The organism is Candidatus Saccharimonadales bacterium (genome assembly GCA_035758565.1).
In the GTDB taxonomy this organism is placed as follows: Bacteria; Patescibacteriota; Saccharimonadia; order Saccharimonadales; family UBA10212; genus DASTXL01.
This window is the reverse complement of sequence record DASTXL010000001.1, coordinates 55,591-111,626: the sequence shown is the minus strand read 5'-3', so window position 1 is coordinate 111,626 and position 56,036 is coordinate 55,591. Positions and strand designations below refer to the sequence as shown.

The following is a 56,036-nucleotide window of genomic DNA, read 5'->3' as shown; positions in this document are numbered from 1 at the left end:
CAAAGAATCGGCTTTGATAAGCGGCTTAATTTTAACGTTGATTCTATCACCGGCGACCACCGGCAGCGACTATGCAATTTTGGCGATCGCCGCGGCGGTGGCTATGGCCTCCAAATACGTTTTGGTATTCCGCAGAGCCCATATTTTTAATCCGGCTGCCTTTGGCGCCTTTGTTGCCGGCACGATCTTTAGCGACTACGCCTCGTGGTGGGTCGGGTCTAAATTCACTCTGCCGATAGTCGCCATTGGCGGTATTCTGATTTTGCGCAAAATCAAACGCTTTAGTCTGGCTTTAGTATTCTCGGCCGTCTACGTGTTGATTTTGATTTTACAAGTGCCAACCGGCAGCAGTACCGACACGGTACAGCACTTAGTATGGCTAGGAATTATCTATACGCCTTTGCTTTTCTTTGCCACCATTATGCTAACGGAGCCGCTCACTTCGCCCGCCACACTCAACCCAACTTTGATTTACGCCGTAGCGGTCGGTGTAGTTTACTCGCTTAATAGGCTGCATATCAGCCCGGAAGAGTCATTGCTGATTGGCAATGCGCTCACCTTTTTGATCGCGCCCAACCGCCGCTTTCAATTCAGCTTTATTCACAAGGTCAAAGATGCCGAAGGAATTTATAGCTACGTATTTTCGGCACCTAAAAACTTTAATTTTAAGGCCGGTCAGTACATGGAGTGGACATTAAAACAAGCAAAGAGCGACTCACGCGGTAACCGCCGCTACCTGACAATCTCGTCTTCACCCACGGAAAAGCAAGTAATGTTTACTGTCAAATTACCTTCTAAGCCGAGCGCCTTCAAGCAGCAGCTAGAACAGCTAAAACCCGGCGACCCCATTCTAGCTTCTTATCTAACCGGCAGTTTTACTTTGCCCGAAGACACGACTAGAAAGCTGGCTTTCATAGCCGGCGGCGTTGGTATTACGCCGTTTCGCAGCATGAGCAAATATTTGGTTGATCAAAACCAAAAACGCGACGTTGGCCTGATTTACGCGGTTAGCAAGAAAGAAGAGATAGCTTTTCGCAAGGTTTTCACCGATCTTGAGCCGCTTGGCTTGAAGGCCCTTTGCACCACCTCGGCCATCACCAAGCAAACTATTGCCCGGAGCTTGCCCGATTACCACGAGCGCACTTTTTATATTTCTGGATCACAGGCTTTTACCGAGTTTATCCGCCTGCACTTAACCGAGCTCGGCATATCACAAAGTCGGATAAAAACCGACTTCTTCCCGGGCTACGGCAACTAAACCGGTCTGAAAATTTTCTTCATCCCGCCGGTGGCCGAAACTCGGCCGTCTAAATTTATAGCCAGAGCTTCATAGCCGTGCTGGTTGCCCACAAAATTAATACCGAAATCACCGGCCACGAATCCGGCCGTTGCCAACACGTCGGCTTCGATAATATTCTTGCCTGTCACGGTAAAGCTAGCCAATTCCAGCGCCGGCTTTTTGGTTTTGAGATTAATAATATGCTCGCCGCGTTCATAATTACCACTGGTAGCCACGGCAAAATTTTTTCCTTTGATGCTGCCAATAATCTTGGATTTATCGAACGGATTTTGAATACCGATTACCCAGTCCTTATTGGTTTGCGACCGAGCAAGAATGTCGCCGCCGGCAGCTACGCAAAAAGTTTGGTAGCCGGCTTTTTTGATGAGCTTGCCGGCTTGGTCAATTGCCCAGCCTTTTACGTATCCACTTGGATCAAAAACACCGCTGGCCCAAGCCGAAAAAAATCCGTCAGTTAGCTCTTCGGCCTCTTTGCAAGCTTTAATAATGCTCTTGAGTTCCTTATCTGGCTTGAGTCGACCTTTATTATGGAGATTCAATTGACTATCGGGTCTATATGGGCTGAACTTTCGGTCTATTTCTTTTAACCTGTCAAATACTTCCTCAAAAACAACCTCGTTCTGGCACTGGGGAATATCAATGCTTATTGGCATGCCCATAATCTGCTCTACCCGTCGCATAAATTTATTTTACCTTTCTTGTCTCAGATTTATTAGATTGGCGTAGCTGCCGGCTATGCAAGGCTTTGTCGAGAAACAGACCGAACCGTATTGAAATACGGTGAGGGAGTATCGGAGACAATAACGTAGCAGAGTCGGCAGAAGCATGAGCGGTGCAGCCGGCTCCGCCGGCTGGCAGGTGCAGGCGCTACGTCGATCTAGCGGCTTGATCGAGAGCCGACTGGAGGGATTGCTGGTAACCTTCGCTAGTACTTGTAGCACCGCTTACAAAATCAATGTTGGCACTCTGTTTATCAATAGCTGTTTGTTTAAGTAGCGGTTCACTATAGATAGTTCGTTGCTCAGATTCGCGTTGATCGTTGGGCATTTGCAAAAAATTAACGTTGGTTATTTTGCCACCGTTAATCACCACGGCAATTTGTACCTGGCCGTAAGGAGTAGATTCGCTATCGCCAGTATATGTACCGTCCTTGTAGCTGACGGTTGAAGTTGTATTGGAGCTAATAGAAGATATTCTTGATTTATTCATCATGGTTGCTGCCTCTGTTTGCGACGGCGAGACTAGTTCGTGTGTGCTGGCATGAGTCTTTTCGTAAATGCCAATTAACCCCAGTAGAGCGATGGTTATGATGATAACGGCCGTCTTCTTCATAAGTGTTAGTTTAACAATACCAAGCTGAGAACCAATTGAATTTTGGCCCTAATAGCGAGAAAAGCGGGAGGTTTATTCCCGCTTTTTTGTGAGGTGTACTTTTGGCTTTTTGTTTAGCCTCTATAATCATAAGCCAAATGACCCCAGTAAATCAACTTGAATTTTAGCTATAAAACTGGTCTAAAGCCGGGCCCTTGAGGGGGCCCGGCTTCGACCTACGTTCCGCTGAACTGCTTCACGGTGGCCTTGTCGAGCTTGTGGTCGCGCGAGTAGCGCGGCACCGAGAGGCGCCACATGAACATCAGGACCATCGTCAGTGCGAACCACCCGTGCAGAGCCCAGGTGGTGTTCTGGTAGATCAGGGCCGACACCGCCACGCACGCCATCGCGTAGATCGTCACGCGATCAGCGCGCTTGTGCTGGAAGTTCACACCCTTCCAGTTCTGCAGTGCCGCCACGAGGTAGAAGATGATCGCCGCGAGGGCGACCAAGTACCAGTCGTGGCTGGCGTGCAGGCCCGGGAAGCGGTGCGAGTTGGGCAGCGATGCGCCCATGATCGCCGATACTGCCGCGATGACCAGCAGGTTCGAGTACTTCGTCTGAAAGGCCGCCGCGAAGGCGGCCAGGCAGACAAGCATGGTCCCGACCGGCGTGCCGTAGTTCAGCACGTCGGGAGTCAGGTGAACGAACCAGACGTGGTGCAAACGCACGTGCTGGTGGGCCGTCGCCGCGGCGACCGACGCCAAGATGGCGACGATCAGCAGGGTCAGCGGCATCCACTCCTGCTCGAGGGCCGCCGTTAGGCGGTCCGCAAGCGACTTCTTGCGATACGGCACCGAAAAGCCTCCTTTGGACGGGGACGTAGGTCTTGCCTCAGTATGTACCGAGTGCACGGAGCAATTTATATCATAAATATCTGTAGTTTTCAATATCGGCAGAGCAAACAAAAAACGAGCCCGAAAGCTCGTTTCTTGGGTGGTAAACATCCACGAGGGATGTTTACCGAGCCAGTTGCCAATAAATTGGTACTTGGCTTTGTCACCTCACAGTGACACTTATATTTATATTCCTCTCCGCTTTTGGTGTCAACAATAAAAAACAACGATTTAACTTCTTAAAACGCTTATGTTTATATAACTCCTTAATAATTGTGGTTAGCGTGTGGATAAAAGTGTGCTTAACCTACACAAGCTAATAGTTGTGAGCGGAGGGCCGCCCCGCAGCCGGTGAGGGCATGCGGGGCGGCCCTCTTTCGTTCAGGTGACGACGGATTGGCCGACACGCTCGCGTGGTGAGGCCCTGTAGAGCTCCGCCAGCACGACGGCCGACAGGATCTCGATGAACGCAACCACCCCGAGACCCTTCCACGAGTGGAAGATCGCCAGCAGGCCGACGCCGAAGATGATCGCCCCGGCGAGAACCGTCACCGCCAGCCGACGAGCCGCGGGGTAGAAGTAGAGACTCCTTCCGGGCGGTGTCACTTGCGGATCGCGGTCCATGTCGATCATGAACCACATCCAGACGGTGAAGACCGCCAGCACCAGCCACAGCCACCCCAGGCGCAGCCCGGGGAAGCGCGAGCCGTTCTCGACGAACACGTCGACGACGAACAGGGTCATCGCCACGACCGTGACGGCCTTGAAGAGCTTGTACATCTCCTCCTTCATCGTCTCGGCGCCCACCACCACTGCTGCGGTGACGAAGCCGAAGGCGAGCAGCTGGCCCCAGTCGAAGTAGGACCACTTGAGCTGCCCCAGCTCTGCTCCGGCGGCCTCGATGAACACCGCGGCAGCGAGTGCCGCGAGGATCCAGGCCACGCGGGTGTCGTCCAGACGCTTGGCCGCCCAATGGATGGCCTCGGTCATAGCTGACCTCCAATGAATTGTATTCGGACGCGATAAGGCGCCCCTTCCAGAAAAATCTTCCCTGAACTAGCGCAAATTATACAATTTTATCGCCTATATGTAAACTGCTTAAGCTATCGCAGTTGTGATGTTTTTGGTATTCAAATTGTCGCCAAATTAACCGACACGTTCCAGGTATTAAGCTAACTTGAACCAGTAAGGGATTGGGGGACTCAATGCTAAAACACATCAAGAAAGCAACGGCTCTAGGATTAATAGCCTCTAGTTTGATGATTGGCGCCGGTGTAAGCGCTATGTCGGACAGCTCAAGCGGCAATCAGGTGCCGCCTTATGGCGGCGGCGCATCAATAAGTAAAGTTTTTTATCCTGCTGATGGGTCGACCATGACGATAACCTGCACAGGGGCGGTGATTAAGCAAAGCCCCGGCGGCACGCCTTATCGTCAAGGCTGGGTCAATCCAGCGAATATCGGTAATATAAATTCCACCAGCGACCTAAAAGGTCAAATAGCCAGCGGATCTTCTAATCCTTTCGGCACCAGCAATAGTTGTCCATCAAGCGGCAACAGCCAAAACCAGAGCGGTAATAACAATAACAACCAGAACAACAATATGAATAACAATGTACCGACACCGTCTCCGCAAACGCCCAACCCCTCTTCGACTTCGTCGGCCAACGCCACATCTAACGCCACAGCCAACGCAACTGTAAACTTAACCGGTAGCGGCAGCCCCGCTAATGAAACCAGTCAAACTTCTGCTAATCCTGCTCCAGCAAACGCCAACACGTCGTCATCTGCTCCAGCCCAAAACGAAAATAATAGTTTTTCGGGCAAATCTTTGCCAAATACCGGCCCGGGTGATGTATTAGCGATCGGCGGGCTGGCTACTGTCTTGGGCACTATCGGCCACTTTATATTCCAACGCCTCCGCTACCGGTCTTTGGTTTAAAACCCGCCCATGATTGTTCGCTACTGTGACCATCTTCATTTTCTTATCCTTAAATAGCGCCTACGATGGTTTTATGGACCACAAAGGTGAAAGACATTTAAAGCCAGTTGACCCGCCTGCGCCGGAGGAGGTTGCAAGCAGCGGAGAAACCGCGGCGGAGTTCAGAAAAAGCCTGCCGGGCGAATTCGCATACGCTGTCGAGCTTGTCAACGCACTAGAGCGCCGAAGCTTAATCGAAGGCATTTATAAGTTAGGCATTTATTTGGGTTTGAGCTTAGATGAACTTAATCAAGAATACGAGGCGGCCTTGACCAGCATGAAGCGTGAACGGGGAGCTTCCGACGAACTTTGGTACGCCCAATCGCCCACCACAAGGGAATGGACACAAACATGGCCAATTGCCGACGATAAAGCTCGGAACGTTGGTCACCAATCTTTGCGCCGCTTGCTACACGTGGTTAAAGATGACGAGTTAGATCCATCAGCCTAACCGTCTGCTTGGTTTTCGTCGTATAATTTCTGTTATGTCTAAGCGCTATATCGAGCGGCAGCGGACCGGAACCAGGTCGTTCCGCTATTTTCATGATGGGCGGCAAGTTACCGCCAAAGCAGAGTTGGCCTACTTTAAATCCTTGGCCATACCACCGGCCTGGAAAGACGTGAAGATTGCCGCCAGCCATAACGCTAAAATTGTGGCGACAGGAGTAGATAAAGCCGGGCGGTTGCAATACATTTATAACGTCAAGTTCCGGGCCCGCCAGGAAAAGGAAAAGTTCGAGAGAATTCTGCGATTTGCCCGGGCGCTGCCCAAAATGCGCCGCGTTACCGATGAGCATTTGAGGCTTCCTGGTTTGCCTCGCGAGAAAATCCTAGCTTGCATTGTCCAATTGATGGATAAAGCTTACTTTCGGGTTGGCAACGAAGAATACGCCAAAGAAAATCAGCACTATGGCCTGACTACCCTGCGCTCCAAGCACACTGAAGTTAAAGGCGATACTATTGTCTTTGATTTTGTGGGCAAAAGCGGCCAGGAAAACCTTAAGAAGGTCACAGATAAGCGGTTGGCCCGTATAGTCAAACAATTGGACGAGTTGCCAGGCTATGAAATTTTTAAATACATTGATGAAAATGGTGAATTAAAGGATATCCATAGCGGCGATGTCAATGAATACATCAAAGAGATCATGGGCGAAGAATTTTCCGCCAAGGATTTTCGCACTTGGGGCGGCACGCTGCTGGCCAGCATTGAACTGGCGCAAACTGAACGCTCAAGGCACGAGCGAGAGCGCAAGAAAGCCGTGACCGAGTGTGTTAAAAAGGTGGCTCAAAGGCTAGGCAACACGCCGGCCATCGCCCGCGCCAGCTATATCGATCCGCGCGTCATACACGCTTACGTAGTCAGTAATGATTTATATAAAGTCCGCGAAGCAGTCAGCAAACTGCGTCGCGCCCAATACTTCACCGCCGACGAACACTGCGTCTTAAACCTGCTGGAAAAATCCTGAATTACCGCTCGACAAACGTCAGGGCGTGGCCGGCCCGTCCGGCCCGGCCGGCACGACCGATGCGGTGCACGTAATCATCGTAAGTTTGCGGCGTATCGTAGTTGATAACGTGCGAAATATCTTTTACGTCTATGCCGCGAGCCGCGACGTCTGTCGCTACCAAAATGTTTGATCTATCTTGACGAAAGGCTTCTAGCGCGCGCTTGCGCTGGCCTTGAGTTTTGCCGCCGTGGATAGATTCGGCCTTAAAGCCGCGAGCCACGAGCTCCTTAGCCAGACGCTCTACACCATATTTGGTTTTGCCGAAGACGATCGTCTTGGTGTTGCCTTCTTTGATCAGCTCTTCGTGTAGTAGCTCAATTTTTTCTTCTTTGCCGGAATAGCGCACCACGTCTTGGTGCACGTTGGCGCTAGTTTCTCCGCCTTTTACGTCTACATATTCCGGATCGTGACAAAAAGTATTTATCAGGTTCTTTATTTCGTTGCTTAGCGTGGCACTGAAGAAGTAGGCCTGATGCTCCCCGGGCAGCTCACCGAGTATCGTACGCACGTCTGGTAAAAAGCCCATGTCTAGCATACGGTCCACTTCATCCAGAACAACCATGTCGCAGAAAGCTAGATTCAGAGTACCTTGATTTAAGTGGTCTTTGATGCGGCCCGGCGTGCCAATTATCAGGCGCGCGCCGATTCGCAATGAATGTATCTGGCGGCCCATTGGCATTCCACCAATCAGCGTGGCCATTTTTATGCCGCTGTTTTTGCTCAAAAGCACGCACTGCTCTTCTATCTGAATAGCCAGCTCGCGGGTTGGCGCGATGATTATGGCGTTGCTGCCTGGGCGGCGCATTAGGTTGTTTAAAACCGGCAACGCAAAAGCGGCGGTTTTGCCGGTGCCCGTATCGGCTACGCCAACCACGTTCTTGCCGGCAAGTCCTATAGCAATTGTTTTATCTTGGATTTCAGAAGGCGCTTTGTAGCCCTTGCTTGTTACATTGGCTTTAAGTAACGGGTGCATAGCAAAATCATCAAAGCTATTAGTGGCTACGTAATCTATCTGTTCGCTGGCGGTGGCGGCTTTAATAAATCTGGCCGGATCAATAACCTGCCCTTTGGAGCGGTTTTTCGGCGGGCGATGGTTTTTGCTGCTATATACGGTATAGCCGGAGCGGCGGCCGGCGCCGGATCTAGAATTTTTATACATATAAAAAGAATCCCTTTATTTAGTTAACTCTTGAATTGCTATAAAAAGCCATGGAGAGAAAAACTAAACCTGGATTCTTAAAACAACTTAGAGCTTATTTTAGCATAAGTTGAATAATTTTACCAGCCCGACTCCTGGCTAGTCTTTTAGCTTAAGCTTTCTTTGGTTTTTTGACCTCTTTGCGACCGCGATCTTTGGACACTTTAGTAGCGCCCACGTCCGCCAAAGGAATTTTGGCGATCTACTTGCGGCTTAGCTACGTTCACTACGATATTTCTACCATCGATATCTTTGCTATTCATTGCTTTTATGGCTGCCTGAGCTTCGTCAGTGGTGCTCATCTCTACAAAACCGAAGCCTTTTGACTGGCCCGAATCGCGATCTATGATTACTCTGGCCGATTCGACCGTTCCAAACTCCTCAAACAGAGTCTTTAGTTTGGTGTCGTCGATGCTGAAGGGTAATGACCCTACAAATAATTTAGCTGACATTTTCTTAAATAAACCTTTCTTAAATATTTATGGACCAGGGAGCCCGGCTTAAAAACCAAGCTCCCCAACATACCGACTACTCTTTGGTTTCGGTAGTGGTTTCTGGTGTTTCGGCGCCTTCGGCTGGCTTAGTTTCTGGCGCGTCGTTGTTAGAAGTGTGGAATAAAGACATTTGAGATGTCCTTTCTTTTATGATTGCTATTTTGGCTTAGCCCAACAACAATCTTTATCCGCTCCCTAACTGATTTTTAGTGTTGCAGTCGTCTAGTTATTTATAAGTATACGCTCACGGCACCTTTTGCCCTAATGACCTAGGCTAAATCGTGAGGTAGAGCATTTGCTTCGAGCTTTAGAAAAGCAGAAGGAGAAAAGAGCGGCGTCCTTTTTTAAGTTGAAGAAAATTACTGGACGCATATTCCAGCGTGCGTTTGGCGTATAATTCAATTCATGAAGCATAAGCAGAATGGCTTTGGCCACTTATGGTTATTTGGATTAATTATTGTTTTAGCGGTAGGCGTAGCCGGCTACGAAGTCTGGATTCACCGCAACGGCCCGCCGCTGCCCCACGATAGTTCATTGCCGGATATCAGTTACCTCAAAACTCATAAATCAGATCGGTTTTTGGTAGATATGGACGTTGTTCAGGGCGGCAACCCTTATAAAGGCGTACGCTCCATTGCCCCGCACACTGGCGGTCACGCGCAATTTGGTGATGGTTATAAAACCTGGCCCAAAGGCGGCACGGCACCCAGTAACTATCCGCCAATTTACGCCGTAGCTGACGGTGTTGTTAACGGTGTTGACTATAATTTTAAAGTTGGCGATAACACCAAGTACGACATATCAATAGAGATCGCCCAGGGATACAACTTTGACTACAGCATTGAACCTTTTGTCAGTAAGCCAAATGGCTTTTACAAGCCCTTTGTATTGGTACATAACGGTCAAAAGGTTAAGAAGGGCCAAATCATCGGCTACATGTATTTGACCCAAGCGGGATCTAACGGCAGCCATATCCACTTTGATATCCACCATAACGGCCAGTTTATGGCGCCGGCCATATTCACGCCGGATATCGTGCAGGCCTTTCACGATCACTGGGGAGATTTTGGCTACGACGGCAACGGACCAAATAGCAAAGGCGTACCAATCCCTGCCTGCATGGGCTATAAACTATCAGCCGCCGAGAACCCGTTTGGCACCGGCGCGGTGGATTGCTTGAACTAATTTATCTGTTCCACCCCGCGCGCGTTCCTTTATAGTCCGCTTATGCTTGCACTTTGAACCGCATAGGAAGTAGGATACCGCTATGCCGCACAAACGCTTATTAGAATCTGATAATACATGGACTAGTAGTGACGACCTTGCTAACGATTTAGACGATATTGTCCAGCCGGTCGATTATGCAAGCATCTTTGACAACAGCCAGCTGGTACTGATAGGTGAAGACCACAGGAATAGTCCGGTTCGCAGACATCTAGCGGCACATGCGGCAGAAATCAAGGCCTGTGGCACGACCCATTATGCCGTAGAGAGCCCTCCCAGCCCTGGGATTGACCTTCTTAATAAAGATCCTTCTTACGAACTTGGAGACACCCGGGTAGGAGTAGAGCTTAAATACGATACCGATCCTCTAAAAAAGGAGCGCCGTGAAAGTTACCAAGAGGTTGCTAAGGCCATGGTCAGGCAAGGTATAAAGGTTGTTCCGATCGACGTAGACTATTCCCTCCCCCACTATGGCGCAGAGGAGCGCGAAGTTCATATGACACAGGGCTTGAGGGACATTTTTGAAGCCGACGAGAAGGCCGTAGTGGCGGCTTTAGTGGGCGCCGACCACGCCGCAAGGAACCGAGGAGTGCTAATGAACGGTGTATGGGGATATAAATACCATGCAAGAGTATCGGCGTTATCTAAAAGATTAGCGCGAGATGGTTATAAAATTTCACCCCTGTGGGTGGTGGGTGGAGTTTGTGATGCACCAACATTCTTTATCGACGCCGTACGCACCGCGGGTCTATCTGACGAGGAATTTATGGTAGATCTACGGCCTTTCCGCGGAAGCGAGCAGCGCGTATTTAGCTCTGGTAATTTTGACTGGGCAATCCATGTTCCCCAAGAAGACATGCAGGCCTAGCCACCTATTTTGAGCGTATAATTTGAGTTATGCCGACAGTTAATATTTATCAAAAGAACTCCGAATTTGAATACAAGCTAGCAACTATGACGAAAAGCGTAAAAGGACTGATTGCTAAAGAACTTTCCGGCAAAGATATTGTTCTTTCCGAAGATGAAGTAAGTGTTCGTCTGCTAAAAGCTGCAGGAGACGGCATGCTTGCACCCGTTGAGGTTGAAATCAACGCAGCCGCTTTTGAGGAACGGGTGAAAAAGCAAGATGAAATATGTCTGAAAATTCAGGAGTTTCTAAAAGATGCTCTTCAGAGCGATATTAAAGTTTGGCTCATTCTTAGCGAATTAGGCCATAGTTGGAAATAATTTTATACGCTCCACCCCACGCGCGCTTTAGGTGCGCGTGAAGCTAGAGGTAGAGCTGGAGCTCCTTATTGAGGCTGCGTGAGTACTCACGCTTTTTTGTTCAACATACGCTCGTTTTAAAGCATCATTAAGAACGCGAGCGGCGGCCTTTGATGGCTTAGGTTCTGCCACTTCGCTTAGCTTTACTTTGGGTCTGAAAATCTTATATATGAGTCGAGTCATAACGTTATTTATAGTATAGCAGTCGCTATCTCCTCGTCGGTAAGAAATTTCGGCAATTCACTAAAAAGATCTGAGACATCTTCTTTGCGGTCGCCGATCTTATTATCACCATCTTTAATAATTAGACTTATTGTAACATTTTTGTAGTCATTGCACAAGCTGTGAAGGTTTGCTTGCAGGGATTTATAGCTATCAATAAACCCCGTTCTCTCTATAGATCGATGCTCCACCAGCTCTCTGTCTTGAGTAAATCTCCAGGCAACTACTGGATCTTGATGGATGTAGTAGATTTTTACTTTATAGCCGTGGTCTAAGGCTCTTTGTAGGTTTGGAATAGCTTTAGCGTGTGCGAAAGTTCCGTCAAATACAAAATCTAATTTGTTTTTGACTACCTCATCATAGATGCGCTCTAGTATTATCGTTGCGCCCGCTCGAAACTTGTTGGCAAGTTTGGGCTTATATCCTTCCATTAGTGTGGCTATTTCACCCATGTCAATGCGGACTGGCGGGTTCACAATTTCTTTTATCAACTCTTTTGTAAATTCTGTTTTACCCGCCCCAGGAAGACCTGCAGTAAAAATGCCAGCAAGCTCTTCGCTTGGCTTAAAATCTGTTTCTCTTATAAATCCTTTCGCGATGGCTTTTTTCTTTTTGCGCGCCCAGGCTTCAATATCGTCCATACAGACATTATATCTAGATTTCCTAGAAGAAGTTTATATCGTTGAGCTCCTCTGGCAAGAAGCCACGTTGGTCTTTAAATCCGGCGTCCCATTTGTAGCCTTTGTTGTAGCCCAAATCTTTCATTAATTTGGTCGGGGCATTGCGTAAATGTAGAGGCACAGAAGCATCGGGGTGTTCGCGCGCCGCTCTTTGCGCCGCACCCATAGCATTGGTAACATCCCTGCTCTTTGGCGATTTGGCCATAACCGTGGCACAGTGGTAAAGATTATAAGAACATTCCGGCAAACCAATCCGTTCCACGGCCAAGAAAGTTGATACGGCCAGGTTTAGCGCGGCCGGGGCGGCCAGGCCTATATCTTCACTGGCAAAAACCACCATGCGCCGGGCAATAAACTTCGGATCTTCGCCGGCCTGCAGCATGCGGGCCATCCAGTAAAGCGCGGCTGATGTATCGCCGCCGCGCATGGATTTTATAAAGGCGCTGATGATATTGTAGTGCATCTCGCCAGCTTTGTCGTATCCCGGGATACGTTTTTGGGCGGCCTGCTGAATTAACTCTTTGGTTATATTTTTGCTGCCGGCCAGCTCCATGGATAGCTCTAAGTTGCCAAGCGCCACGCGGGCATCGCCGCCGCTAATTTCGGCCAGGAAATCTATGCTTTCCTTAGATAATTTTTTGGTAATTTTCTCGGCCTTAGCCGCGCGTTTGATAATCTCGATGATATCTTCTTTGCTTAGAGGCTCGAGCACAACTACCCGACTACGACTTAAAAGAGGTGTGATTACCTCAAAACTTGGGTTTTCGGTCGTGGCGCCAATGAGAGTAATCAAACCCGATTCGACATGCGGCAAAAAAGCATCCTGCTGAGCCTTGTTGAAACGGTGTATCTCGTCGACGAATAAAACTGTATGGCGCGGCCGCTCAATTGTACTACCCTGCTCGTTCGCCCTTGCCCGCTCAACAACTTTATTAACATCGGCCTTGCCGGCCGTGACGGCGGAGATTTCAATAAAGTCCGCCTCCATCTCGTTGGCGATAGTCCGCGCCAAAGTGGTTTTGCCGCTGCCCGGCGGCCCCCAAAAAATTAAACTAAACGGCTTACCAGCTTTAACAAGCTGGCTTAGGATTTTGCCCTCGCCCAGGATTTGTTCCTGCCCGACAACGTCAGATAGTTTCTGCGGACGCATGCGCTCCGCCAAAGGCCTCTCCATACCCTAATTATACCGCTGACCGTTTAAAACATTTAGCCAATGTCGCGGCGGCGAAAGGCTAGTAGTGCTAAACCTAGCAAAACCAAGCTGGCAATAAACATACCAGCCGCATCCCAGTACGGGAGACCGCCGCTTTGCAGAACAGCTGCCGGATGATAGTAGTGAAACGGCAGCAGCCTAGCCGGCCAAACCAGCCAAGTAACGGACTTATCGAGCGAATTAAAAAGATAGCCGGCCAATGCCGCTAGAACACTGACGCCAATCGCCGCGCCACGGCCCATCCGACCCAAGGCAGTCGTACCAAAGGCCAGCGCCCCAAATAATATTGCGATATCCAAGCACATGATGGTGGTAAAGAAAACACCGACCGACTTGACGCCCGGAAAGCCGATAGCGGCACACAAAATAGCGCCGAGTATCGCTATAACTACGCCAACCACCAGTAAAATAACGGTGCCCGCAGCGGCTTTAGCTAAAAGCAAGCGAGACCTAGATATTGGTCGGGCCAAGAGCAGTTCTAGGGTTCCGCTTTGTTCTTCACGGGCTAAGAGTGAGCTGCCTAGAGCTATGGATAAGAAAGAAAAAAGCAATGGAACCAACAAAAAATAACACTGCGAACTAAGATAGCCGACCGGCGACAGAAAATCCCCCGTATCGGTGAATAGGTCACGGGCGGAGGCCGGAATGCTAGAAAGTGATTTATCCAGCTGACCCGCCGATCCGCGAAATGACGGATAGATAGCGAAGATCATCGCGATAAACAATCCGATACCGACCGTCCACCAAACCGTTGACCACTTACGCCTTTGAAGCTCTGTAACGGCAACACCCATTATTGTCCGCCTTTCTGATAGAGGTGCAGGAATTCTTCCTCTAGGTTGACCTCTTGCTGTTCTAAGCGGGTGACGTGGTGGCGGGCTAGAACCTTGAACAAAGGTGTAAGTTCACCCTCCAGCGAAACGCTCAAGTGATGCGCATCATGCGAGGTTACCTTGACGCGAGGCAGACGCTTGAGCTCAGCCACTGGTGCCGTATCGGCAAACGTAAGCTTAAGAGTATGAGCAGCCTTAGTGGCCAGGTCTTCTAGAGTCTTTTCTACCACTAGCTCGCCAGCGTGCAAAAAACCCACGCGGTCGCACATTCTCTGTACCTCCGCGAAGTTGTGACTGCTGACAAAAATGGCCGCGCCACGAGATTTCGCTTCATTAACCATTTCAAAAAATTGTTCCTGCATTAGTGGATCCAAGCCGCTGGTCGGTTCATCCAGAATAAGTACGTCGGGCTGATGCATGAAGGCCTGAATGAGACCAAGTTTCTGACGATTGCCCTTGCTGAGTTCGTGAATCGGCCGGCTAAGGTTGGCAGTTAGTCGCTTGACAAGCTTATTCAAATTGTTGGCATTGCTGGCCGGCTGCAGATCGCTCATGTAATTTAGGAATTGCCGGCCGGTCATTTTTGGGTAAAGCGCCACCTCGCCCGCCAAATAACCAACGTGCTTCTTAACGGCCACCGAATCTTTTACTATATCCAGTCCGCAAATGGTAGCCGAGCCGCTAGTGGGCTGAATAAAGTTAAGTAATGTTCGGATAGTGGTGGACTTACCGGCGCCGTTAGCGCCCAAGAATCCGTAAACTTCGCCGGGCTTAACCGCAAGCGACAGTTTATTCAATGCCAAATGCTCAGAACTGGCGTAGCGTTTTGATAAATTATTTATTTTAATAGCGGTTGCTTCGGCATCCATTACGCTTAAGTATATCATCTCTTTTCTTAGTGTTGTAATAGCGTAATTTTATAGTATAATATGCTTAACTTCGTTTGAGATTACTCCGAAGTTGTTTTTATTGACAAGCAGACTTTGCATCACAAGGTGAGAACCAAGCATTTTTAATAAGTGTTTGGCCCTCACCTTGTGGCGCGCCGAATGCGCCGCTTAAGGCAACAAATGCCGAGGTGTTGCTACCACACGAGAGGGGTCATGTGCTACGACTGCAAGACTATGCGTCATAACGGCGCCTCGCAGGCCTTCCTGACCTACCGCATCATCTGCGAAGGTGATGTTCCGCCGAAGTTCGAAGCGGAAATCGACGGACTGATCGAGATGATCGAGACCACCTGGAAGCAGGTGGGTCGCGTCCTCACGAAGCTGTTCGACGACCGCCGGAAGCTGGAGTCCAACGCCATGCTGATCATGTTCGAGATCTCCGATGATCTCGAGAGCGTCGGCAGGGTTACCCTCCAGCTGTCCATCAATCGCGACGTCGCCGAGCACCTCCTGAAGAGCGTGCTCGAGCACTACTTCGAGCAGGCGATCAAGGAGAAGCTCGTGACCATGCTCGCCGGGCCGATCGACATCGAAGAGGAGGGAGAAGACCTCTACCTCAACTCGGAACCGTTGAGCGAGGACCCGGCCACGAACGAGAACGTCTGGTACGCCGAATCGCTGACGTCCAGCTGAAGGGCTCGACTCCCTGTCCTCTCCCCGGGGAATCGGCGAGCGGCGAGAAAAGGGGAGGCGCTGCCAATCAAGCGCTCCCCCTCTCGCTGCCTGATTTGCAAGTTTGGCACCCCTCGTTTTGTCTCATTTCCGAGGGAGCCGAGAGCGGCGCTCGTGGCGGGGGAGGTGAATCACACGCCCCCTCCCCCGCCTTCGTCGCTCCAGCAACGTGCCAAGTTAAAGTCTGCTTGTCGCGCTAACAAAGCTTATAAATATTTGTAGGTTTTGTTAGCAAGCGTTTTTTAGCAAAAAATACTACGCTTATCCACTAGCGCTAGTTCAAACCGCTAACGTATAATTTAGTTTAGTCATTATTAGCAACCTGGGGAGGTTAGCCAAGTGAGACGAGTTATATTAGGCGGGCTTTTTTTAGCAACTTTAAATTTACTTGGTGCTAGCCAAGCTTTGGCGCTTGCCAGCTACGACGATTCGGGCACCGCTCAAAAGGTCCATTTGAGGGGATATATGCCTGTGACTAGAATTATTTACGTTGACCAGCAAGACCGTATTTTGTCGGTTACCGGCAATACTGACGAAAATATCACCCCGATAGTCGCTCGCCCAAATAGCGCGGGCCAGCTAAAACTGACTTCTTTTATTGACCAGCAATACCAGCGCATCCTGCAGGCTCAAGGCGGCCATCTGAAAGCCGGCGTAACTTACTATCCGGCAGCTCCGGCTGGTACTATTCGACTAAGTCTGACTAAACTTGCAAACGGTTAAACCGATTAACGGCAAATATCACACAAACAATTAAAGTTACGCCAATCACGCCAAGATCGAGAAAGATATTAAAGTGATGCTGATTAATCATACTGAACCGCAGAGCATCCACGCAGTAACTTAAAGGATTGCAGTAAGACATGATCCTTAGCGCGGTTGGCACATTGGTTAGAGGATAAAGCGCACTCGATAAGAAGAATAACGGGAAAATCAAAAAGTTGTTGATTCCCTGAAAGCCCTGGAAATCCTCGACTATACTGGCCAGGCCTGCGCCAAAACTGGTCAACATTAGGCACAGCGCTAGCATGATCAACAGGCTAAGCGGCAAATAAGCCCAGTTATACGGTCGGAAACCTAAAGCCACGGAGATGATCAGCACAAAAATACCTTGGATTAGCGAAATAGTCGCTCCGCCGCTGGCGTTGCCAAGCAAAATGCGAAACCGGCTAACCGGCGCCACTAACATTTCTTTTAAAAAACCAAAGCGCTTGTCGAATAGAATTTGAATTCCCCAAAAAACACCGCTGAATAAAATAGTCTGAATAATAATGCCGGGTACTAAAAATTCCAAGTAGTTGCCTTCGCCGGCTTTTTTGTAAACCGAACCCACGCCGTAACCGAGCGCCAAAAGGAATAAAATGGGCTGGCCGATAGCGCCAACCACGCGCGAGCGAGTCCGCACGTAGCGTTTCATTTGGCGGAGCCATAACGTATATACAACTTCCACTAGCGCAGTCTCCTATTGCGTTGAGCCGTACGAACGTTTAGACCGTTATTAGACAAGCTCGTTTCGTCGCGGACTTCTTTGCCGGTCAACTGCAAATAGGCTTGTTCCAAGCTTTTGGTCTTGGTTTTTTGAGCCAGTTGTTTAGCTGTGCCTTCAGCGATAATTTGGCCGTGGTCAATTATGGCGATCCGGTCGGCCACCGCCTCGGCTTCATCTAAATAGTGAGTGGTAAAGAAAATAGTCATGCCTTCGGTGTCGGATAATTTTTTGACATAATCCCAGAGCAAATTGCGGGTTTGAGTATCGAGTCCAAGTGTTGGTTCGTCTAAGAATAAAATTTTGGGATGATGAAGCAGGCCCCGGGCAATCTCTAAGCGGCGGCGCATACCACCGGAATAAGTTTTGACAAAGCTGTCTTTGCGCTCCCATAGATCAACTAATCTCATTAGCTCTTCGATGCGCGGTTTTTGCTCGGCTTTTGGAATGCCGTATAAAACAGCGTGGATCTGCATGTTTTCGTAGGCCGTTAATTCTTCTTCAAGGGCCGGGTCTTGGAAAACAATGCCGAAGCTTTGGCGGGCAGCGTCTTGGTCGGTCTCTACGTTGTGGCCGTTCAAAAAAAGCTCGCCGCTAGTCGGCCTGAGCATAGTTGTCAGCATGCTAATGGTCGTTGATTTGCCGGCGCCATTCGGACCCAAAAAAGCAAAAATCTCGCCGGCCGGCACATCAAAGCTAATGCCGCGCACGGCTTTTACGTCACCGAAAGTCTTGACCACTTTAGTGGCTTTTATGATTGATTCTGACATTATTTACTCTATTATACGTCGGCCTCGAGCACTTGTTCAACCGCGACACCGGGTTTGTAGGTATTTATATTTGAGTTCATTTGCCAATGCTCCAAGATCGGCTGAAGCACGCGCCAGGTTTCTAATACCTCGCCAGCGCCAGCAAACAAACTGGTGCGTGAGCGCATGGCGTCGACCAAGACTTGTTCGTAAGCATTCGGCAAACGCTCGGCGCCCTGAGCGTAATCGAATGACAGCGGCAAGTGGCGCAAATCGTGACTAAAGCCTGGCTGCTTAGCCCACAGATCAATCTCTACACCTTCTTTTGGCTGAATACGCAGACAAAGTTCGTTAGCTTGCGATTCGTCAGTTTGCTTGAACCTAACTCTTATTTCTGTAACTTTGGTGTCTAAATTTTTGCCCGTAACTAGCTTGATAGGCACACCATGCCAGCGCGGGTCGCTGGACTCTAGAGTGACGGCGGCAAAAGTTTCAACAAGCGAGCGCTCATTACTCACCTCGTCTTGATAGCCATCATATTGAGCCCGAACAGCTCCGTTAGGATCGGCGGCTTTTAGACTTTTGAGCGCTTCTAGACGACGCTCGGGCATATCTTCGAACTCAAAAAGACTGCCGCACGGGCGCATCAACGTTAAGGCGGCCAGATTCATTAAGTGGTTCTGCACAATATCACGCAGAGCGCCGGTTTGTTCGTAAAAATCTGCTCGACCCTCAATACCAATTTTCTCGGCCGCTATGATATCGATAGAGTCAATAAATTGGTTGTTCCAGATTTTGCGGAACAGCGCGTTGCTACCCAGAAAAACAGAGATGTTTTGGGCCATTTCTTTAGCCATGTAGTGATCTATGCGGTAGACCTGGTCTTCTTTAAAGCACTCCTCGATTTCGCTTATTAATTCTCTGGCGGACTCCAAATCGTAACCAAACGGTTTTTCTAAAAGCAGTTTGGTGTTGCCGTGATTCAAACCGGCCGCGCTTAAGCGGCGCAAGATTGGCATAACGGCAGCCGGCGGAATGGATAAGTAGAAAATTTTCTGGCCCTGAGCTGGCAATTTTTCTTTTAGCTTTTGGTAATCTGCCGGGTCGGCCATATCCATTTGGGTTGTTTCCAGGTATTTCTTTAGCCGGCTGGTCTCGCCCTTAAGCACGTCTTCCGAGCTAATCTGGCGACGTGACAGCCCTAGTAACCTAAAGTTTTCGGGCAGCTGCCCCAGCTCGTCGAGTTTAGCCAGCGCCGGCAGAATATATCGGCTGGCTAGATCGCCGGTAATGCCGAAAATCACTAAAGTTGTGGTCGGCAGCTCATTATTCATAGTTATCATAATATTATCACTTATAGAGACACGGTGCACTTCATGCCGGCAGCAAGGCTCGTACTTGGATACGGGCCTAATAAAATCTGTCTAAAGGAAAGGTAGTAACGCCTCGCGCTATTCCTCCGGAAGAGAGCCCGAGCAAAAATCGCACTTTTTGCCCGGTGCGATGAGGAACCGCGAAGGGGTTCCTCATAAGGCAAAGCGTAAGCGGAGCCGTTATCGCTGGTGGCGGCGCTTGAGCCTAGCGACATCTAAGCGGGCGCTGGAGCGATCGACCATGGTTTGGGCGTGCTCCAGACTGACTTGATCACGAGCTTCGGCTTTCATCGCGAGCGCCCGCTGGTGGGCAGCCTCGGCCTCGGCTTCGTTGATATTGTCGGCATGGTCGGCCTCGTCCACAATAACTCGCAGATTATTATTTTCTACGTCTATCACACCGCCGCTGATAGCAAAAATATCGCGCGCGCGATCTGGGTCATTACGATTTTTTCTAATGGCAATGGCTCCGCTGGTAGCTACGCTAACTAGCGGCATGTGATCTTGCAGCACACCAATTTCGCCATCTAGCGTCGGCAAAGTTACTTCGTAAACGTCATCGTCGAACTTAATGCCGGTTAATGTTACTAGCTGTAAGTGGATCATTGCTTATCGGATTCTACTTCTTTTTGACGTCTGAAATTGCGCCCTTAAGGTAGAAAGCAGACTCGGGTAGCTCATCATGCTTGCCTTCAAGAATTTCTTTAAAGCCTTGCACTGTATCAGCTAGCTTAACGTACTGGCCCTTGTTGCCGGTAAACTGCTCGGCCACAAAGAACGGCTGAGAAAAGAAACGTTGGATCTTGCGAGCCCTGGTAACGGTTAGCTTGTCTTCTTCAGAAAGCTCTTCCATGCCGAGCATGGCGATGATGTCTTGAAGGTCTTTGTAGCGCTGCAATACGCGCTGAACTTCGCGAGCGACGTTATAGTGCTCTTCGCCGACGATTTCCGGATCAAGGATGTTCGATGTGGAGTCGAGCGGATCGACGGCTGGATAAATACCGATTTCTGTTAGCGCGCGGGAAAGAACAATCGTGCTGTCTAGGTGGGCAAAAGTGGTAGCCGGCGCCGGGTCGGTCATGTCGTCGGCCGGCACATAAACTGCCTGAACAGACGTAATCGAACCCTCGCGCGTAGACGTAATTCTTTCTTGCAGCGCACCCATTTCTTGCTGCAGGTTGGGTTGATAACCGACGGCTGACGGCAAGCGGCCAAGCAAAGCCGATACTTCGGCACCGGCCTGGGTAAAGCGGAAGATGTTGTCGATAAATAACAGTGTGTCTTTGCCTTGGTCGCGGAAGCCTTCGGCGATCGTTAATCCAGAAAGACCAACGCGCAGGCGAGCTCCTGGCGGTTCGTTCATTTGGCCGAAGACCATCGAGGTGTTCTTAATAACGCCAGACTCTGTCATTTCGGCGTAAAGATCGTTGCCTTCGCGGGTGCGCTCACCAACACCGGCAAATACGCTGTAACCGCTGTGGAACTTGGCAATGTTGTTAATCAGTTCCTGAATTAGAACGGTCTTGCCGACGCCGGCGCCACCGAACAAACCGGCCTTACCGCCCTTAGTCATCGGGCAGATCAAGTCAATAACTTTGATACCAGTTTCCAAAACTTCAACCGTAGCGGACTGATCGATCAGCGGCGGTGGACTCTTGTGGATCGGGGAGTGTTTGGTAAATTTATCTTCTTTATCATCAATCGGCTGGCCGGTAACGTTAAACATTCGCCCCAGAGTCTGCTCGCCAATCGGTACCGAAATAGCCGTACCGGTATCGGTAACTTTAACGCCGCGCTCCAGGCCATCAGTGCTACCGAGAGCAATAGCCCGCACGCTAGATTCGCTCAAATGCTGAGCGACTTCGAGAGTTAAAAGCTTATCTTCGAGTTCCACGGTTAGTGCATTATAGATCGCCGGCAGGTGATCCGGCTTAAATTCGACGTCGACTACGACACCGACTATTTGGCTAACAACGCCTTCGCTGGTCTTTGGTTTGGTTTTAGTTGTGGTTGCCATTTATCTTTCTTCCTCCATTTTCATTCATTAACCGGCCATCGCCTCGGCTCCTCGTCGAAGCAAGCTTAATGCTTCCGACATCGAAACTATTCTTGCAGACCTGTTTCGAGTCTCCAGCAAATCGCTGCTCCTCCTCTCAAAATTGCAAACAAGAATTTGTTTACAATTTTGTATAAAAACTTCGTATCTATCCATCATGTCCTAAGCAGTAAGTGCTTCTGCTCCTCCTGTGATTTCGGCGATTTCCTGGGTAATTTTACCTTGACGGGTCGAGTTATATTCCAACGTATAATCTTCGATAAGATCGTCGGCGTTATCGGTGGCGTTCTTCATGGCTACGGCACGCATAGCGTGCTCGCTAGCGTTGCTTTCCAGTAAAGCTTGCCATATCTGGGCCTGAATCAGCCGGACGCCGGCGTTATGAATAACCGTTTCAACATCCGGCTCAAAATTCATAAAACCGGCAGTGGCCGGCGGTTCTTTTGGCATTTCTTCTGTACCGGCCGGCAATAGCGAAAGGCTGGTCGCTACCTGGCTCAGGCTGGATTTAAACTCCGTATAGATTAAGCGGACTTCGTCAACCTTCTCTTCGCGGTAAGCGTCAATAACCGAATTTAAGAGTGGCACAATATCACCCTCTGTTGGCTCGTCGCCAAAGGCCGGATAATGACTAAAGAGTTCGACGTTCTCAACTCTTCGGACAAACTGGGCGCCTTTGGAACCAACCGTGATGGCGCTGGATTTAACTTTTTCTGATTGGTCTTGCTTTAAATCTTGGGCCAGTAACTTTAAAACATTGGAATTATAAGCCCCGGCTAGCCCACTGTTGGATGTAATCACTACGTACAGGCGAGTTTTAATCGGGCGCTTTTTAAACAGCGGTTGCTGCTCGACTTCCTTCACCTGATTTAGACGAGATAGCAGATCATAAGCCGCCTCCCGATAAGCCCTGGACGCTAGCGCCGCGGCCTGGGCCCGGCGCAGTTTAGAAGAGCTAACCAACTCCATCGCCTTAGTAATTTGGCGAGTATTTTTGATGGAGCCGATCCGGCGCTTTAGCGTTATTAGACTTGGCATTTCTAAGCCGCCCTATTCTGGTTAGACTTAGTTGTTTCGTAACTCTTAGCGATCGTCTGAGCTACTTTCAATACCTGGTTGGTCTGCTCGTCGGTTGGTTTGTCGCCCTTATTAATAGCTTCGACCAGCTTAGCGTGCTTGGATTTTAGCTCGGCAAGCAGCGCCGCCTCGGCCGGCTTGATTTTCGGAAGCTCCACATTATCAAAGCAACCATTGGTGACTGCGAGCAGAGAACAATACATTTCCCAAATAGATTTCGGTGAGTATTGTGGCTGCTTCAAAAGTTCGGTCAAACGCTGGCCGCGTTCAATCGTGCTGCGGGTTTCTTCATCAAGGTCGGTGGAGAACTGACTAAAGGATGCCAACTCACGGAACTGCGCTAGGCTCAGTTTCAAACCGCCGCCAACGCTCTTGATGGCTTTGGTCTGAGCATCGCCACCAACGCGCGACACAGACAGGCCTACAGAAATAGCTGGCCGGATTCCCTGGTAGAACAAGTTGGTCTCGAGGAAGATCTGACCGTCAGTGATAGAAATGACATTGGTTGGGATGTAGGCGGAAATATCACCGGCCTGGGTCTCGATGATCGGCAGAGCGGTTAGTGAACCGCCGCCGAGCTTATCGGCTAGTTTCGCTGAACGCTCCAGCAGGCGTGAGTGCAGATAGAAGACATCACCCGGATAAGCTTCGCGGCCTGGCGGACGGCGCAAGAGTAGTGACATCTGACGGTAAGCCACGGCGTGCTTAGATAAATCGTCGTAAATAATCAAGGCGTGCTGCTTGTTATCGCGAAAATATTCGCCCATGGCGGTCGCCGCGTATGGTGCCAAGTAAAGCAAGGCGGCTGGATCGCTGGGACTGGTAGCCACGATAATGGTCTGGTCCATAACTTTTTCGCGCTTGAGGCGTTCAGTCAAGGCTGCGATTTTAGATAATTTCTGGCCGATAGCCACATAAACATTGATAACACCGGACTTAGAGCGAGCCTGGTTAATCATGGCGTCAACGGCAATGGCAGTCTTGCCGGTTTGACGGTCGCCAATAATAAGCTCGCGCTGACCGCGGCCGATTGGCACTAAAGTGTCGATGGCCGTTAGTCCCGTCATCAGCGGTTCGGCGACGTGTTTGCGGTCCAGTACACCTGGTGCCGGACGTTCCACGCGAGCCGTTTGCTTGGTTTTGATAGGTTCACCGCCGTCTAGTGGCTGGCCTAGCGGGTTGACCACTCGGCCGGCCAACTCCGGCCCTACCGGAACCTCCAAAACCTTGCCGGAAAGGCGGGCTTTAGCGCCGGCTTCTACCCGGTCATCGGCACCCAAGAGTACGGCACCGATTTCATCTTCGCCAAGATTAAGGGCGAAAGCCGTAACCACCCCGCCGCCCACAGCGTCGATCTCAATCATCTCCGAATAACCGCAAGACCTAAGACCATAAATCCAGACAATGCCGTCGGCAGCGCGGGTAACAATACCTACTGATTCAATTTCGGGCCGCTTTTTAAGCTCGGCAATGGCCGCGCGGATATCGCCTGATAAATTCTTAACGTTCAAATCTGTCGCCATAAGTTAGTTACCTACCGTCTGTTGTTTAAATTTGTTAATTTTGCTTCTCAGAGTTAAGTCCAACTGCTTGTCGGGGAACTCCAGCCGCACACCGCCAATCTGACTATCATCAATCCTCTGGTTAATAATTATCTGACGGGCGCCTGGGTAGAGCTGCTTAACCTTCTGCTTCACCTCACTGACCGCCGTCGAACTAAGCGCGCGCGCACTAACGGCGGTAACTTCCACTACGCCTTTCTCGGCCCGGTAGTTAATCAATTCACGAGCCAGGCTGTCTAGCTCACCGGTGCGCTTCTCGCTCAAAAGATAGTTAGCTACCTCGCGGCTGAACTTTTTAGATGGCAGTTTTGTAGACAATTTGTCTAAAATCACTACCAGCTCGCTGCGGGATATCTTAGAACTCATGCCCGCCCCCGCAAAGCCTTATCAATTAGAGCGGCGTCTTTTTTGGCATCTACCTTCTCGCCTATAACCGCCTCGGTAGCTTCAGCGACTAAACCAGACAATTCTTTTTCTAGTTTAGTGCGAGCCTCTTTAATATCCTGCTCAACGCGCTCCTGACCACTGGCGATTATGGCCTCAGCCTTTTCTTTGGCTTTAGCCTCGGCCTCAACGATCGCCTGGCGGCCGTGCTCGGCTGCGTCGGCAATAATTTTATCGGCCTGTTCGCGAGCATCGCGCAAGGCTGCGGCTACTTTAGCCTCCATCTCTGCCTGGTCTTTTTGCATTTTTTCGCCCAGAGATACGCCCTTTTCAATAGTTTCACGGCGAGCGTCCAGCATCTTGTTAATCGGGCTCACAGCGAATTTCATCAGAGCTAAAATCGCCAGAATGAACGTAATTAGCTGCACTACAAACTCGTGGACATCGAGTCCTAGAATACCTGAATTAGCCGAGTCGGCCGCAAATTCTATGATTAAACTAATCATTTATTCCTTATTAACTTAGAGATTTTTGAAAAATAGTGCAGTTTGTTCGAAAATTGAGCATCGAAGCGCAGCGTACTTATTGGTACGTGAGCATTGAAGCGCAAATTTTCGGGCAAAATGTGCATTTTCTCGGAAATCTCTCTTATTTGACGATGAAGATTGAGGCAAAAGCAATCAACCCGAAAAGCTCAGCCAGCGCCGTAAAGATTAGCGCCTGACCCAAAAACTTAGAAGCCTCTGGATTACGGCCAACCGCTTGCATGTAATTACCGCCAATAATACCTATGCCGATAGCCGGCCCGATAAATCCGCCGCCAATCATCAGGCCCTTGCCAATGATGGCGGTGTTGATCGCGTCTGCAAATGAGATCATGTCTGTCATTACTCCTTGTTATTAATTATTAAAATTCATAAACATTAAAAAAGAGCCGTCTTACCCCACCTCATGCTTTCTCTGGGCTCGCCTTTATTGTTCCAGGAACAGTTTCTTCGGTCAAGTCTTCGGCAGGAGCTTCAGCGCCGTGGTTAACGGCCACCGCCAAGTACATAATCGACAGGATGACAAAAATATAAGCTTGCAGAGCCAGTACGAACATTTCCATCAAAAAGAAAGGCAGTGCCGTCACCGGTCCCAACACGCCGCCCAGATAGGTAAAAACAGCAATCATAATCTCGCCAATGGCCACATTGAGAAAAAGTCGGAGGCTAAGGCTGATAACACGTATAGCATCGCTAATCATTTCGATAAAACCGATGAATAGAAACAACGGATTCTTTGGATTACCGACGAAGAAGTGCCCAATAAAACGCTTAAAGCCCAAATCGCGCAGCGTCATGGTGTAAACGAATAGCATAGTGACCGCGGCCATAGCCAAAGTTGAGTTAAAGCTGCCCGTCCATGGTTTGAGCAGCGGCGCGCCGTGGCTCTGGAAGGCGTCGCGGGTGATCGGCAGTAATCCTAGCCAGTTAACACTCAAAATAAAGAAAAATAACGTAACAAAATATGGTAAATACTTCCTGGCCTTAGACTTGTCTTCAAAAGCATTATCTACTGTGCCACGAATAAACTCCGCCACTATTTCAACTATCTGAATGATGCCGCCCCTGGGATGAACGGTGACTTTGCGCGCCATAACAGTTAAGAAAATAATTACAAAAATAATTGACGCCCAGCCATACAGCTCAACGTTAGAAATAGCCCAGGAGCCGATATGGAATACTGTTTGCTGGGTTAAATTAATAGCCGGACCGTCAGCCGCTGCCAAACTTAGAAGATGAGGGAACATTACGACCTCCCCTTTTGGTCAGAATCGGAAATGCGGCGGTTACTTTCGGCCACCACCCATTTCATTACGCCAATCACACCAACAAAAGCTACCACAAAACCGGCCACAGTAATCCATGGCGAGCTGTTAAATGCTTCGTCCAAATAATGTCCGCCGATAATCGGTACCAAAACCGCGATCGCCAGCCGCCAACTCATATCTAATGCCGCGGCTAGAAATACCGCGCCATCACCCTTTGCTAGGCTGGGCTCACCGCCCGAATCCACTCGAGCTTTTTTACTTTTCACCATCTGTAGCTAATTATACCAATTATTATAAGTATTGGCTAAGGTTTGATAGATAGAATATACCGTATGGTTTGCTAAGATCAACTAAAGTAAAATATGCCTAATGACCCAGAAACATAAAGAAAATTTTGACGTTGGCAAAAGCCTGCCCAATATGTTGGCGCACGCCAACCGCCGCCAAGAAATCACCCCAAAGCCTCTGCCCGTCCAAAAGCAGAAAATCGGCTGGAAAAAGGTTGTTTTAAGACTTTTTCTGGTGGTTTTAATTTTGTTTATCGCGTCGGTTGGTTGGCTGAGTTATAAATTCGAGAAAAACTGCTCTAAAGTTTTCAACGATTGCACAATCTTTAGTCTGTTTGCCAGCTCGCCGCTCAAGGGTGAGGACACCGGCCGGGTTAATATTTTACTAGCTGGCAATTCCGTAGATGATCCCGGCCACTCCGGCGCTCAACTTACCGATTCAATAATGTTAGTTAGTATCAACACCCGCGATCACACCGGCTATATGCTAAGTATTCCCCGCGATCTTTACGTTAAATACGGCACAACCAACTGCCCATACGGAGATGACGGTAAGATTAATGCAGTTTACGAGTGTGGGCAGGCACAGAAATTTAGCGAATCGGGCTATCCGTCGGGCGGCATGGGTTTGCTCGAAAAAGTAGTTAGCCAAGATTTTGGCGTACCTATCGATTATTACGCGCTGATTAATTACAGCGCCTTCCGTGACATGGTTAATGCGGTTGGAGGCATCACTGTAACGATCAAGAGCTCGGACCCAAGGGGCGTTTACGACCCCTACACTGCTCTCAAATTGCCCAACGGCGTTGATAAACTAGACGGAGGCATGGCCTTAGCATTAGCCCGCTCGCGCGGCGACGGACCAGGCGCTTATGGAGTCTATAGCGACTTCGACCGAACTAATTATCAGCGCCAGATGCTAACCGCCGTCAAAGACAAAGCCACTAGCTTAGGTGTTTTGACTAATCCATTTAAGCTTGGCAGCCTCATGGATGCCGCCGGCAATAACGTGCAAACTGACTTTAGCGGCAACAACATCAGGCGGCTGGCGAAAGTCTCTAAGCAAGTTCCTGATTCTAAAATTAAATCGGTGAGCCTAAATAACATTGACGGCAAAGGCACCAACCTTTTGGTGAGCACGTATCTGGATGGCTCAACTTTGTCCCCGGCAGCCGGTATTTACGACTTCAGTCAAATTCAAGGTTTTGTGGACCAGCTGAACCAGCAATAAATTAATGGAAAGCATCCTTTTATTATTAGGCGGCTTGGCGGCCGGCACGCTCAACTCTATTGCCGGCGGTGCGGCAATCTTTCTTTACCCATTAATGTTGAGTTTGGGCCTAAAGCCTGTCAGCGCCAATGCCACTCTGAGCCTGGTGGTCTGGCCGGGCACTATAAGTTCGGCGATTGGTTACCGCCGGGCCATAAAAAAGATTCCTAGTAAGTTCTTTTTTCTTTTGATTCCTAGTTTTCTTGGCGGCGAAATCGGCGCGGTGTTTTTGGGGCATACATCCAACAACACATTTGAGTACATCGTACCGTGGCTGCTGCTTTTGGCCGCCGGCCTAATTGGTCTGCATACCAAAGTCCACGGGCTGTTGAACTCTAAAGCCAGCCAGGCTTTTGAGGGTCGCCATCCGCTCTTTTTAGGATCAGCGGCAGCTATCACCTTGTTTTTGCTGGGGATTTACGGCGGATATTTTGGTGCCGGCTATGGCGTAATGCTGCTAGCGTTCCTAAGTCTGACTTCTTTTAGCGACATCAACCAAATGAATGGTTTTAAAAACCTTTCGTCGATTTCTATGAATTTGATGGCTATTACTTATTTTGTCTCGCACCACTTGGTGACCTGGCACGTATTGCCACTGCTGGCCATTGGCGACGTTATTGGCGGCTGGCTTGGCGCCAATTATGGCTCGCGTTTGCCGGCAAGTTATATTAGGGCAATCGTCGTTGTTGCCGGCGTAGTTGTTTCGCTAGGTTTACTAATAAAAACTTACGCTTGAGCTAGCAAGCTAAATCTTCGTCTAAAGTTTTGGTGTATTGAGCCAGCACGACCGGGCCACCGGTAAAGCTGCTTTGATCGCAAGCAAGCTGAGCATCGCGGCGTTCGGTAGACCCGGTGGCAACCCAAGCAGGATATTGATTTCGCCACTTGCCCGTCAGCAAATCCCACTGCCCTGGATAGGAATAAAAACCCAGATTTTGCCTGCCAACAAAGCCGGCTAAGGCATCCAAGCTACCGCTTAACGCCGCCCGGTTAACCTTGGCATCGCCGTCCCAGCTGTTTTCGGTCTCGACATCTAGCCACCAATTTTTAGCAACAACGCCGTTCATTAAAGAATATTTAATGGCATAAACCGCACTGTTATAGCCATAATTATAGGCTAGGCATTGCTTGTCGCCAGGGCTGCAGTCTTTGGGAGTAAGTTGAAATTGGTGCGCGACATGCGGGCCAGGATAACCAGTATTAATATAAACGGACAAGTTTTTATACTTTGAAGCTTCTTGGTTCAAACAGGGATTTGGACGCAAAGCCAGGCCACCCGTGATGCCCACAATACCAGCCTGCGTTCTCTGCAAGGCAACTCCGCAATTCGGCCAAGAAACATCATTGACCTGAACTATTTGAGTAGAATTGTTAGTGCCTCCAAACCAGCCAACAATTGCTGCCACCATGATTATAAAAACCCAAAAAGCTCTCATATTTTTATGCTACTAGGTTTTTGTATTTTATTTAATATTTATATTCGCTGGGTAATCGTAGGTTTAGAGCAAATGTTTGTAGTCCTTATTAAGAAGCTCGTGCAACTTAACTAATGAGTACTTGCCGTTGGCATTCCTGGGAATTTCATTAATTTTTATAAATTCGTCAGGCCGCCAGCTCCTGGGCAAATTTAATTTGGAATATTCCACCAGTTCTTGGCCGTTGGCGTCGCCCGCATAAAAGGCAAAGACTTTATCGTCCAAGTGATGTTCAACCGGCGTGCTAATAACTTTAACTTCGCGGATTTTTTTGTTTTGCTTAAGCGCCCATTCGATGTCTTGAGGGTATATAGAATAGCCGCTTTTATTAATGCGCTCCTTAGTGCGGCCTTTTAGAATTAATTTACCGTTTTTAGTCTCTCCGATATCACCAGTCAGCCACCAGCCGTCTTTGGTCAAGCTCTTGGTTGTCGCTTCTTGGTTATTAAGATAGCCCGGGAACAAACCTGGCGATATTAGGGCCACTTCGCCGTCTGGCTCGACTCTAAGCTCTACGCCCTCAAGCACCGTATCAAAAATTCCGGAATTAGCATCGTGCTTAAAGGCTATGCTACCGGTTTCGCTGGTACCGTAGCGATCCAAAATATTGTGCCCGAAGCGCTTTTTAAAATCCTCGAATAGATATGGCGGCAAAGCCGAGGATCCAGACGCAAAAAGCCGTACTTTAGATAAATCAAATTTCTTGTCTGGCTCAAACTCCACCAGCTTTTCATAGGCTGCTGGCACTGAAACAAACATTGATATTTTGCCCGATTCTAAAAATTCAAGAACGCGAGCCGGATTAAAGCGCTCTTCTAAGTAAACCGTACTGCCATGGTAAATAGCACTCAGCAAACATATGATTAACCCGTGGCGATGCGAAAGATGAAGCGTAAGTAGCAATGTGTCATCATTGGTCCAACCCATCGGGCCAGCTATGGCCGCGACGTCCCAAAGCTGGTTGGCGTGCGTATTGGGAATCGATTTGGGCTTGCCAGTCGTACCCGAAGATAGGAACAAGCTAGATAGCTGCTGCTTCGGCGGCAAATCATACTCGATTTTATTTAAACGCCGGTCGCTTTTAAGAATGTCTTCAATTAATACAAAATTATCGCCGGCCAAGTGCTTGGTTTCTTCGCAAGCAATAATCATTTGCGGCTGAGCAGATTCCAGCACCGAATCTACTTCTAGCTTTTTAAAGCTCATATCAATCGGCAAGCAAATATTGCCAGATATGGTCACACCCAAAGAAGCCACCACAAACTGCCAGGTGTCGGGCAGTATGAGGCTAACTATTTTTTGTTGCTGGCCGCCAAATTGATTGTTTATAAAGCCGGCAACGATCGAGCTTAGATCGTAAACTTCTTGCCAGGTGAGCGTTTTATCCGGACAAATCAAAAAGTTTTGATTCGGAATGTTTTTGGCGTTGGCCACCAAAAAATCAGAAATGTACTTAGGTTCTTCCATAGATCAAGTACCTACTATCATATCTAAAACTGATAAATGGCTGGGGATGAGGGATTCGAACCCCCGATCCTGGGACCAGAACCCAGTGCCTTACCGCTTGGCCAATCCCCACTGTCACGGCTTCGCCCTATGAGGACAACCTACGGTTTTCCTCATCGCGCCGGGCAAAAAGTGTGATTTTTGCTCGGGCTGCTCTTTTCCCTTAGCTTAGGAAACAACAGGGGTTATTATATCGAATTGTCGGGAAAATTTAAACTGTGCGCTATACTCGAATTATGCACCCCATAACAAAAAGCGAGCTGTGGCACGCGCAGATAGCCGTGCTCGTAGCTATAGCCTTACAATTAACAATTGCTCAAAAGCTAAGCATTGGTCCTAAGTATTTTGTAGCTATTCTGGAACTGCTGCTTGTTTTTGGAATTGGATTTACCGCCCCACGCCGCCACCGCAATGCAGCCGGACCACATAAAACCTTGTCGCTTTTGCTAATCGGCTTAGTGTCTCTAGCTAACGCTGTTGAGCTGGGTCTACTTGCTGGAGCGCTTATCAATGGCACCGATTTGCCGGGCCGTACTTTGCTTCGCGGCGCGTTGGCTATCTTTTTAACCAACATTATTATGTTTGGTTTGTGGTATTGGGAACTGGGCAGTCCGGGCCTGTCAGGCACTCATCGCCACAAAGACGTTGAGCATTTTCAGTTTCCTCAGCAGGCCGGCCATCAAACTAGCTGGAAGCCTTTGTTCTCTGACTACTTATACTTATCTTTAACTAACAGCACGGCTTTTAGCCCAACGGACACTATGCCGCTAACCCATATAGCCAAACTGCTAATGAGCGTCCAAGCTTTAGTATCATTAGTAACCGTGGTTCTAGTAACAGCCCGCGCCGTCAATATCCTTGGTTAATTGATTTAATGCGTTAAATATTGTAAAATATAGCGCGTTGGAAGTTTTACCTTTCACGTCCCTCGACATTGGAGAGAGATCATGTCCGCGTATAGCGGCCAAACTGCTGCCAGCTCCTCGAAGGTTGGCGACATCGTCGCCGCCATCGTCGGCTGGACCTTCGTCGGCTGCATCATCGGCGCCATCGTCTACCTGCTCGCAGGTGCGGGCGTGCAGGCCAGCGGTCCTGGCAGGACGACGTACTACAGTACCAAGGACTACCTGCGCGCGGCCGGGCTCAATCCCGGCCGCTGGGAGAATCTGAAGCTTGGCCAGTCGATCAATGGATCGACCGGCAACTTCACCAGCTCAACCTGGTTCTTCCTGATCGCCGGCGGCAACCACACGTCGGGACAGATCCAGCCGGGCTCGGCCGTCAGGCTCAGCCTGCAGGCCAAGTTCGGCAGCTACATCCTGGAGATCCCGTACAACCAGGTGCGGTTCCAGCCCAAGGCAGGCGCCAAGGACGCCGTCCGCTTTGTCGTCCACAACACGAAGGAGCTGGACAAGCGGAAGTGGGCCTGCACCGGCAAGGACTTCTGGACCTACACCACCTGCCACCTGAGCAAGACGCCGCCCAATATCTACAAGACCAAGGAGTGGGCGTGGGTGAGCGAGGAAGGCCTGCCGAAGTTCATCAACGACAGCCTCGTGCGCGTGGACATCCGGCTGACGCCGGCGCAGTACACCGCGTACCTGGGCTCACTCCAGCAGGTCAAGGGGTAAGACCCGCTCATGAAAAGGCCAACGAACGCTTCGGCGTTCGTGTCGCTCGCCTTCAAAATGAGCGGGCCTTTTCATGCCATGATTATTTTGAAACCATACCGAAGTATTTTTCGACTTGAGGCCAATTTACAACATTCCAAAATGCATCTATGTAGTCAGGACGTTTGTTTTGGTATTTGAGGTAGTAGGCATGTTCCCAGACATCCAAGCCAAGCAGCGGTTTATTGTCGGGGTCGTCCATGACTGTGCTGTCTTGATTTGGTGTGCTGCAGATTTCCAGACTTCCATTTCTGTAAGTCAGCCAAGCCCAGCCGCTGCCAAAGCGACCCGCGGCCGCTTCTTTAAACTTAGCTTTAAAATCTTCGAAACTACCAAAGGTTTTATTGATAGCCTCGGCCAGTTCGCCACCAGGTTCGCCGCCGCCATCGGGCGACATAACATCCCAGAAAAAGCTGTGATTAGCGTGGCCGCCAGCATTATTATGTACGGCCGTTCGGATATTTTCGGGTACTTTGTCTAGGCTAGTGATAAGCTCTACGATGTCCATCTTTTGCAAATCTTCGTGGCCCTCAAGCGCGGCGTTCAGTTTTTCAACATAGGTCGCATGATGTTTATCATGGTGAATTTCCATGGTTTTGGCGTCGATATGCGGCTCCAAAGCGTCAAAGCTATAAGGTAAATCTGGCAACGTAAACATAATATATTCCTCCTCTTAGTAGTCCCCTTAATTATACTCTACCCCAAATAATAACCGATCGGTGAGTTTTTGGTGTATATTGTATTTATGGTTCGGCATCACAATCCGCAGCCCCAAACAGCCATGGGTTTTGTACTAAAGGCCCTAATCCCCTACAGCCGTCAAAATATGCTGCTAGTGTTTGATTCAAACACTTTTTTCCAGGAACTCGAAAAGATCTCTCGTTATAAAAAACGTACTTTGCAAAATGCTCTTTACGAAGCCGAGCGGCGTAAGCTAATAGAAAAACAGGCTAATGCTTGGCGTTTAACAATCGAGGGTCAAAAAAATGTAAGACCATTTGTGGCTGAGCGGCTATCTGATGGAGCTAAATTGATGGTGATTTTCGACATTCCCGAAGACATGGCAGTAACAAGAGCAAAGTTCCGACGCACCCTAAAATTATGGCAGTTCGCACAAGTACAGAAGAGTGTTTGGACTACCTCCCTAGACCACAAACAATCAATCAAAGACCTGGTAAACGAAATGGATTTGGAGCCTTACGTACAGCTTTATGAATGCTCTTCCCTATAGTAACTACTTGGTATAAATACCGTCTCCCTCGTTTGCTCACCGATCGGTGAAGTTTTGGTGTAGTGGAGGTTGAGCGTGTGTCACTAGTTCTTCTTGATAGAGTTTTGGTCGCGCCATTTTTTGATTTGCTCATGATGACCAGAAAGCAACACATCGGGCACTCGTAATCCGCGGATTTCTTCAGGCCGAGTATAGTGCGGATGTTCACGAACGCCCAACTCGCTGAAACTTTCCAGTTCAGCGCTTGTTTCACCACCCAAAACACCAGGGATTAAGCGCGTTACGGCGTCGGCTATTATCATGGCCGGCAATTCCCCGCCGGTTAGCACAAAATCGCCAACCGAAATTTGTTTATCAACCATGCTAACGATTCGCTCGTCATAACCTTCGTAACGACCGCAAATAATTATTATTCCGGCCTCGGTAGCTGCAAACTCACGGGCCATTTCTTGGTTGAATTGCTCGCCGCGCGGTGTCATCAAAAGCACCTGCGCGTCTGGGTCAGTTTTGCGCGCATGATCTATGGCGTTAAACAGCGGCTCGGCCATCAATACCATGCCGTCACCGCCACCATAGGGCACATCGTCTACTTGAGCCCTAGGACCTAAGCCAAAATCGCGCAGATTAATTAGACTATATTCGACAAGATTTTCTTTTTGGGCTTTCCAGAGCATCGAGCTGTTTAGCACTCCGTCAAACATCTCCGGAAACAAAGTAATTATTTGTATTGTCATATAATTGTTATTATACAATGAGAAAAGGAGGAGTGCTGTGAAACCAGGTGAAACCTCAGGGAGTATCATATTTGAGCCAGAAGATGATATCGACATCATTTTTGACGCCGTCGACCAAATGGAGTTGGACCTCACCGATAAGGTTACTGAGGACGATGTAGAAAGAGTAACAGAGCTCTTGAGTGAAGCCAACAGTGGCACAGAATTAAAGCCCCACGATGCGACAGTCGCGTTAATTGGTCTTGAGCTGGCTATTGGCTCTAATTGGATGCGTACTGACAAAAAGTTGGCTATTGGTCAAATGCTGAATGATTATCACCGAAAACTAATAAGGCCACGAGACAGCTTAGACGTCTAGGTCGTCTAGGTCGGCCAGCTCGGCGCGAGTCCGGTCGGCTAGGCTGGCGCTCGGGCGATCTTCGTCACTCTCGTGATCAACAGTGTCGTCATTCGTAGCACGACCAACATCTTCGGGTTCGCCGTCATCCTGTTGAGCTGGTTCGTCAGCCGATGTAGCGGCATCGTCGTTAGTAGCAGGCTCATCTGCCGCATTGTCGCTGGCAGCTAAATCGTTTTGACGGGCTGGGCGCGGTTCGCCGTTGTCGACAATTTTTAGGTTGTAGCGAGCATCATTCTTGGTGCCAAGTGCACGCAGGAGAGTACGCAAACTTTGGGCGGTAGCACCGCGTTTACCAATGACGCGGCCTAGGTCTTCTGGGTCGACGGTGAGTTCTAGAAGAACTCCTTTTTCGTCTATACGACGCTCAATTTTTACGGCATCTGGATTACTTACAAGAGATTTTACGATGTATTCAATAAATTGCTGGTCAATACTGACGGCCATACTAGTCTCCTTCGTTTAGTCGGTAATTTTATTATAACGTAGGAACGGAGCAAATAAGGAATTTATTCATTATTTGTGAGTACCACCCGTTATGTTGCGCGCAGCGCCGGCGAGTTTATTTTATTGCTCGGCTGTGGTTTCGCCATCGGCTGGTACATCAGCTTCTGGGCTTGGAGCCTCGGGTTGGGCAGCTTCAGCCTCGGGTTCGGCAGAGGCTTCTTCTGTAGGAGCGGGTTCTTCGGCGGCCTGTGAAGCTTCGGCGGTTGCCTCAACTTCTGGCGCAGATTCTTCTTTAGGCTGGTTGCGACGCAACTTTTCAGGATTGCGAATAGCGCGTTCTTTTGGATCGCTAGTTTTTACCCAATCAGGAAGCTTAACACCTTCGGATTTAAGTAAGCGAGCTACGCGATCAGATGGCTGAGCTCCATTACCTAAATACTTGGCGACTAAATCTTTATCTAGTTGGGTGGCTTTACTATGAGGATTATAGCTACCAAGGTAGGCTACTATTCGGCCACGGGTTGGATGAAAACGGCTGTCTTGAACCACAACCCTGAATTGGGCGTGTCCCGTGCGACCGGTTCTTTTGAGTCGAATTGCTAACATGTCTTGGTTATTTTACAGATAAGCACCTCTGTTGTCAACACTGGCTCTCTTGGTAGCTTTTTAAGGCCGACGTTGCGGCGGCTACCTGGGCGGCTTGTTTGCTTGGTCCAGTCCCCTCACCTTTTAGCTCGTTGTCAACAAAAACGCCGATGACAAAAGTTTTGTCGTGATCGGGACCTTCTTCACTAATCACCTTATAGATCGGCGTGAAGCCATCGCGACTTTGCACAACTTCTTGCAGGCGAGATTTAGGATCCATCCAGCTACCTTCTTTAAGAATACTGTCGAAGGTGGGCAATAAACTTTTGGTGATAAATTCTTTGGCTGCCTCGTAGCCCTTATCTAGATATAGGGCGCCAATCACAGCTTCGTAGGAATTGGCTAGAATTTGTTCACGAGCTCGCTCGCTCCCGCGTTTTTCGCCGCGCGATAGACGCAATAAAGGCTCGAAGCCTTCACGAGCAGCAGCCGCACTGATACTTTCGGTACGCACCAAAGAGCTGCGCCAGTTGGTTAAAATGCCTTCTGGCTCAGAATAGTTGCCATACAAAAATTCGGTGACAACTAATTCAAGTACCGCGTCGCCCAAAAACTCTAGACGCTCATTGTGAGCGGCAGCGGTCTTTTTGTGCTCGTTGATATAGGAGCGGTGGGTAAAGGCGGTGATTAACAGATTGATATTAGCTATTCCGCCGAACTTATCGTCGGCGAAAGCTTGGTATTTACTAACGTCCATTGGTCAGTTATTTCTCCTGATTATTCGTTCTAATTTTCTTTAATGCTATCAAAATCAGCTTACCGATGTCTTCGTATTCGATTTTTTCAAGCGCATCGGTAGCCGGCAGCCAACCCAAACTGGTCATCCATTTTTCGGGCTTAACTTCGTCGGTGTTGCCCTGGGCTTTGACTAAAAAGATTTCGGTAGTCATCAGCACCAGACTGTTGCCCCGGCGATACCGAAAATTAATTTTGCCAAGCCAATCAAGCACTTGCATCTCTTTTAGACCGGTTTCCTCGGTAATTTCGCGCTGGGCGGTCTGGCGGGCAGTTTCACCCTCTTCGATATGGCCTTTTGGAATGGTCCAGCGACCCTTGCTGTCTTGGATTAGTAGGATTTCGACAGTTTGAGGATTTTTTTTGCTTGGCCGGTAAACAATACCGCCGGCGGTTGGCTCGCGGACAACTTCCTGAATACCAGGCCGATGCACAAGTTTTTTAAAGCCGGCGATTGGCTTTGGTCTTTTCATCTTAATTCTTCTTAGTCCTTTTGGGGTTGTGGCGCTTCGGCAGGCTCGCCTTCTTTTTGACGCAAAACACTACCTAAAACGCCGTTGATGAATTTCGAGGAATTGTCGCCGCCGAATGCTTTGGCTAGTTCGACAGCTTCATTGATTACAACCTTAGGCGGAACGTCTTTTTCAAACAACAGTTCATAAGCGCCGATACGCAAGATAACACGGTCCATGCGGGCTATTTGCTCAATGGGCCATTCTGGCGCCAAGGGCCGGATAGTATCATCCAACTCTTTCTCTTTCTTATCGACACCATGAACCAATTGTTCGATGAAGTCCTTATCGTCAATCATCTCATCGTAACGACTTATGTTGCGAGCCATTACTTCGGTAAGATCAAAGGTCTCGTCTTGACACTCGCGCCGAAAATCCTGCTCGTACAGAGTTTGCAGGGCGACTATCCGACCTAAGTGACGATTAGAAGCCATTTCGTCTGCTCCTTTCGCAAGGTGAAGACCCAATGTTTGGAAGCGAAGAAGCCATTTTTGCAAGAAGGTGTACCCGTAGGTACATCGACGCGCAAAATGGATTCTGCAGCCCAAAGGTTGGGGTTGCAGCCCGAAAGTGAGCGGCGGAATGGATTCCTGTTGCCATGTTGTTAATCTTCCTTTTACTGGGCCTCTATCCAGTATAACTTATGTTTTACTTTGGGCTACCTAAGGTCTAGCTTTATTTTGAGGCGGTTTTACCAATCTTTTTGGTGCCAACAGTAGCTTTTACCGGGCTGAGGCCGTTAACGCGGCGGGCCAGCTTTAATACCAAGTGGCTGCGGCGGCTGCCGCTGCGGCGGGAACTAGTTCGTTTTTTGGGTTTACCCATGAAATATTTACTCCTTATTTCGGGATTATTTTGCCTTTGTAGCTTGGCTAGATTATAGCTTATCTACCTCTTAAAAACAACTTTAGCCAACGACAACTAAGCTAACTAGGCGGCCAGGGACGTAGATGCGGCTTCGCCTTATGAGACACCCGCAAGCGGGTTTCTCATCGCGCCGGCAAAATGGAATACATTTTGTCGGGCTGCTCTTCCCCTAGACTACTAAGCTAACTAGGCGGCCAGGGACGTAGATTATTTTTTTGACTTCTTTTCCGACAAGATATTCCTCGGCTTCTTCCCTGGCTTCGGATACGATTTCTTGTTCGCTAGCGTCGGCCGAAACTGTAATTTGAGCCCGGACTTTGCCGTTGATTTGAACAGCCAGGGTTATCATTTCTTCTTTGGCTAGCTTCTCGTCCCACAGTGGCCAATTAGATACATGGATCGATTCTTCATGGCCCATGTCGAGCCACATTTCTTCGGTGATATGCGGCGCGAATGGCGCCAGCAACTGAATTAAACTTTCTAAGCTTTGGCGCCAGGCAGGAGTTTGGCTGATACCATTAGCCGCTTTTTGTTTATATAGCTCGTTAACCAGGCTCATCATGGCAGCAATCGCGGTGTTAAAGCCCAGCTTTTCTAAGTCTTGGGTAACTTTTTTAATAGTACGGTGGGTAGCAGCCATTAAAGCCGTCTCGCTAATATTAGATTTGGCTTCGGCTGGGGCTTCCAAAAACTCGCCAACCAAAGTCCAAATGCGGTCCAGGAACCGGCGCGTACCGGCGATACCACCCAAAGAGTACGGCCCGCCTTGATCGTAAGGACCCATGAACATTAAATAAAGCCGTAGGCTGTCGGCGCCGTAACCTGTCACCTGCTCGTCCGGATTAATCACGTTACCCTTGCTTTTGCTCATTTTTTGACCGTCAGGGCCCAAAATTAAACCTTGATTGGTTAATTTTCGGAACGGTTCTTCAAAATTTAGGCCATGTTCATCGTGCAAGAATTTAGTGACAAATCGGGCATATAGCAAGTGCAAGATAGCGTGTTCGATACCGCCAATGTAGTGGTCCATCGGCATCCATTTGTTAATTAGCTCTGTATCAAAAGCCGCTTTATCATTTTTGTTATCCAGATAGCGCAGGAAGTACCAGCTGGAATCGACAAAAGTATCCATGGTGTCGGTCTCGCGCTTGGCTGGTTTGCCGCAATTCGGACAAGTTGTACCAACAAAGTCTGGTCTATCCAGCAAAGGATTGCGTCCAGTCGGCGTGAATTCAACATCTTCTGGCAAAATAACCGGCAAGTCTTTTTCCGGCACTGTCTGCATGCCGCAGTCGTTACAGTAAATTATTGGAATCGGCGTGCCCCAGTAGCGCTGGCGGCTAATCAGCCAATCGCGCAACTTGTAGTTAGTTTGCTCTTTGGCAATGCCTTCTTTTTCTAGATCGGCAACGATTTTTTCCCGAGCTTCGGCCGAGCTCATGCGGTCGTATTTACCGGAATTTATCATGGTACCTTCGCCAGCATAAGCTTGGTCGCCGTTTTTTAGCCAGGCGATAATATACTCTAGCTCAGACACTGGCCATAGCTCGCTAATTTTATTTAATGGCCACCACTCAGCTTCAAAATCTTCGTGAGCTTCTTTTTTGGTAGCCACTTGTTCTAAGTCGGTCAGTTCAAACATCATGATGTTCATAAACACATCACGGTTAACGTCTTTGTGCTCGGCGTAAAACAGCGAATTAATCGGATAAGGTACGCGGCCGACCAGCTTCATGTTTTTATAGCCGGTTTCTTCTGTGATTTCGCGCTCGGCGGCTTCGATTAAATCTTCGCCTTTTTCTACGCCGCCGGTTACCAAGCCGCGCCAGCCAAACTTAGGCCATTTTAAAGTAATGATCTCATCGTTTTTAGGATGCTTAACCAAACACATAGCCACGTTGCGCTGAGTGTTTTCTTTGTCGCTCCTGGGCGGATGATCTTTGTCGGTCACAATTGGCGCCACAACCGGCTGGATGTCCAGGTCGAACTTTTTAGCAAATTCCCAGTCGCGTTCGTCGTGCGCCGGTACCGCCATAATTGCACCGGTACCGTAGCTCGCCAGTACATAATCAGCAATCCAGATCGGAATCTTTTTCTTGGTTGCCGGGTTGATGGCATAAGCACCAGTAAAGCTTCCTGTTTTATGCTTTTCGCCTTCCTTTCTTTCCAGCTCGGTTTTACGCTTAGTTTCTTCGATATAATTTTCAACCCGCTCGCGGCATTCGTCACTGGTGATTTTTAGCACCAGCGGATGTTCGGGCGCCAGGACCATATAAGTCGCACCGTAAATCGTATCCGGCCTGGTAGTGAAAACCCTGACGCTCATAGCCGTGCCGTCCTGCTTTCCGGCAGAGCCGGAAACACTGCCGGCACTCTCAGCAATCACCGCGTCAGATCCTCCAGTGCTCTCTCCGCGGTACGCTTTTGTACCGCTTTGTCCGCACTTCGGCTCTTCCTTGTGCTTTTCTGAGCTATGAGCATCAGATTTAGCCACTTCAAAATCGATCAGGGCGCCTTTGCTTTTGCCAATCCAGTTTTCCTGCATGGTTTTGACCTTGGCCGGCCAATCAACAGTTTCCAAATCGTCCAGCAGGCGGTCGGCATAGTTGGTGATCTTAAAGAACCATTGTTCTAGTTCTTTTTGAACAACCGGCGTGCCGCAGCGCTCGCAAACGTTCTCTTCGCCAACAACTTGCTCGTTGGCTAACACCGTCTGATCTTTGGGGCACCAGTTAACTACCCTTTTGGCGCGGTAAGCTAAGCCCCTTTCATAAAGTTGCAAAAACAGCCACTGATTCCAGTGATAATAATCCGGCTTGCAAGTGGCTAAGCTGTGGCCCCAATCGTAGCTGGCCCCAATTTGCTCCAGCTGCTTGGTCATAGTGGCGATATTGCCGTAAGTCCAGACTGCCGGTTGAATGCCGCGTTTAATCGCCGCGTTTTCGGCTGGCAAACCAAACGCATCAAAGCCAACGGTCGTGAAAACGTTCTGCCCCAGCATGCGGCGAAAGCGCGCGACTGTATCTGTTGGAGCAAAGTTATACCAATGGCCAATGTGCAAATCGCCGGACGGGTACGGCAACATCGGAATTACATAAAACTTATCGTTGGTACGACTCATGTCCGTTTTATAAATGCCGGATTCGCGCCAAACACTCTGCCATTTTGGCTCAATCTCTTTGGGATTGTATCGCTTCATCTGTTAAATAGTATATCAAGCAAGCTGATATTCTAAAGATTCAAAAAATGTTGTTTGGTTTTTGCTAACCAGCTCGATAATTTCAAGTGTGCCGGGCATAAGTTTGACTTTATCAAGCTCGTTTTTTGGCTGCCAGAAGAGCTTAAACCGCTCGTCGCCCTGCTTGATAGCACCTTGATCGTTGAGCTTGCCGCTAAAAACATGCGCTGCAACATGGCTGATTATATGGTCACCTTTAGATATTTTTACATTCACGTAACCACGGTGAGCGAGCTTGATGGCTAGACCGGTCTTTTCCTTCGCTTCACGGGCAGCATGCTCAAACGGGCTTTCGCCAAAATGCTGCTTGCCGCTTGGCAACATCGCGTAACCGTAATAAGGCTGGACGTGGCGTTGGGCCAACAGATAATCACCGTTTTTATTTTGAACAACCAAAATTGCGATTAATTTGGGCTGATGTCTTGGCCGGCGGTTTTTGTAGCTAAGCAGATCTACATAAGTCAAACCAGCCGGTGCGAGAGCATACAAATTATCGCGTTTTTCGACCAAGCCGTCTTTTATCAGCCGGTTTAAATGGTACATAAAATGGTTATTTTCGAGGCTGGCCGGCTTCAAATCCGAAAAGCGCAAAGTTTCAGCCAAAGACAGCCTCACAATAATGCTGCGCTGGATGTGGTGCTCAAGCGGGCGGTCCATACTCACTTTCAGGATGAACGCTAAGGTTAAGCTTTGCAAGCATAGGCCGTTTAGCGTCGTGGAAGATTTCTGCTGGCATAGTCTTCGGTTTTAAAATAATTGGCATCAACCATTGCCACTGGGCACTGAATATTATCAATCTCTTCGGGGCACGTAACTTCAGCCTCGACTATCCAGAAGCCTTCATCCCCGTCCATGATGAAATCGCAGTGCCAAACCTGCCAGTTATCTAAAACGACGAAGCGTTTTTTGAACAACCAGCCTTGACATGGTTGATCGGCCAAAGTCTGATATTGCTGCTCGGTTATGATGCGGTTAATCTCCCTGCTACCATACTCATGCCTTTGCTTTACTGTAAAGTGATAAAAATCCTGGCCATCGCTGCCAGTGCCAGCCCGCAGTCTATAGGTTGTGCCGTCGGGCAAGCGGTGATAACTTTGGCCGATTTCTATAGAGTTTAGAACTTCGCCAGCTTTTTGTTTGGCCTTGATCCATTCGACCAATTCCACTTCATCTGCTGGCCGCCATTTGGTTTCATATTCATTTTGATTATCGAACGCCAAATTTTTGGCCCGCCGCATTTTGGCGTCAAAATCCTGGCCATCAGCGACTATATGTAGTTCCGGATGAGCGGCCACGCTGGACAACGTACGATCGCAAGTAGCTATCGCCTGGTCTAGCGTTTCGTAACGCGCCGTATTTGTTAGTTGAAGCTCCCCGTAAAGTTCTGGCGCTACCTTAGCCACGCTCGGTAGGTAAATAACTTTGTCTACATGGTTTTGAATGACCTCATTCGGGCCATAACCCAGCCGACGGCAAAGCTCTTCGTATTCTTCGCCTGTAATGTATGGGCGATTACTCAAACGATCACTCAATATTAACGTGTCAGTACCGGCGAATTCTTTTTTGGCGCTAATTAGTCTTTGGTTTATGTCGCCGAGCACAGCCATTTGGAAAGCCAAGTAACCTTCGCGGTCGTTGGCGGCAAGCTCTGGAATGCTAAAACCTTGTTCGTGGAGTTTAAGTATGTGCTTGGTAGCAACTTCTGGCAAAACGTAAACCGGCTGGCCGCGACTTTCGGCTTCGGCCACGATTTGCTCGGTTAAGGTTGTTTTGCCGCCACATGGCCCGCCTTCTATGCCGATAATTACCGGCTGAGGCGCCAACAGGTTACGCACAATTTCTGCGGCTCGCGGATACTCCTGGTTATTTGGTGATAGAACTGGATCGAATTCTAAGTTACTCATAAGCCCAGCATAAAAACAGCTGGGTACTTATATAAGTCTAGGCGTTTTGACCTAGTGGCTCGCTAGCTCGATAAACTTCTTAACAAGCTCCGGCATAGTCATGCCGGCAACCTTGGCAGACTTCGGAAACAGACTCTGATCGGTCAGGCCGGGCATAGTGTTTATTTCTAGTACAAAAATATTGTTGTCGGCATCGACCATCATATCCACGCGCGCCAGGTGTCGGGCGCCCATAACTTTATAAACTTTTTCAGCTAAAGACTGAGCTTTGTTTTGCACTATCGCAGATACGTTTTTAGGCGGGCAGAGCTCCTGGGTTTTGCCATTGTATTTGTTGTCGTAATCAAATTCTTCGTCTACCGGCGGAATAATTTCTATGACCGGCAAAGCCTGACCATCCAGAACCGGCACGGTTATTTCGGTGCCTTCTATTAATTTTTCCAGTACCGCCTTATCTTCCATAGCAAAAATTTCGCTAACCTCCTGTTCGTCTTCGTCCCCGTCTTTGCGAACCACTAACGTGCCGATACTCGATCCGCCGTGCACGATTTTCAACACGTGATGAACTTTGGTGAGCGGATGCCCTATGTAGCTTTTTTCGTCAACTAGCGCTGCTTCAGCCATTGGTATACCGGCGTTAATTAGCTCTAGCCGGGTAGTCCATTTATCGAAACAGGCTATTGATGCAGCGCTATCCGACCCTAAATACTTAAGGCCCCGAGCCTCTAGTTCTTTTTGGATAGTTCCGTCTTCACCATATTTGCCGTGCAAAATTGGTAATACAACAGCGTCGCTCAAATCATCCAATACATCTAGACCGTCGGCGGGATCAGCTTCGACAACCTCAAAACCGGCAGCCTTTGCAGCCTCGGCTACGGCCTTAGCGGACCTTAACGAAACTTGCCTCTCTGGCGAAATTGCGCCACCCAGTACTACGACCTTCATTTAAAATTCTTCCTTTTTACTTCTAGCCAATACTTCGACTGGCGCACTAGCTTCGAAGCGTCTTCTGGGTTAGTCAGCAAAATTTTTATCGCTTCTTCGGCAAAGACTTTGTTTTGCGAGCCCTTGGCAAGGATTAACGCGCCTTTTTTGACTTGAGATTTGACAAACTCGCCGGCCGAATATGGATCATCGAAGACTTTAACTGTGCAACCATTGGCTTCGGCAGCCGGAGCCAAATATTTATTAGCGTCTGGACCAATCGTGACTACTAAATCTAGTTGCTTGGGGTCACAAAATTGGCCAGCCTCTTCGTGTGCCGCTTTAGAAAATTTACCCAGTTCGTTCATATTGCCCAAAATGGCGATTTTTTGCGAAGCTGGCAGGCGATACAGGGTTTTTAGTGCAGCGCTAACTGCTTCTGGGCTGGCATTATAGGTATCATCGATAATTGTCGATCTATTAATACCGGGCAGGCGACGCATTCGGCCAGCCACTGGCTGAATATTGCTCAAACCTTGTTGAATTGTTTGGCTATCTAGCCCAAGTTTATAGGCTACGGCGACTGCAGCCAGAATTGCATAGAGTTGAGGCTCGGCAAAAGCTTCGTGTTCGGCTTTGAATATTTTTTTACCGCCAGCCAGCACATCAAAGTCGCAACCAGACTTACTGAATTGAATGTTGCTCATCTGAAAATCAGCCGGCTGGTTTATCGCGTAAGTTAGGGCACCATCGGTTTGGGTAGCGTGATCATAATCTTTATTTAGCAAAGTTAGGCTGGCCATCTGGGAGATGCTTAACTCTTCAACGGCAACTGCATTCAGATCTTCAAAAAACTCCATGTGCTCGGGTGTGATAGCTGTAACTACGGCAATTTCGGCCTTTAGAAACTTTTTAAATTGGATGATTTGACCTGGCGCATCTGTGCCTACTTCTACAACCACTACATCGTAAGGACAGGGTTTAAACAGTTGAATTTCGTTCTTTATGAATACGCTTAGCCAGGCCAGTGGATTGAACAGGCTTGGTTCCGGGCGACCAAAATAAATCAGCGGCACAGTTACCAAATCGTTATAATTACCTTCTTGATAACGCACCCGTAAGCCCGCCGAGAGCACATTAGCAATAGCAAACTTTGTGCTAGTTTTGCCGATACTGCCAGCCACGGCAACTACTTTAAAATTATTTTTCTTTTGCAGGCGCCGAACTTGCCAGGCCAGGATGGCGGCTACAATTTGCCGGGCTAGTTTTTTCATAAGCTTAAGTATATCAATTTAAAACTAAAAAGCCCCCGGCCCAGACTGCATCCTTGCAGTCGAACCGGGGGGTAGTGCTTTGGCGAGTCACATCTTCTAGCGACCTACCGTCTCACCCTTCCATGGGGGAGCCAGTAGATCTAGGATGCGCCTAGCCAATTGCTGGGTCTTACTCCCAGCTTCAGCCCTTCTTCACCTGAAGGACCGTGGAGTGCTTGCCGTGCCGGGTGACCCGGACGCGGACAACCGTGACGGTCGCCGACGGCTTGCTGAGGTTGCCCGCCGCGTCACGGGCACGAACCACGTACTTGCCCGCCCGCAGGAGGAGGGGGATGTACGTGTGCTTGGACACGCGGTAGCCGTGACCGTTGCGGTACACGATGTAGCTGACGACGCCGATGTTGTCGTGCGACGCGCTCCAGCTCGCCCGCAGCCACTTCTTCGTGGGGCGGATCTTGAGCTTCGACGCGGTCGGCGGCGTGCCGTCCATCAGGCGGAAGATCGTCAGGTGACGCGTGAGCACGTGGTAGCGCCCGTTGTCATCGACGTAGTAGCCGTCCGCCTGGCCCGCCGGCAGATCCGGCGGACGGGTGAGCAGCGGGATGTTGGTGAAGTGCACCCCGTCGTGCGAGTACGAGGGGACGAACCCCTCCCCCGGGCTGGAGAAGACGATCTCCAGCGGGGCCGACAGCTGCGTGATCGGGTTGCCGTTCAGCTCGGCCGTGATGCTCACGACCTGATCGGCGAACCGGTAGCTGCTGTTGTTGCTCTGCGAGCCCACCGGGATGGGCTTGCAGTTCACCGCCACCGGGTCGCTGGTGGTGCCGAACGTGCCGGCACCCCAGATCACCGAGAGCGACTCGGACTTGTTCGTGCCCGCCGCTGCGGGCGTCGTCACGCTCACGACACCGAACTGGTCCGCCGGCGCCGTGTGGGTCACGCTCCCGTCAGGCGACGTCGTCACCGTCGGAGGCGTGCTGGTCGTGGTGGGCGGCGGCGTACCGCCGCCACCGGTGTTGCCGCCTCCGCCCGAGGACGGAGCCGACGCGCGGTTGACGACCACGTTGTACGTCTTGGACACCGAAGCGTCGGCCGACGTCACCGTGATGGCGACCACGTTGTTCCCCACCGACAGGGCCGAGCTGCCGCACCCGGACACGGTTGCGCCGGGGTTGGCCGAGCAGCTGACGCTGACGCTCGACGTGTTGTTGTCGACGCTGGCCTGGTAGTCCGTCGTACCGGCACTGAACGCGGGGTTCAGCGTACCGGCTGACAGGCTCAGGTTCGTCAGGTCGGCGTTGTTGCTCTGGGTGTTGAACGAGGCGTCCGTCGCCCAGGGCTTGGTCGTCACGTCCGTGAGCGTACCCGGCCCAGAGACCGAACCCCACCAGTTGCCAGTGGCGTCGAAGCTGGTGTTGCTCGCCGCCGGCACGGTATTGCCGGTGATCTGGTTGCCGTGAGCGGTCACGGTCGGGGCGTTCGATCCGTTGTAGTCGCGGATCAGCAGCCCGTAGCCCATGCCGCTCAGGGTGTTGCCGGTGATGCTCCCCGAGGTCGCTGTTGCGGAACTGGACCACTGGTCCTGGTTCCAGACGGCGACGCCCGAGCTCGTCGAGCCCGAACTGCTCACCTGGTTGTCGTGGATGTTCAGCGAAGAACTGCCCACGCTCCAGATGCCGTACTGGTTGTTGCTCACCGTGCTATCGCCGACCTCGACGGAGCCTGCCTGGTATAGCAGGATGCCCGCCGCACCGTCGGCGTTCGGATCACTGCCGGCCGGGTCGGCCGTGCAGTTGTCGCCGGAGTTGGCGAGCGTGCAGTAGTTGCCGCTCACCGTGCTGCCGGTGACGGTGCCCGACGCGCCGTAGCTGACCTGGATGCCGTTCTGGGCAGTCAGGCTGGTCTGCCCGGCGCCCGTCACGGTGACGTTCTCGACGTCGGCGGTCAGACCGGAGCCTGACAGCACGACGCCGCCCTTCTGGTAGTCGGCGATGGTCGAGTTCTCGACCTTCACCGTCCGGCTCGAGCCATCGGTGTTGTAGTCGTAGATGCCTACGCCGCTTTGCACCCCATCGAGCGGGTTGTTGCGGACGTGAATGACTGACACATCGTCGATGGTCAGGTCGGCGTTGGAACCGCCGATCCCGTTGAACCGGCCGTTGCTGTTGCCCTGGCCGTTGCCGTCAACGGTCAGGTTGCTGATGGTGACCTTGGCACCGTCCACGGCCACGACCGGCGAGTGCGCCGAGCCGTTGATCGTGAACGACGGCATCGAGGCCGCCGCCTGCAGCGTGGTGCTGCCCGTGCCGGCCCCTTGCAGGTTCAGGTCCTTACTGATCTTGACCTGTCCCGCGTAGGTGCCGGCCGCGACGTGGACCGTGGCGGTCTTCACGACGGCGTCCACGCCAGCCTGGATCGTGCTGAGCTGGTTCAGGGGGCTGCCCTGGTTGCTCGACGATCCGGACGTGCTGACGTAGGCCACCGTGCGGTTGTGCGACGTGTACGCCTGGTCTTGAACGGACCAGCCGTCGTTGGCCGAGCTGAGGTCCAGCAGGTGCTGCTGGACATCGTCCGGCGCCGCGCCGCCCGGGTACGGGTTGGAGTGGGTGGTCGAACCGTCGTAGTTCCCGTTCAGGTGCAGGTTCAGGTCCCACTCGTTGCCGTACTGGCCGTCCTGGTTGTCGTTGATGGTCAGGCCCGTGCCGTCGGTGTACTGCACCGAGATCGCCGACTTGGAGTCGTCGATCGTGTTGCCCGTCACCGAGCCGGTGCTGTTGCGGCCGTCGATCAGGATGTCGTTGCGCAGGCCCTCGATCACGCTGTTCGTGATCGCAAACCCGGTGACGCCCTGCGCGACGGTGATGCCGCGCGTGATGTCGCTGCCCCAACTGAAGCTGAGGTAACTCGTCCCGGCGGCCGGCCCGACGATGTGGACGTCCGTGACCGTCACGTCGTCCGACGTGATGTCGAGCGCGTTCACCGGCGAACTGCCGGCGGACACGTCGAGCTCGGTCTCGCCCTGGCCGTCCAGCGTGAACGGCTTGTTCAGGGCGATGTCCGAGGCATCGAACGTGCCCTTCGTGTACATGGTGCCGTGGTCGGCGAGCGCCGCCTCGGCATCGGGCAGGTTGCTGAACGCGTCCGTGCCCATGGCCGTGGCCGGGCCGGTGCCGTCCGGGTCATCCCCGTTGGCCACCGAACTCCAGGCCGAGTTGACGTACACGGTCGCCGGGGCATCCGCCCTGGCGGAACCGCTGACGGTGGCCGCAAGCAGCAGAACTGCCGCGGCAACCACGAGCCAGGCGACCTTGGGCCGCCATCCGGTGTGGAATTTCACCACATCCTCCTTGGTCGATTTCTGTTTCCACAGGAATACAAGGCACTCCAGATCGCCCAAACCGTATTCTGCTTAACCTACACTAGAGCGTTACTATTAAATCATAAAACCAACTTCTTAGCAAGACCGTGCTAAGGAGTTGCGATTTTGTCAAAATTCTTAAGCTCTAAGACTTCATTCGGCGTAAGGTATCGCCACTGTCCTGGCTTTAAGCCTCCAAGGGTCAAGGGCCCGTATTGGCTGCGGTGCAGCTTTTTGACACATAAATCCACGGCTGCCAGCATGCGCCGAACCTGATGGTTGCGGCCTTCGTGAATAATAAGTTCAATTTTATTATCGGACAGTTTTTGCGTTCTAGCTGGCGCCGTGACACCGTCTTCCAATTCAATACCATCACTTAACTTGTTAAGTTTTTCTTGGGTTATCGTTCCCTCGACTTTAGCTTCGTAAACCTTATCTATCTCATGGCTCGGATGCATTAGCTTGTGAGCCAGCCCCCCGTCATTAGTTAAAAGCAGTGCTCCGCTGGTGTTGTAATCTAGCCTCCCCACCGGAACCACGCGTTCGGAAATATCTATTAAGTTTGTTACTTTTCGACGACTCTTTTCATCTTTTAGAGTCGTAACATAGCCAACTGGCTTGTTTAATAAAATATAGCGGAGCTCTTGTAGGCTTATCTCTTTACCATCGAGTTCGACTTGATCGTTATCTGAGATTTCAGAGTTTAATTGGCCAAGTCGACCATTAACTTTAACGCGCCCAGCCTTGATAAGCCGGTCTGCACCTCTTCGGCTAGCCACGCCCGCTCGAGCTAAATATGCGTTTAGCCTCATAAATGCACCGCCAAAAAGCTAAATAAACAACCCAGTAGAAAGAATATGACCATGCCGTGCTTTTCATATTGCGGCCTATCCCAGACGTGGCCTAATTTAGTAAACCAAGAGTTATAGCCGTATTTAATCTGGAGATAATCACGATATATATGCAAAAAGCAGAACGCAGCTAACAAAACAAAAATAATTTTATAAAACATTAAGGTTATTTTACCGCGCGCTTTAAAAATAGGACGAGTTAGTCGACTCGACCTATAAAGTTGTGCTCTGACTGGCCCTTGTCACCATCGTAAATCTCTAGGGACGAATTTCTCTTGGCCGGCAATATTGGCTCACCTAATCTTACGGGTAAAAAAGGAACGGCAAAAACGCGCTCTTCAAGCCTGGGTCTTTGAGCCAGCGCTTCGGACTGCACAGAGCCGTCTGCAAGTTCGCCGCCATATGTATAACCAGAACCATCGGCGTTTACGTCAAAATCAGCCAGTATTTCTCTCATAATTTCCTTTTAAAAATGGTGGAGCATAGCGGGCTCGAACCGCTGACCTCTTGCATGCCATGCAAGCGCTCTAGCCAACTGAGCTAATGCCCCTCGCTTTGAACCCGCCTATTATAACCAATTTATATCTGTAAATCTAGCATTAAACCCTACTGTATAATTAGCTTGTGAATTTGAACTTTGGTTTTTCTGTGAGCATGGCTGGGCTAAAAAGGCCGGATGCTCCAGCCCTACTAAATGGAATGTTAGAGGCTGGCTGCAGAGCAATCCAGCTCCAGATAGTTCCGCGAATCATAGAAGAGTGGCCGAAACACCTAGACATCATAAATCAATTTGAATACCGGACCATTCATCTTCCTTATTTAAAAGAAGCCGATAATGACGCTGAGCTGAACAAAGCCTTGCATAAATTAATAGATGAAATTAACGCGCAGAATCTTACGTTTCATCCAAAAAATACTGACTTTCGATGGCTGGCCGATGAGTTTGGGGAGCAAATCTGCGCTGAGAATATGGACTGGCAAAAAGATTTTGGGCAATCCCCAAAAGACCTAAAGAAAGTGTTTGACGAGCTGCCAAACGCTGGCTGGACATTTGATGTTAACCATGTTTTGACCAACGACCCGTCGTTAAAGCTGGGCGATGAACTTTATGAAGCTTTCGCGCCAAGACTGCGGCAATATCATTTGAGCGGCTTTGGCGGTACTAACTTGCCGCACACTTTGCTAGCTGACACCAAGCAAGATCAAGTTATAAATCTTATCAAAGACCGCTCGAAGCCAATCATTCTGGAAAGTCTGGGTTCTATAAATCTGGAGCGCTACCAGGAAGAGCTGAATTATTTAGCTAATTTCTTTAAGATTTAAGCACATCGGCTAGGACAATCGCCTGGTTATGCTCCTCGTCGTGCGCGCTGTAAAGCAAGGTTAATTTCTTGTGTTCTTTTTCCAAATTTTTGAGTTGCTCGAGCAAATCGTCATTATTTTTTAACTCTTCTTTATACCTTTTTTCGAATTCTTCCCATTTGGCCGGGTCGTGGTTGAACCATTTGCGTAAACCATCACTAGGCGCGACGTCTTTCATCCATAGATCCAAAGCCGCTTTTTCTTTACTAACGCCCCGCGGCCATAGCCGATCTACCAGCACACGATACCCGTCGTCTTTGCTTTTTACTTCGTAAACTCGTTTGATAGCAATCATAGAAATATTATAACCCGCGAGCTTATGGGGTCCCCGCAAATTTTGAATTTGTGGGGAAAAGGAAGAGCTGCGAAGACCAAATGAAAAAAGCGCCACTTGTTTGCGCTTTTTTGTCGTTTGGTCGAAGCGAATTCTGACGTGGTGGAGCGTATCGGATTCGAACCGATGGTCTCCTGTGTGCGACACAGGCGCTTTACCAGCTAAGCTAACGCCCCATACGCTCCACATTTTACTATAGTAGCTCTAGCCAACTGAGCTATGTCCCCTCGTCGAAGCTTACGCAGAAGTTTTGTTTTGCTGATAACCGGCAAAAGCTTCAACCTAGTGCTAAGCTTCTCCTCCCAAAATCTCAAACGGTGAGTAGCTACCCGCTTTAAAATTTTGGCTTAAGAATTAACTTATTTATCAACTTCGCTCAGGAATTTTTTGATCTGTGGGTAGACCGTGCTTGTGCGCAGACTGTATTTGGCGGTTTCTTCTTCGTTCATTTCGGCATTGGTCTTATCTTGCCCCTCTGGTATAAAAATCCCGTTAAAGCCAAAACCATCATCACCGCGAGGGTGATCGGGAATGCTACCGCGCAATGAGCCTTCGAAAAACTCTAGACGCTCGCCGTCAAAATAAGCGAAGCATACAGAGGTTGTCGCCCCACGCTGACCAGTGCCATCGCACAATCTGCAGATTTCTTCAAATCCCATAGTTTCTATAAACCACTTAATGAACGGGCCCGGCAATTTGCCACCAAGGCAATCCATAGTAAAGCTAATGTCTTCAACCAAGACTGGTTTTCCTATCTTCTCGTAGGCTTGCCGAACTTTGTGTTCCACAATTTCTCTGGAATTTAATGATTGCAATTCATCCAAATCCAACTTTTGATGGTCAATTGGATGATCTAAGTATTTGGCCATGAATTCTGCCTTTTTAGCATTGCCGGTTATAAAAGTTACATCTGCCATTATTTTTCTTCTATCAATTTTAAAAATTCGATTTCGTCTATTTGTTTAGTGCCAAGTTTTTCGGCTTTGGCCAGCTTGCTGGCGCCAACGTTTGCGCCAACGACCAAATAATCAGTTTCTTTACCGACACTACTTTGAAAGGTGCCGCCAAGGCTCCGAATCCTTTCAGCTGCTTCATCGCGGCTCATAGAACCAAGCGAGCCGGTGAGCACAAAATTCTTGCCAACCAGCGGACCGTGGGCTTCTTCGGCCTTTTTGGGCGTAACGCCAAATTGCTCGAATTTTTGGAGCAATCTTTGGTTGCGCGGCTCTTCGAACCATTCGACAATCGCCTCAGCTACCACCTCGCCGATGCCCTCGACTTCGGATAGCTCATCGATGGTCGCCTGCGACAATTTTTCGAGGCTATGAAAATGCGTTGCCAAATCGATAGCAGTTTGCGTGCCAATGTGACGAATGCCAAGACCATAAAGAAACCGCGGTAATGGTGGATTTTTCTTATCGTGGATGGCTTTTACCAATTTGCTGGCGGAAATTTCGGCGAAGCGATCTAGCTTTAGCAGATCCTCTTTTGTAACTCTATAAATATCTGCCTGATCCTTGATTAGTCCAGCGTCTAGCAAGGCAATAACGTTCTTTTCGCCCAAACCATCAATATCGAGTGCGGCTTTGCTGGCATAATGTTCGATCTGCTTCCAAGCTCTGCTTGGACAGGCGTTGTTCGGGCAGCGCCAGTCGACATCGGCGGCTTTAACGCGGACCAGCTTGGTGCCGCAATCCGGACAAACATCGGGCATCTCGAACTTCTTTTCGCTGCCGTCGCGCAGTTTAACTAATGGTTCGACAATTTCCGGAATCACATCGCCGGCTTTATGGATGATGACGGTATCGCCAATACGAATGTCTCTGCGGGCAACTTCGCTTTCGTTATGAAGCGTGGCCATTTGAACGGTGCTGCCGGCTACCACCACCGGCTCCAGCATGGCGACCGGCGTGGCCTTACCGGTGCGGCCAATGCTGACAAAAATATCTTTGACTTTTGTAGTGGCCTGTTCGGCCGGGTATTTGTAGGCTACGGCACCGCGCGGCGCCTTGCCGACCACGCCAAGGCGGGCTACTTGGTTACGGTCATTGACCTTTACCACCAGGCCGTCGGTATTGAACGGCAAGTCTTTGCGCTTTTCTTCCCATTCACCCGCAAATTCCAGAACTTCTTTGGGTGTTTTGGCGACCCTGGCTACCGAGTTGGCTCTTAGGCCCAGCTCGCGAATGACTTTATAAGCATAGTCGTTGCTCGGCACGTCGTCCGGATCAGCGCGCAACATATCGTAAGCGTGGAATTCTAGCGGCCGGCTGGCAACCAGCCTGGGATCAAGTTGTCGAATAGTGCCGGCCGCCAGGTTGCGCGGGTTGGCGAACTTAGGCAAGCCGGATTTTTGGCGTTCGGCGTTTAGTTTCTCGAATTGATCTTTATACATAACGATTTCGCCGCGAATCTCGGTACGGCCATTCAAAAACTGCTCAAAGCCTTTGGCGCGCCGCAAGCTAAGTGGAATTGATTCAATGGTACGCACATTAGCTGTCACATCCTCGCCAACAAACCCATCTCCACGCGTCACGCCCTGCACTAACACGCCATCTTGATAAACCAGCGCGCAGGCCAAACCGTCCATTTTGACGTCCATGAAATATTCGAACTTTTCGTTTGGCAAGAGTTTTTGAATTCTCGCCACCCAGGCGTTAAATTCGGCTTCGTCAAATACATCATTGAGGCTCAGCATTCGGCTGGAGTGAGTAATCTTTTTAAACTGTGGCAGCGGCTCGCCAGCCACGCGCTGAGTCGGACTATCTGGCGTAATTAGTTCGGGGTGCTCACTCTCGATTTGAGTCAGCTCATGCTTCAGGCTGTCGGCCGCGGCCTCGCTCATTATAGATTTATTGAGCACATGGTAGTTATAGCGATAGTCGTTTATGAGCTCGCGCAATTTAGCCGCTCGTTCGGCTGGATTATCTTTGCTCATGCGAGCAGCCCTCTATATAGGCTGTATAGGTAGGCGTGCACGAATAAAATTGCCAGCATCCCGAGCAAGTAAAAAACTGGTGCAGCAAAAAAAGTAGCGTACAAAATCAGCGGGATCATAATTACCGCCATAACGAGCAGAATTAAAATTGGCAAAAATAGCACGCGCCTAAGTATTGCCCAGCGACGATATTGCACTAGTTTTTTGGCGGAACGCAGCGCATCACGCGGCTGCATATCGGGTAAGGTTACGATGTAGACGGCGAATATCGACGCGCTAACCATGTAAACTGACCACGCCCCTAGCAGCAAGAAAACAATCACGAACACCGCCGTCCATAAACCACTAACCGTCCCTAAGCTGGAGGCAATCGCGCTTAAGGCGACCGAACCAAAGGTTATAGGAAGCAGCTGGATAATTATAAAGAACGCTACCAGCAAAAATGGAATTAGTGGCGCCATCGAATTATAATAAGCAGCCTTTACAGTAATTTTCTGACCAGCCAGCAAATGCCTAAGCGCCCAAATTATAACCAAGCTTTCTAAAACGATCAGCACAGTCTGTAGTGCCGAACCGGTGGATGAGCTTGATGCACCAGAGCTGGTTATTAGCGTCAAAAAGGCAGAAGCACCGGCGACAATGGGGTGGGCGCTGTCGCCGTTGCTGTTCAGGTCAGTTTTAATGGAATTTACACTGCTAGACAAATCACTAATGCCGCTGGCGAAAAGTATGTTCAATATCAAATAAACCAAAACTATGCCGCCGAGCGGCTTCCAGTGCGCAGCGATTGACCTAACTACTTGGGCGGTTAGCTTAAAGCTGTTAACTAATGGTTTTTGGGTACGAGCTTCTTTTTTGGCTTTAGAGCGAGCTTGCTTGCGCGTAGTTTTGCGCATGCGCGGCGCGCCAGCTACTTTGCTGGATTTAGCAGAAGATTTCTTTTTAGTCTCCGCTTTTGGCATTACTAATATTATACCCCAAACAGAGGTAAATAGCGCGCTTAGAGCTCCATTTCGCGCAGGACTCGTATACGCTCTTCAATCGGCGGATGAGTGCTGAAAAGCCCGGCAACACTGTGGCCTTTAAGCGGGTTAGCAAAGAACATGTGAGCCGTAGAAGTATTTTGTTTGCGCAAAACACTGCCCGTTTTTTCTATTTTTTCCAAAGCGCTGGCCAGGCCTTCCGGATATCGGGTAGTCAGCGCGCCGGTGGCATCGGCTAAATATTCGCGGCGGCGGCTAATGGCTAACTGCAAAAGCATGGCGGCAATTGGCGCTAAAATAGCGGCCACGATGGCGATAATAAAGGCCAGCTGGTTGTTCTCGCGTTCTTGCCTATCGCCTCCCCAAAAGGTGAATCGCAAAAAGAAATCGGCAATCATGCTGATGATGCCAGCCAGCGCAAAAGCTAGCGTATTAACTCTAATATCATAATTTTTAACATGGCCAAGCTCGTGAGCTATAACTCCTTCTAGCTCGGTGTCGTTCATGACTTGCAGCAGGCCAGTGGTAGCACAAACCACCGAATGATTCGGGTCGCGGCCAGTAGCAAAAGCGTTAGGTGATGGATCGTTCATTATATAAACTCGCGGCATTGGCAAACCGTCGGTGATTGCCAAGTTCTCAACTGTTCGCCATAAGCGCGGATCATCTTTTTTAGTAATTTCTTTGGCGCCATTCACGGCCAGGGCCATTTTGGCTCCAAAAAAATAACTAAAGCCCGCGTAAATTAGACTAAAAAGGCCGACGGTAAACAACAACCCCGGCTGGCCGGTGGCTTTGCTGATCGCAAAAGCAATTGCCCAAAGGAGCACCAAAAAGAAGAACATCAG

The 56,036-nt window shown here is 49.7% G+C and carries 61 protein-coding genes and 3 tRNA genes (2 of these 64 only partly in view); 16 read left to right on the top strand and 48 right to left on the bottom strand.

Annotated elements, in window-relative coordinates; genetic code table 11:
* Positions 1–1,258, top strand: partial view of a hypothetical protein gene (locus tag VFT49_00650; protein HEU5004579.1) — the 3' portion only. It extends 248 nt beyond the left edge of the window; the window shows 1,258 of its 1,506 coding nt (coding positions 249–1,506); its start codon lies off the left edge, out of view; it ends in the stop codon at positions 1,256–1,258.
* On the opposite strand, the gene VFT49_00645 is transcribed toward VFT49_00650, so the two are convergent.
* The 4 genes from VFT49_00645 to VFT49_00630 form a co-directional block, all read right to left on the bottom strand.
* Entirely contained in the window at positions 1,255–1,980 is a 726-nt protein-coding gene (locus VFT49_00645; GenBank protein HEU5004578.1) for an FAD:protein FMN transferase, read from the bottom strand. The genes VFT49_00650 and VFT49_00645 overlap by 4 nt on opposite strands.
* A 187-nt stretch (positions 1,981–2,167) precedes the next feature.
* Positions 2,168–2,632 (bottom strand): FMN-binding protein, encoded by a 465-nt coding sequence (locus VFT49_00640; protein HEU5004577.1) that lies wholly within the window; start codon positions 2,630–2,632, stop codon positions 2,168–2,170.
* A 215-nt stretch (positions 2,633–2,847) separates the two neighbouring features.
* Positions 2,848–3,468, bottom strand: coding sequence for a hypothetical protein (locus tag VFT49_00635; GenBank protein HEU5004576.1), 621 nt, complete (start codon positions 3,466–3,468; stop codon positions 2,848–2,850).
* Positions 3,469–3,888: 420 nt separating this feature from the next.
* On the bottom strand, positions 3,889–4,497 hold the full coding sequence (locus VFT49_00630) for a hypothetical protein (GenBank protein ID HEU5004575.1): 609 nt from the start codon (positions 4,495–4,497) through the stop codon (positions 3,889–3,891).
* Between the two features lie 215 nt (positions 4,498–4,712).
* On the opposite strand from VFT49_00630, the gene VFT49_00625 reads away from it, so the two are divergent.
* The 3 genes from VFT49_00625 (at position 4,713) to VFT49_00615 (ending at position 6,952) form a co-directional block, all read left to right on the top strand.
* Positions 4,713–5,447 carry a hypothetical protein gene (locus VFT49_00625; GenBank protein ID HEU5004574.1) on the top strand — a complete coding sequence of 245 codons (735 nt, stop codon included), beginning with the start codon at positions 4,713–4,715 and terminating at the stop codon, positions 5,445–5,447.
* Between the two features lie 73 nt (positions 5,448–5,520).
* Positions 5,521–5,937, top strand: coding sequence for a hypothetical protein (locus tag VFT49_00620; protein ID HEU5004573.1), 417 nt, complete (start codon positions 5,521–5,523; stop codon positions 5,935–5,937).
* A gap of 34 nt (positions 5,938–5,971) precedes the next feature.
* Positions 5,972–6,952 carry a hypothetical protein gene (locus tag VFT49_00615; protein ID HEU5004572.1) on the top strand — a complete coding sequence of 327 codons (981 nt, stop codon included), beginning with the start codon at positions 5,972–5,974 and terminating at the stop codon, positions 6,950–6,952.
* Between the two features lies 1 nt (position 6,953).
* Here the strand turns inward: VFT49_00615 and VFT49_00610 are convergent, their stop codons facing one another.
* Together VFT49_00610 and VFT49_00605 are read right to left on the bottom strand one after the other, a co-directional pair.
* A complete protein-coding gene (locus VFT49_00610) occupies positions 6,954–8,153 on the bottom strand; it encodes a DEAD/DEAH box helicase (protein ID HEU5004571.1) in 1,200 nt (399 codons plus the stop codon).
* Between the two features lie 203 nt (positions 8,154–8,356).
* Entirely contained in the window at positions 8,357–8,644 is a 288-nt protein-coding gene (locus VFT49_00605) for an RNA-binding protein (GenBank protein ID HEU5004570.1), read from the bottom strand.
* Between the two features lie 447 nt (positions 8,645–9,091).
* Here VFT49_00605 and VFT49_00600 point away from each other — a divergent pair, with 447 nt between their 5' ends.
* The 3 genes from VFT49_00600 (at position 9,092) to VFT49_00590 (ending at position 11,137) form a co-directional block, all read left to right on the top strand.
* Positions 9,092–9,871 (top strand): peptidoglycan DD-metalloendopeptidase family protein, encoded by a 780-nt coding sequence (locus VFT49_00600; protein HEU5004569.1) that lies wholly within the window; start codon positions 9,092–9,094, stop codon positions 9,869–9,871.
* A gap of 82 nt (positions 9,872–9,953) precedes the next feature.
* Complete coding sequence (locus tag VFT49_00595) at positions 9,954–10,778, top strand: hypothetical protein (protein HEU5004568.1); 825 nt, start codon at positions 9,954–9,956, stop codon at positions 10,776–10,778.
* 29 nt (positions 10,779–10,807) lie between these two features.
* Entirely contained in the window at positions 10,808–11,137 is a 330-nt protein-coding gene (locus VFT49_00590) for a hypothetical protein (protein ID HEU5004567.1), read from the top strand.
* Between the two features lie 230 nt (positions 11,138–11,367).
* On the opposite strand, the gene VFT49_00585 is transcribed toward VFT49_00590, so the two are convergent.
* The 4 genes from VFT49_00585 to VFT49_00570 are packed head-to-tail and all read right to left on the bottom strand — an operon-like array spanning position 11,368 to position 14,993.
* Complete coding sequence (locus VFT49_00585) at positions 11,368–12,039, bottom strand: zeta toxin family protein (protein ID HEU5004566.1); 672 nt, start codon at positions 12,037–12,039, stop codon at positions 11,368–11,370.
* A 22-nt stretch (positions 12,040–12,061) separates the two neighbouring features.
* On the bottom strand, positions 12,062–13,252 hold the full coding sequence (locus VFT49_00580) for a replication-associated recombination protein A (protein ID HEU5004565.1): 1,191 nt from the start codon (positions 13,250–13,252) through the stop codon (positions 12,062–12,064).
* A 32-nt stretch (positions 13,253–13,284) separates the two neighbouring features.
* Positions 13,285–14,085 (bottom strand): ABC transporter permease subunit, encoded by an 801-nt coding sequence (locus VFT49_00575; protein HEU5004564.1) that lies wholly within the window; start codon positions 14,083–14,085, stop codon positions 13,285–13,287.
* Positions 14,085–14,993, bottom strand: a complete 909-nt coding sequence (locus tag VFT49_00570; GenBank protein ID HEU5004563.1) for an ABC transporter ATP-binding protein — start codon at positions 14,991–14,993, stop codon at positions 14,085–14,087. Before VFT49_00570 ends, VFT49_00575 begins: the two co-directional genes overlap by 1 nt.
* A 255-nt stretch (positions 14,994–15,248) precedes the next feature.
* Between VFT49_00570 and VFT49_00565 the strand changes: the two genes are divergently transcribed.
* Positions 15,249–15,707: a hypothetical protein gene (locus VFT49_00565; GenBank protein HEU5004562.1), complete on the top strand. Its 459-nt coding sequence runs from the start codon at positions 15,249–15,251 to the stop codon at positions 15,705–15,707.
* A gap of 378 nt (positions 15,708–16,085) precedes the next feature.
* On the top strand, positions 16,086–16,469 hold the full coding sequence (locus VFT49_00560; GenBank protein HEU5004561.1) for a hypothetical protein: 384 nt from the start codon (positions 16,086–16,088) through the stop codon (positions 16,467–16,469).
* Here the strand turns inward: VFT49_00560 and VFT49_00555 are convergent.
* From VFT49_00555 to VFT49_00500, 12 genes are all read right to left on the bottom strand, one after another.
* Entirely contained in the window at positions 16,450–17,196 is a 747-nt protein-coding gene (locus VFT49_00555) for an ABC transporter permease (protein HEU5004560.1), read from the bottom strand. The genes VFT49_00560 and VFT49_00555 overlap by 20 nt on opposite strands.
* On the bottom strand, positions 17,196–18,002 hold the full coding sequence (locus VFT49_00550; protein HEU5004559.1) for an ATP-binding cassette domain-containing protein: 807 nt from the start codon (positions 18,000–18,002) through the stop codon (positions 17,196–17,198). Before VFT49_00550 ends, VFT49_00555 begins: the two co-directional genes overlap by 1 nt.
* An 11-nt stretch (positions 18,003–18,013) precedes the next feature.
* Positions 18,014–19,315, bottom strand: coding sequence for a glucose-6-phosphate dehydrogenase (locus tag VFT49_00545; protein HEU5004558.1), 1,302 nt, complete (start codon positions 19,313–19,315; stop codon positions 18,014–18,016).
* Between the two features lie 219 nt (positions 19,316–19,534).
* Positions 19,535–19,960 carry an ATP synthase F1 subunit epsilon gene (atpC, locus tag VFT49_00540; protein HEU5004557.1) on the bottom strand — a complete coding sequence of 142 codons (426 nt, stop codon included), beginning with the start codon at positions 19,958–19,960 and terminating at the stop codon, positions 19,535–19,537.
* 13 nt (positions 19,961–19,973) lie between these two features.
* A complete protein-coding gene (gene atpD, locus VFT49_00535; protein HEU5004556.1) occupies positions 19,974–21,371 on the bottom strand; it encodes a F0F1 ATP synthase subunit beta in 1,398 nt (465 codons plus the stop codon).
* 201 nt (positions 21,372–21,572) lie between these two features.
* The gene (atpG, locus tag VFT49_00530) at positions 21,573–22,448 is read right to left on the bottom strand and encodes an ATP synthase F1 subunit gamma (GenBank protein HEU5004555.1); all 876 of its coding nucleotides are present in this window, start codon (positions 22,446–22,448) and stop codon (positions 21,573–21,575) included.
* Between the two features lie 2 nt (positions 22,449–22,450).
* The gene (gene atpA, locus VFT49_00525; protein ID HEU5004554.1) at positions 22,451–24,010 is read right to left on the bottom strand and encodes a F0F1 ATP synthase subunit alpha; all 1,560 of its coding nucleotides are present in this window, start codon (positions 24,008–24,010) and stop codon (positions 22,451–22,453) included.
* Positions 24,011–24,013: 3 nt separating this feature from the next.
* Entirely contained in the window at positions 24,014–24,415 is a 402-nt protein-coding gene (locus tag VFT49_00520) for a F0F1 ATP synthase subunit delta (GenBank protein ID HEU5004553.1), read from the bottom strand.
* The gene (gene atpF / locus VFT49_00515) at positions 24,412–24,939 is read right to left on the bottom strand and encodes a F0F1 ATP synthase subunit B (protein ID HEU5004552.1); all 528 of its coding nucleotides are present in this window, start codon (positions 24,937–24,939) and stop codon (positions 24,412–24,414) included. Before atpF ends, VFT49_00520 begins: the two co-directional genes overlap by 4 nt.
* Before the next feature lie 142 nt (positions 24,940–25,081).
* Complete coding sequence (locus tag VFT49_00510) at positions 25,082–25,321, bottom strand: hypothetical protein (GenBank protein HEU5004551.1); 240 nt, start codon at positions 25,319–25,321, stop codon at positions 25,082–25,084.
* A gap of 61 nt (positions 25,322–25,382) precedes the next feature.
* A complete protein-coding gene (locus VFT49_00505) occupies positions 25,383–26,225 on the bottom strand; it encodes a F0F1 ATP synthase subunit A (GenBank protein ID HEU5004550.1) in 843 nt (280 codons plus the stop codon).
* On the bottom strand, positions 26,225–26,515 hold the full coding sequence (locus tag VFT49_00500; GenBank protein HEU5004549.1) for an AtpZ/AtpI family protein: 291 nt from the start codon (positions 26,513–26,515) through the stop codon (positions 26,225–26,227). Before VFT49_00500 ends, VFT49_00505 begins: the two co-directional genes overlap by 1 nt.
* A 100-nt stretch (positions 26,516–26,615) precedes the next feature.
* On the opposite strand from VFT49_00500, the gene VFT49_00495 reads away from it, so the two are divergent.
* On the top strand, positions 26,616–27,764 hold the full coding sequence (locus tag VFT49_00495; protein ID HEU5004548.1) for an LCP family protein: 1,149 nt from the start codon (positions 26,616–26,618) through the stop codon (positions 27,762–27,764).
* Positions 27,765–27,768: 4 nt separating this feature from the next.
* Positions 27,769–28,539 carry a sulfite exporter TauE/SafE family protein gene (locus tag VFT49_00490; protein ID HEU5004547.1) on the top strand — a complete coding sequence of 257 codons (771 nt, stop codon included), beginning with the start codon at positions 27,769–27,771 and terminating at the stop codon, positions 28,537–28,539.
* A gap of 1 nt (position 28,540) precedes the next feature.
* On the opposite strand, the gene VFT49_00485 is transcribed toward VFT49_00490, so the two are convergent.
* The 3 genes from VFT49_00485 to VFT49_00475 form a co-directional block, all read right to left on the bottom strand.
* Positions 28,541–29,239: a hypothetical protein gene (locus VFT49_00485; protein HEU5004546.1), complete on the bottom strand. Its 699-nt coding sequence runs from the start codon at positions 29,237–29,239 to the stop codon at positions 28,541–28,543.
* A gap of 63 nt (positions 29,240–29,302) precedes the next feature.
* Entirely contained in the window at positions 29,303–30,745 is a 1,443-nt protein-coding gene (locus VFT49_00480) for a class I adenylate-forming enzyme family protein (protein ID HEU5004545.1), read from the bottom strand.
* 37 nt (positions 30,746–30,782) lie between these two features.
* A tRNA-Gln gene (locus tag VFT49_00475) sits at positions 30,783–30,856 on the bottom strand.
* Between the two features lie 164 nt (positions 30,857–31,020).
* On the opposite strand from VFT49_00475, the gene VFT49_00470 reads away from it, so the two are divergent.
* Together VFT49_00470 and VFT49_00465 are read left to right on the top strand one after the other, a co-directional pair.
* Positions 31,021–31,650, top strand: a complete 630-nt coding sequence (locus VFT49_00470; GenBank protein HEU5004544.1) for a hypothetical protein — start codon at positions 31,021–31,023, stop codon at positions 31,648–31,650.
* 81 nt (positions 31,651–31,731) lie between these two features.
* The gene (locus VFT49_00465; protein HEU5004543.1) at positions 31,732–32,415 is read left to right on the top strand and encodes a hypothetical protein; all 684 of its coding nucleotides are present in this window, start codon (positions 31,732–31,734) and stop codon (positions 32,413–32,415) included.
* Between the two features lie 82 nt (positions 32,416–32,497).
* Here the strand turns inward: VFT49_00465 and VFT49_00460 are convergent, their stop codons facing one another.
* Entirely contained in the window at positions 32,498–33,115 is a 618-nt protein-coding gene (locus VFT49_00460) for a superoxide dismutase (GenBank protein HEU5004542.1), read from the bottom strand.
* Between the two features lie 84 nt (positions 33,116–33,199).
* On the opposite strand from VFT49_00460, the gene VFT49_00455 reads away from it, so the two are divergent.
* The gene (locus VFT49_00455) at positions 33,200–33,685 is read left to right on the top strand and encodes a hypothetical protein (protein HEU5004541.1); all 486 of its coding nucleotides are present in this window, start codon (positions 33,200–33,202) and stop codon (positions 33,683–33,685) included.
* A gap of 83 nt (positions 33,686–33,768) precedes the next feature.
* Here the strand turns inward: VFT49_00455 and trmD are convergent, their stop codons facing one another.
* Positions 33,769–34,419 carry a tRNA (guanosine(37)-N1)-methyltransferase TrmD gene (trmD, locus tag VFT49_00450; protein HEU5004540.1) on the bottom strand — a complete coding sequence of 217 codons (651 nt, stop codon included), beginning with the start codon at positions 34,417–34,419 and terminating at the stop codon, positions 33,769–33,771.
* Positions 34,420–34,456: 37 nt separating this feature from the next.
* Here trmD and VFT49_00445 point away from each other — a divergent pair, with 37 nt between their 5' ends.
* Positions 34,457–34,777, top strand: a complete 321-nt coding sequence (locus VFT49_00445) for a hypothetical protein (GenBank protein HEU5004539.1) — start codon at positions 34,457–34,459, stop codon at positions 34,775–34,777.
* On the opposite strand, the gene VFT49_00440 is transcribed toward VFT49_00445, so the two are convergent.
* The 15 genes from VFT49_00440 to VFT49_00370 form a co-directional block, all read right to left on the bottom strand.
* Positions 34,766–35,263, bottom strand: coding sequence for a KH domain-containing protein (locus VFT49_00440; GenBank protein ID HEU5004538.1), 498 nt, complete (start codon positions 35,261–35,263; stop codon positions 34,766–34,768). The genes VFT49_00445 and VFT49_00440 overlap by 12 nt on opposite strands.
* A gap of 120 nt (positions 35,264–35,383) precedes the next feature.
* Positions 35,384–35,869 (bottom strand): 30S ribosomal protein S16, encoded by a 486-nt coding sequence (gene rpsP / locus VFT49_00435; protein HEU5004537.1) that lies wholly within the window; start codon positions 35,867–35,869, stop codon positions 35,384–35,386.
* A gap of 34 nt (positions 35,870–35,903) precedes the next feature.
* On the bottom strand, positions 35,904–36,605 hold the full coding sequence (gene rnc, locus VFT49_00430) for a ribonuclease III (GenBank protein HEU5004536.1): 702 nt from the start codon (positions 36,603–36,605) through the stop codon (positions 35,904–35,906).
* 7 nt (positions 36,606–36,612) lie between these two features.
* Positions 36,613–37,116, bottom strand: coding sequence for an NUDIX domain-containing protein (locus VFT49_00425; protein HEU5004535.1), 504 nt, complete (start codon positions 37,114–37,116; stop codon positions 36,613–36,615).
* Positions 37,117–37,127: 11 nt separating this feature from the next.
* Positions 37,128–37,589 (bottom strand): transcription antitermination factor NusB, encoded by a 462-nt coding sequence (gene nusB, locus VFT49_00420; GenBank protein HEU5004534.1) that lies wholly within the window; start codon positions 37,587–37,589, stop codon positions 37,128–37,130.
* 241 nt (positions 37,590–37,830) lie between these two features.
* Positions 37,831–37,980, bottom strand: a complete 150-nt coding sequence (locus VFT49_00415) for a hypothetical protein (GenBank protein HEU5004533.1) — start codon at positions 37,978–37,980, stop codon at positions 37,831–37,833.
* Positions 37,981–38,191: 211 nt separating this feature from the next.
* The gene (locus tag VFT49_00410; GenBank protein ID HEU5004532.1) at positions 38,192–41,221 is read right to left on the bottom strand and encodes a class I tRNA ligase family protein; all 3,030 of its coding nucleotides are present in this window, start codon (positions 41,219–41,221) and stop codon (positions 38,192–38,194) included.
* A gap of 15 nt (positions 41,222–41,236) precedes the next feature.
* Positions 41,237–41,917: an NUDIX domain-containing protein gene (locus tag VFT49_00405; protein ID HEU5004531.1), complete on the bottom strand. Its 681-nt coding sequence runs from the start codon at positions 41,915–41,917 to the stop codon at positions 41,237–41,239.
* 50 nt (positions 41,918–41,967) lie between these two features.
* Positions 41,968–43,164, bottom strand: a complete 1,197-nt coding sequence (locus VFT49_00400; protein ID HEU5004530.1) for an AAA family ATPase — start codon at positions 43,162–43,164, stop codon at positions 41,968–41,970.
* A 51-nt stretch (positions 43,165–43,215) separates the two neighbouring features.
* Positions 43,216–44,109: a D-alanine--D-alanine ligase gene (locus VFT49_00395; GenBank protein HEU5004529.1), complete on the bottom strand. Its 894-nt coding sequence runs from the start codon at positions 44,107–44,109 to the stop codon at positions 43,216–43,218.
* Positions 44,106–45,362, bottom strand: a complete 1,257-nt coding sequence (gene murF, locus VFT49_00390) for a UDP-N-acetylmuramoyl-tripeptide--D-alanyl-D-alanine ligase (GenBank protein HEU5004528.1) — start codon at positions 45,360–45,362, stop codon at positions 44,106–44,108. Before murF ends, VFT49_00395 begins: the two co-directional genes overlap by 4 nt.
* 181 nt (positions 45,363–45,543) lie before the next feature.
* Positions 45,544–48,759: a cadherin-like beta sandwich domain-containing protein gene (locus VFT49_00385; protein HEU5004527.1), complete on the bottom strand. Its 3,216-nt coding sequence runs from the start codon at positions 48,757–48,759 to the stop codon at positions 45,544–45,546.
* Positions 48,760–48,830: 71 nt separating this feature from the next.
* Positions 48,831–49,532 (bottom strand): pseudouridine synthase, encoded by a 702-nt coding sequence (locus VFT49_00380; GenBank protein HEU5004526.1) that lies wholly within the window; start codon positions 49,530–49,532, stop codon positions 48,831–48,833.
* Between the two features lie 238 nt (positions 49,533–49,770).
* A complete protein-coding gene (locus tag VFT49_00375; protein HEU5004525.1) occupies positions 49,771–50,028 on the bottom strand; it encodes a hypothetical protein in 258 nt (85 codons plus the stop codon).
* Between the two features lie 16 nt (positions 50,029–50,044).
* Positions 50,045–50,121, bottom strand: a tRNA-Ala gene (locus VFT49_00370).
* Between the two features lie 74 nt (positions 50,122–50,195).
* Here VFT49_00370 and VFT49_00365 point away from each other — a divergent pair.
* Positions 50,196–50,894, top strand: a complete 699-nt coding sequence (locus tag VFT49_00365) for a hypothetical protein (protein ID HEU5004524.1) — start codon at positions 50,196–50,198, stop codon at positions 50,892–50,894.
* Here the strand turns inward: VFT49_00365 and VFT49_00360 are convergent.
* From VFT49_00360 to VFT49_00335, 6 genes are all read right to left on the bottom strand, one after another.
* Positions 50,884–51,228: a DUF488 domain-containing protein gene (locus tag VFT49_00360; protein HEU5004523.1), complete on the bottom strand. Its 345-nt coding sequence runs from the start codon at positions 51,226–51,228 to the stop codon at positions 50,884–50,886. The genes VFT49_00365 and VFT49_00360 overlap by 11 nt on opposite strands.
* A gap of 139 nt (positions 51,229–51,367) precedes the next feature.
* Positions 51,368–51,443 (bottom strand) — tRNA-Ala (locus VFT49_00355).
* A 183-nt stretch (positions 51,444–51,626) separates the two neighbouring features.
* Positions 51,627–52,184, bottom strand: a complete 558-nt coding sequence (locus VFT49_00350) for a non-canonical purine NTP pyrophosphatase (GenBank protein ID HEU5004522.1) — start codon at positions 52,182–52,184, stop codon at positions 51,627–51,629.
* Positions 52,184–54,205 carry an NAD-dependent DNA ligase LigA gene (ligA, locus tag VFT49_00345; GenBank protein ID HEU5004521.1) on the bottom strand — a complete coding sequence of 674 codons (2,022 nt, stop codon included), beginning with the start codon at positions 54,203–54,205 and terminating at the stop codon, positions 52,184–52,186. The genes VFT49_00350 and ligA overlap by 1 nt, the downstream gene beginning before the upstream one ends.
* The gene (locus VFT49_00340; GenBank protein ID HEU5004520.1) at positions 54,202–55,167 is read right to left on the bottom strand and encodes a hypothetical protein; all 966 of its coding nucleotides are present in this window, start codon (positions 55,165–55,167) and stop codon (positions 54,202–54,204) included. The genes ligA and VFT49_00340 overlap by 4 nt, the downstream gene beginning before the upstream one ends.
* 38 nt (positions 55,168–55,205) lie before the next feature.
* Positions 55,206–56,036 carry the 3' portion of a M48 family metalloprotease gene (locus VFT49_00335; protein HEU5004519.1) on the bottom strand. 42 nt of this gene lie beyond the right edge of the window, so the window shows 831 of its 873 coding nt (coding positions 43–873); the start codon falls outside the window, past its right edge; the stop codon is at positions 55,206–55,208.

Coding starts and splice junctions, on each gene's coding strand:
- VFT49_00645 (HEU5004578.1), bottom strand. CDS start 1,980: ATGCGACGGGTAGAGCAGATTATGGGCATGCCAATAAGCATTGATATT.
- VFT49_00640 (HEU5004577.1), bottom strand. CDS start 2,632: ATGAAGAAGACGGCCGTTATCATCATAACCATCGCTCTACTGGGGTTA.
- VFT49_00630 (HEU5004575.1), bottom strand. CDS start 4,497: ATGACCGAGGCCATCCATTGGGCGGCCAAGCGTCTGGACGACACCCGC.
- VFT49_00625 (HEU5004574.1), top strand. CDS start 4,713: ATGCTAAAACACATCAAGAAAGCAACGGCTCTAGGATTAATAGCCTCT.
- VFT49_00620 (HEU5004573.1), top strand. CDS start 5,521: ATGGACCACAAAGGTGAAAGACATTTAAAGCCAGTTGACCCGCCTGCG.
- VFT49_00615 (HEU5004572.1), top strand. CDS start 5,972: ATGTCTAAGCGCTATATCGAGCGGCAGCGGACCGGAACCAGGTCGTTC.
- VFT49_00610 (HEU5004571.1), bottom strand. CDS start 8,153: ATGTATAAAAATTCTAGATCCGGCGCCGGCCGCCGCTCCGGCTATACC.
- VFT49_00605 (HEU5004570.1), bottom strand. CDS start 8,644: ATGTCAGCTAAATTATTTGTAGGGTCATTACCCTTCAGCATCGACGAC.
- VFT49_00600 (HEU5004569.1), top strand. CDS start 9,092: ATGAAGCATAAGCAGAATGGCTTTGGCCACTTATGGTTATTTGGATTA.
- VFT49_00595 (HEU5004568.1), top strand. CDS start 9,954: ATGCCGCACAAACGCTTATTAGAATCTGATAATACATGGACTAGTAGT.
- VFT49_00590 (HEU5004567.1), top strand. CDS start 10,808: ATGCCGACAGTTAATATTTATCAAAAGAACTCCGAATTTGAATACAAG.
- VFT49_00585 (HEU5004566.1), bottom strand. CDS start 12,039: ATGGACGATATTGAAGCCTGGGCGCGCAAAAAGAAAAAAGCCATCGCG.
- VFT49_00580 (HEU5004565.1), bottom strand. CDS start 13,252: ATGGAGAGGCCTTTGGCGGAGCGCATGCGTCCGCAGAAACTATCTGAC.
- VFT49_00575 (HEU5004564.1), bottom strand. CDS start 14,085: ATGGGTGTTGCCGTTACAGAGCTTCAAAGGCGTAAGTGGTCAACGGTT.
- VFT49_00570 (HEU5004563.1), bottom strand. CDS start 14,993: ATGGATGCCGAAGCAACCGCTATTAAAATAAATAATTTATCAAAACGC.
- VFT49_00565 (HEU5004562.1), top strand. CDS start 15,249: ATGCGTCATAACGGCGCCTCGCAGGCCTTCCTGACCTACCGCATCATC.
- VFT49_00550 (HEU5004559.1), bottom strand. CDS start 18,002: ATGTCAGAATCAATCATAAAAGCCACTAAAGTGGTCAAGACTTTCGGT.
- VFT49_00545 (HEU5004558.1), bottom strand. CDS start 19,315: ATGAATAATGAGCTGCCGACCACAACTTTAGTGATTTTCGGCATTACC.
- atpC (HEU5004557.1), bottom strand. CDS start 19,960: ATGATCCACTTACAGCTAGTAACATTAACCGGCATTAAGTTCGACGAT.
- atpD (HEU5004556.1), bottom strand. CDS start 21,371: ATGGCAACCACAACTAAAACCAAACCAAAGACCAGCGAAGGCGTTGTT.
- atpG (HEU5004555.1), bottom strand. CDS start 22,448: ATGCCAAGTCTAATAACGCTAAAGCGCCGGATCGGCTCCATCAAAAAT.
- atpA (HEU5004554.1), bottom strand. CDS start 24,010: ATGGCGACAGATTTGAACGTTAAGAATTTATCAGGCGATATCCGCGCG.
- VFT49_00520 (HEU5004553.1), bottom strand. CDS start 24,415: ATGAGTTCTAAGATATCCCGCAGCGAGCTGGTAGTGATTTTAGACAAA.
- atpF (HEU5004552.1), bottom strand. CDS start 24,939: ATGATTAGTTTAATCATAGAATTTGCGGCCGACTCGGCTAATTCAGGT.
- VFT49_00510 (HEU5004551.1), bottom strand. CDS start 25,321: ATGACAGACATGATCTCATTTGCAGACGCGATCAACACCGCCATCATT.
- VFT49_00505 (HEU5004550.1), bottom strand. CDS start 26,225: ATGTTCCCTCATCTTCTAAGTTTGGCAGCGGCTGACGGTCCGGCTATT.
- VFT49_00500 (HEU5004549.1), bottom strand. CDS start 26,515: ATGGTGAAAAGTAAAAAAGCTCGAGTGGATTCGGGCGGTGAGCCCAGC.
- VFT49_00495 (HEU5004548.1), top strand. CDS start 26,616: ATGACCCAGAAACATAAAGAAAATTTTGACGTTGGCAAAAGCCTGCCC.
- VFT49_00490 (HEU5004547.1), top strand. CDS start 27,769: ATGGAAAGCATCCTTTTATTATTAGGCGGCTTGGCGGCCGGCACGCTC.
- VFT49_00485 (HEU5004546.1), bottom strand. CDS start 29,239: ATGAGAGCTTTTTGGGTTTTTATAATCATGGTGGCAGCAATTGTTGGC.
- VFT49_00480 (HEU5004545.1), bottom strand. CDS start 30,745: ATGGAAGAACCTAAGTACATTTCTGATTTTTTGGTGGCCAACGCCAAA.
- VFT49_00470 (HEU5004544.1), top strand. CDS start 31,021: ATGCACCCCATAACAAAAAGCGAGCTGTGGCACGCGCAGATAGCCGTG.
- VFT49_00465 (HEU5004543.1), top strand. CDS start 31,732: ATGTCCGCGTATAGCGGCCAAACTGCTGCCAGCTCCTCGAAGGTTGGC.
- VFT49_00455 (HEU5004541.1), top strand. CDS start 33,200: ATGGTTCGGCATCACAATCCGCAGCCCCAAACAGCCATGGGTTTTGTA.
- trmD (HEU5004540.1), bottom strand. CDS start 34,419: ATGACAATACAAATAATTACTTTGTTTCCGGAGATGTTTGACGGAGTG.
- VFT49_00440 (HEU5004538.1), bottom strand. CDS start 35,263: ATGGCCGTCAGTATTGACCAGCAATTTATTGAATACATCGTAAAATCT.
- rpsP (HEU5004537.1), bottom strand. CDS start 35,869: ATGTTAGCAATTCGACTCAAAAGAACCGGTCGCACGGGACACGCCCAA.
- rnc (HEU5004536.1), bottom strand. CDS start 36,605: ATGGACGTTAGTAAATACCAAGCTTTCGCCGACGATAAGTTCGGCGGA.
- VFT49_00425 (HEU5004535.1), bottom strand. CDS start 37,116: ATGAAAAGACCAAAGCCAATCGCCGGCTTTAAAAAACTTGTGCATCGG.
- nusB (HEU5004534.1), bottom strand. CDS start 37,589: ATGGCTTCTAATCGTCACTTAGGTCGGATAGTCGCCCTGCAAACTCTG.
- VFT49_00415 (HEU5004533.1), bottom strand. CDS start 37,980: ATGGGTAAACCCAAAAAACGAACTAGTTCCCGCCGCAGCGGCAGCCGC.
- VFT49_00410 (HEU5004532.1), bottom strand. CDS start 41,221: ATGAAGCGATACAATCCCAAAGAGATTGAGCCAAAATGGCAGAGTGTT.
- VFT49_00405 (HEU5004531.1), bottom strand. CDS start 41,917: ATGGACCGCCCGCTTGAGCACCACATCCAGCGCAGCATTATTGTGAGG.
- VFT49_00400 (HEU5004530.1), bottom strand. CDS start 43,164: ATGAGTAACTTAGAATTCGATCCAGTTCTATCACCAAATAACCAGGAG.
- VFT49_00395 (HEU5004529.1), bottom strand. CDS start 44,109: ATGAAGGTCGTAGTACTGGGTGGCGCAATTTCGCCAGAGAGGCAAGTT.
- murF (HEU5004528.1), bottom strand. CDS start 45,362: ATGAAAAAACTAGCCCGGCAAATTGTAGCCGCCATCCTGGCCTGGCAA.
- VFT49_00380 (HEU5004526.1), bottom strand. CDS start 49,532: ATGAGGCTAAACGCATATTTAGCTCGAGCGGGCGTGGCTAGCCGAAGA.
- VFT49_00375 (HEU5004525.1), bottom strand. CDS start 50,028: ATGAGAGAAATACTGGCTGATTTTGACGTAAACGCCGATGGTTCTGGT.
- VFT49_00360 (HEU5004523.1), bottom strand. CDS start 51,228: ATGATTGCTATCAAACGAGTTTACGAAGTAAAAAGCAAAGACGACGGG.
- VFT49_00350 (HEU5004522.1), bottom strand. CDS start 52,184: ATGGCAGATGTAACTTTTATAACCGGCAATGCTAAAAAGGCAGAATTC.
- ligA (HEU5004521.1), bottom strand. CDS start 54,205: ATGAGCAAAGATAATCCAGCCGAACGAGCGGCTAAATTGCGCGAGCTC.
- VFT49_00340 (HEU5004520.1), bottom strand. CDS start 55,167: ATGCCAAAAGCGGAGACTAAAAAGAAATCTTCTGCTAAATCCAGCAAA.